The sequence below is a fragment of the Streptomyces sp. NPDC055955 genome, assembly GCF_042270245.1.
Lineage (GTDB): Bacteria > Actinomycetota > Actinomycetes > Streptomycetales > Streptomycetaceae > Streptomyces.
This window is the reverse complement of sequence record NZ_JBHJYS010000036.1, coordinates 1-55317: the sequence shown is the minus strand read 5'-3', so window position 1 is coordinate 55317 and position 55317 is coordinate 1. Positions and strand designations below refer to the sequence as shown.

Below are 55317 nucleotides of genomic sequence, written 5' to 3'. Positions count from 1 at the left end.
CGAGCGCCAGCTGCTGCGAGCCGGATCCGCGCAGTTGCTCGGCGGTCGCCGCGATGGCGCCCTCCTCGTCGAGCGCGGCCGCCATGACCGGCACCGCGAGGCGCGCGGCCAGGAGCATGCCGGTGATCCCGGCCGCCTGGACGGCCTCGTCGCCGCCGACCGAGGCGAGGATGATGCCGTCGGCGGCGGTCGCCACCGTGAACAGCCGGGCGCGGTCGGCGCGGGCCAGGCCCGCCTCCGACAGACGCACGTGCAGGCCCTCGGCGAGCAGGGGGTGCGGGCCGAGGACATCCGTCAGCTCGGCGGCCGTACGGCTGTCGATCACGGCCTGCCGGATGCGGCGCGTGAGCGCGCTGTCCGGGCCGGCGAGCAGGGGCACGACCACGGCGACCGGTCCGTCGGGCTCCGCGACGTCGGCGCCCGCGGCACGGGCCTGCTCGAATCGGGCGGTGCGCTCCTTCGCGGCGCGCGAGAGCACGGCCCGCAGGGAGGGGAACTCGGCGAACGCCGAGGCCTCGGCGGCCTCCGAGTCGTCACCGTCGAGGTATCCGATGCGGGCGTCGAGGCCCGGCAGCTCGGAGCGGGCGATGCTGACGACCTCTTCGGCGAGGCTGCGCGAGGCGTTGCTGGGCGCGCCGGGCACCGCGAGGACGAGTGCGGGTGCGCCCTCGGGAGCGGCCACGGGTTCCGGGCGGCGGTGCCGACCGGGCTGACGGGGTCGCGGCATTCGTACAGGCAGGCCGGATGCAGGCCCAGTGGGGGAGCTCATGCCGCCGCATGCTACTGGCTCACGGGTCTCCCTTGTTCGGGGAGGGGGCAGCTGAGCGGTATCCGTCCGTATTTATCCTTTCGGTGACGAATGGCTCAACTGTCCAGGTCAGAAGGGGCGCAAGGACCGCCGTCAGCGGTCGGCGGCCTCCTCGGGGACATGGAGGAGGCGGCCGTCGCACGGCAGGCGCAGACCGTCGAGGGCGAGTGCGGCGGCGAGCACCAGCGCACCGTGCAGAGGGTCGCCGGTCGCCGACACCGCGTCGGCGTAGGGGAGTTGCTCCGCGAGCTCGGCGCGGAGCGGGGCGAGCAGCGGCTCGCCCATCTTGAACAGGCCGCCGGTGAGCGCCACTTCACTGCCGTCACCCGCTGGGCACACCGCGGCCGCCGCCTCGGCGATGTGTCCGGCCGCCTCGCGCAGGATGCCGGCGGCGACGGAGTCGTCGAGTGCGGCGCGGGCCACGTCGGGAGCGAAGGAGGCGAGGACGGCGGGACGGTCCGTGCGCGGGTAGATCCGGGCCGGCAGTCCGGCCGCCGGGCCGAACCGCTCCTCGGCCAGGGCGAGCAGCGCGGCGGAGCCCCCGCGGCGCCCGTCGTGCGCCCGCATCGCCGCGTCCAGGCCCGCACGCCCGATCCACGCACCGCCACCGCAGTCACCGAGGAGATGCCCCCAGCCGTCGGCCCGGTGCCAGGAGGTGAGGTCCGTGCCGAGCGCGATCATGCCCGTGCCCGCGGCGACGACCGCGCCGGGCCGCTGGCCGAGCGCGCCCGCGTATGCGGTGACACCGTCCGCGGCCAACGCGAGCCGCCGTACGCCCAGTTCGGCCGCGAGGGCGCCCGGGAGTTCGGCCCGCAGTCCGTCGCCGAGCGTGGCCATTCCGGCCGCGCCGACGGCGACCGCGCTCACCCGCGGCACGCCAGGGCCGCGGTCGCCGACGCGGGCGAGCAGCTCCCGGGCCATCGGAAGCATCTGTTCGAGCAGATGCCCGGCGTCGATGCCCGCGGCGCCGGTCCGCACGGGCTCGCGGGACACCGCCGTCCCGGGACAGGTGAGATCCCCGGCCGGGGCGAGCGCCACACGCAGACCGGAACCGCCGGAGTCGACGCCGAGGACCCACCCGGGGCCCGCGGGATCGTCGCCGTGGCCCGGACCGGACTCGGCAGCGGCCGGTTCGCGCGTCACGGCAGCCGCCAGTCCACCGGCTGCCCGCCCTGCCGTGCCAGGAGGTCGTTGGCCCGGCTGAACGGCCGCGAGCCGAAGAAACCGCGGTCGGCCGACATGGGGGAGGGGTGCGCGGACTCCACGGACGGCAGGTCACCGAGGAGGGGCCGCAGATTACGGGCGTCGCGTCCCCACAGGACGGACACGAGCGGACGGCCGCGCGCGGCCAGTGCCCTGATCGCCTGCTCGGTCACCTCTTCCCAGCCCTTGCCGCGGTGTGCGGCGGGGCGGCGGGGGGCCGTGGTGAGTGCCCTGTTCAGCAGGAGCACGCCCTGTCGCGTCCAGGGCGTCAGGTCACCGTTCGACGGCTGGGGCAGGCCCAGATCCGTGTTCAGCTCGCGATAGATGTTGATGAGACTGCCGGGCAGCGGGCGCACCTCGGGCGCGACCGAGAACGAGAGCCCGACGGCATGTCCCGGCGTGGGGTAGGGATCCTGGCCGACGATCAGGACCCGCACCTCGTCGAACGGCTGCTGGAACGCCCGCAGCACGTTCGCCCCGGCCGGTAGGTAGGTGCGTCCCGCGGCGATCTCCGCGCGCAGGAACTCGCCCATGGCGGAGATCTGTCCCGCGACGGGCTCGAGGGCCTTGGCCCAGCCGGCTTCTACGATTTCGTGCAAGGGTCGTGGTGCCACGGGCGTCACCCTACTGCCGTGACGGACGGGCCGATCAACCGACCACGGCCGCTCGCACACACAGCACGTCCGGCAGATGCGAGGCCAACTGCCGCCAGCTGTCCCCGTCGTCGGCCGACGCGTACACCTCGCCGTTGCGATTGCCGAAGTAGACGCCCGCCGGGTCGGAGTCGTCCGTGCACATCGCGTCGCGCAGCACCGTCCCGTAGTGATCGCCCTGCGGGAGCCCCGCCGTCAGCGGCTCCCAGCTCCTGCCCGCGTCCTGGGTGCGGAAGACGCGGCAGTGCCGCTCCGCGGGCACGCGGTCGGAGTCGGCGTTGATCGGGAACACGTACGCCGTGTCCCCGCGGTGCGGATGCGCGGCGGCGGCGAAGCCGAACGTCGAGGGCAGGCCCGCCCCGATGTCGTTCCACCGGGTACCGCCGTCGTCGCTGCGGTACACGCCCCAGTGGTTCTGGAGGTACAGGCGGTCCGGGTCGGCCGCGTCCTGCGTGACCTTGTGGACGCACTGGCCGAACTCGGGGTTCGGGTCCGGCAGGAAGACCGCCGAGACCCCGGAGTTGGCGGGGTCCCAGCTCTGTCCACCGTCCCGCGTGCGGAACACCCCGGCCGTGGACACCGCGACCGTCACCGCGCGCGCGTCACGCGGATCGGTGACCACCGTGTGCAGGCCCTCGCCGCCACCGCCGGGGACCCACTTCGACCGCGTCGGGTGCTCCCACAGCGGACGCACCAGATCGAATGTCTCGCCCCGGTCCTCCGAGCGGTAGAGAGCCGCGGGCTCGGTGCCCGCGTACACCACGTCCCGCTCGGCGGCTGCCGGGTGCAACTGCCACACACGCTCCAGCGAGGCCCCCGTGTCCTTGGGGAACTTGACGGCGGGGCGTGCGGGCTCCGTCCACGTACGGCCCAGGTCGTCGGAGTGGAAGACCGACGGGCCGAAGTGCGCGCTGTCACCGCCCACGAGGAGCCGCGGGACATCGCCCCGCGTGTCGATCGCCACCGAATACACGGCCTGGGAGTTGAAGTACGGGCCTTCGTCGAACTCCCACGCGCCGCCGCCCCGCCTGCGGCCGATGAAAAGCCCCTTGCGCGTGCCAACCGTCAGCAGCACTTCAGTCATGCCGGACACCTCCGAGGACGCCTTTGTCTCAGGTACGGCCCAGTCTGCACCCCACCACTGACAGTCACCCCCGAGGGCGGCATCGCCGCAGGTCACACCGGCTGGGCGGCCACTTCCTCCGGCACCGGCAGCGGAAAGTGGCAGGCCACCTGGTGGCCGGCCCCGCGCGGCGCCGCGACCGGCGGCTCGACCTCGGCGCAGACGTCCTGCGCGAGCGGGCAGCGGGTGCGGAAGCGGCACCCCGACGGCGGCGTCGCCGCGGACGGCGTCTCGCCCGTCAGCGGAGTCCCGGAACCGGCCGTGGCCGACGGATCGGGCACGTTGACCGTGTCGAGCAGACCCCGCGTGTACGGATGCAGCGGACGCGCGTACACCTCCTCCGCGGGACCGGTCTCGACGAGCTTGCCGAGGTACATCACGCCCACGGTGTCGGCGAGGTAGCGCACCACCGCGAGGTCGTGCGAGATGAACAGATACGTCAGGCCGCGCTCACGCTGGAGCTCCCTCATCAGGTTGAGGATCTGTGCCTGCACGGACACGTCGAGCGCCGACACCGGCTCGTCCGCGACCACCAGATCGGGGGACAGCGTCAGGGCCCTTGCCAGGCCGAGGCGTTGGCGCTGGCCGCCGGAGAACTCGTGCGGATACCGCCGCACGGCGCCCCTCGGCAGTCCCACGGCGTCCAGGAGCCCGTCGATCTGCGCCTCCTGCTCGGCGCGGCCGCCGACGCCCTGGATGACCAGGGGTTCGCGCAGGATCTCGCCGACCCGCATCCGCGGGTCCATGGCCGCGGTCGAGTCCTGGAACATGAGCTGGATGCGGCGGCGGTGCGCCCGTCGCCCGGCCCGCGTGAGGCCCGCGAGGTCCTCGCCGTCGAAGCGCACCGATCCGGCCGTCGGATCCTCCAGGCCCGCGACGATGCGGCCGAGCGTCGTCTTGCCGCAGCCCGACTCGCCGACCATGCCGAACGTCTCGCCCTTGCGGATGGTCAGCGACACGCCGCCCACCGCGCTGACCGTGCCGCGACTGCGCGAGAACGGTCCGCCCTTGAGCGGGAACTCCTTGACGAGACCGTCGAGTTCGAGGAGCGGCGCGCCCGGCGCCGACTGCGCGGGGACGGCGGCGGGTGCGATGACGTCGGCCGCCTCGCCCTGCGCGGACGCGTCCGGCACCGGGTGGAAACAGGCGAACCGGTGTTCCGTCACCCGCAGTTCGTCGTCGGTGAGCGGCGGCTCCTGGGTGCGGCACTCGTCCGTCGCGAACCCGCAGCGCGGCGCGAACCGGCAGCCCTCCGGCCGCACCGTGAGGTTCGGCGGCAGCCCGGGAATCGTGTGCAGTTCGGTCCCGCCGTCGCCTGCCCGCTCCGGAAGAGCCGCGAACAGGGCTTCCGTGTAGCGGTGGCGCGGGCGGGCGAACAGGTCCCGTACGTCGGCCTGTTCGGCGACCCTGCCCGCGTACATGACGGCGACGCGGTCCACGCGGTTCGCGATGACGCCGAGGTCGTGCGTGACGAGGATCATCGCCATGCCGAGCCGCTCGCGCAGGTCGTCGATCAGTTCCAGGATCTGGTGCTGGGTCGTCACGTCGAGCGCGGTCGTCGGCTCGTCCGCGATGAGCAGCTTCGGCTCGCAGACCAGCGCCATGGCGATGGCGACGCGCTGGCGCATGCCGCCCGACAGCTGGTGCGGATACGCCTTCATGCGCTCGGCGGGCTGGGGCATGCCGACGAGCCGGAGGGTCTCCTCGGCGCGTGCCCAGGCCTCCTTGCGGGAGACGCCTCGGTGCAGCAGGAGCGGCTCGGCGACCTGCCGGCCGATCGTCATGGTCGGGTTGAGCGAGGTCAGCGGGTCCTGGAAGACCATGCCGACGGTGTTGCCGCGGACGTCCTGGAGGACGGGCGCGGGCGCGGCGGCCAGGTCCACTCCGTCGAACAGGACGCGTCCGCCGGTGATCTTCCCGCCGGGCGGCAGCAGCCCGAGGACGCTGAGCGCGGTCATCGTCTTGCCGCAGCCGGACTCGCCGACGACGCCGAGAGCCTCACCGGCTGCCAGATCGAGGGAGATCCCGTCGAGGGCGTGGACGGTACGGTCGCGGGTGGCGATGTCGACGCGCAGGTCGTCGATCCTGAGCAGGGGCTCGGTCATGTCTGTCTTCCTCAATGCCTCGGTCCCTTACTTCCGCAGCCGTACTTCGAACGCGTCACGCAGCCCGTCACCGATGAAGTTGAACGCGGCGACGACCAGGACGATCGCGATGCCCGGCGGGAAGATCAGCCACCAGTAGCCGTTCTGCGTGTAGGTGATGCCGGCGGACAGCATCGAGCCCCAGTCGGCGGACGGCGGCGGGATGCTGAGCCCGAGGAACGCGAGATAGCTGACGTAGAGGATGGCGTCGGCGATCTGGAACGTGCAGTTCACGATGACCGTGCCGATCGCGTTGGGCACGATGTGCTTGAACACGGCCCGTGTGCCGCCCCCGCCCATCATCCGCATGGCCTGGACGTACTCCCGGTTGCGCAGTGACAGCGCCTCGCCGCGCACCAGACGGGCGGGGGAGAGCCAGGCGACCCCGGCGATGATCAGAATCAGGATGCCCTTGCTGGGCGTGACGATCGCGGCGACCACGACGAGCAGGAACATCGCGGGGATGGCGAGCGCCGCGTCGGTGACCCGCATCATCGCGGCGTCGACCCAGCCGCCGAAGTACCCGGCGACGGCGCCGTACACGGTGCCGAACAGCGTCGCCAGCAGGCCCGCCGCCAGACCGATCTCGAGGGAGGCCCGCCCGGCGACCATGAGCCGGCCGAGCAGGTCGTACCCGAGGTCGGTGGTGCCGAGGAGATGCCCGGCGGTGCCGGGGGAGAGGTTCGCCTGTGCGAGATCCGTGTGGATCTGCTCGGTCGGGTGGACGAGCGGGCCCAGGTAGCAGAAGGCGAGCAGCAGGACCAGGACCACGACGCCCGTCAGGGCCAGCTTGTTGCCGGTGAAGACGCGCAGGGTGCGGCGGGCGAGGGAGGGGGTGGCCTGCGCGGCTTCCTCCTGGCCCGGCTGGACGGGAAGGACGGCGGACGTACTCATGCCACGCTCCGGATCCGGGGGTCGAGGACGGCGTACAGGATGTCGGTGAGCAGCGAGCCGAGGACCGTGGCGATGCCGACCACGAGGGTCACACCGAGGAGCACGGGGAAGTCGGAGCCCTGGGCCGCGTTCCAGAACAGCAGCCCCATGCCCGGGTAGTTGAACATCGACTCGACGACGAGGGCGCCGCTGAACAGCGTCGGGAGGTAGAGCCCGAGCAGGGTCGCGAGAGGGATCAGGGCGTTGCGCAGGACGTGCCTGACCATGATCCGCCGGCTGGACTGGCCCTTCGCCATGGCCGTGCGGACGTACTCCTCGGTGAGGTTGTCGAGTACGGCGGAGCGCATGTAGCGGCTGAACATCGCCACGATGCCGAAGGCCATCGTCACGACCGGCAGGACCAGCCCCGTGAAATCGCCGAGGAGTTGACCGATCGTCTCGCCCTGCGGTGCCTCTGCCGGGAAGATCGGCATGACCTGCGCGAACAGGATGATCATGATGAGGCCGAGGAAGAAGACGGGCGTCGCGTACAGCAGGAAGGCGAGTCCCGTGAGCGCGTAGTCCGAGGCCTTGCCGCGCCGCACGGCCTGGAGCAGGCCCAGCGGGACGGCGATCACGACGGCGAGGACCGTGGACAGGACAGTCAGGAGCAGTGTCTTCGGCAGGCGCTGCCTGAGCAGTTCGAAGACGGGCGAGTTGAGCTTGTACGAGTCGCCGAGGTCGCCGGTGAGCAGCCGCTTCAGATACATCATGTACTGCATGGGCAGGGAACGGTCGTAGCCCTGCTGGTGGTTGAAGTGCTCGATCTGCTGCGGGGTGCCCTTCGGGCCGAGGATGGCGCGGGCCGGACCGCCCGGCAGCAGATGCAGCAGGGTGAAGACGATCACCGAGACCAGGAACAGGACGACGAGGGCCTGCAGGAAGCGCTTGACCAGAAAGCCGGTCACTTCGCGGCTCCCTTCTTGGCGTGCTTGTTGTTCGTGTCGTTCGTGTGCTGCTCGGCTTCCTTGACGAAGTACCAGTGCTGCGGCGCGAACGTGACGGTCGGGTTCTGCTCGATGCCCCGCAGGTCGTTGCGGATCACCGACACCTGGTACGCGGGGTTCGGCATCCACATCACCGGCAGCTGCCCGGCGAGGTACTCGCCGTACTGGTGGACGGCCTTCATGTCCGGCGAGTACTGCACGGCCCGGATGATCCGGTCGGCCTTCTTGTCGCTGTAGTTGCCGAAGTTGGCGGAGGCGCCTGTGGAGAAGAGCTGCTCGCCGCTCGGGTTGAGCGGGTAGTACCAGCTGCCGGCCGTACCGAAGAAGGACATGTCCCAGTCGCAGCCGGGGTCCTCGGCGGTGCACGGCACGGAGTTGCCGAGCACCGAGTTCAGGGGCTGCTGGCGCACGGTCAGCTCGATGCCCGCCCGGCTGAGCGACGACTTCAGCTCCTGCATCATGTTCGTCGTCTCGGTGGAACCCGACTGGGAGAGCAGGGTCATCTCCAGGGGCGCGTTCTCCTCGATGCCCGAGCCGCACTCGTCGTCGCCGGTACCCGGGCGTGCGCAGCGCGCGACGCCGTCGCGGGTCTTCCAGCCGTGCGCGGCGAGCAGCTCGCGCGCCGCGCGCACGGAGAAGGGGTACTGGTTCTTCGCCATGGCCGGCGACAGGTACTGGCTCTTCGGGGTCACCGGCACCGGGCCGAGCGTAGGGGTGGCGCTGCCCTGCCAGATGACGTCGCTCATCGCCTTCTGGTCGACGAGGTGCTGCATCGCCCGGCGGATGTACAGCTGGCTCATCAGGGGCCCGGCGTGAGTGGAGTTGAAGTTGTAGACGATGTACGTCGCCGCCCAGCCCTCCCACGGATCGACGCGGTATCCCTTGTCCTCGAACTTCGCCTTCTGCGCCATGACGGACGGCGGTATGTAGCCGTAGTCGACGCCGCCGGAGCGCAGCACGTTGTACTCGGAGTCGGCGGTGGTGAACGGTTTGAAGACGACCTTGTCCAGGTGCGGCCGCTCGGAGTCGGGGCCGGTGAACTTCTCGTTCGGGACGATGGTCACCTGGCCGCTGTCCCGCCAGCCGGCGAGTTTCCAGGGCCCGTTGACCGTCTTCCAGAGAGGGTCGCTGCCGTACGAGCCGAGGCTCTTGGCGTGCCGCGTGAGCCGGGCGAAGACGGCCCTGGCGCCCTTGGTGGTGCGGTCGTGGTCACCGACATCGCCGCCGTCGGTCGTGGCGTCCCAGGCGTGCTGGGGAAGGGCGCGCATCAGCGTGAGCTGGTTGGCCGTGAACCAGTCCGGGTTGTACGCCCGGTCGAGGTGCAGCCGCACCGTGTGGTCGTCGACGACCTCGAACCGCTTCACGTCGTCCGGCATCGTGCCGACCGAGTAACTGCCCCAGTCGGCCTTGTTCGCCTTGACGAGGTTGAACCAGAACTCGAGGTCGCGGGAGGTGACCGGCTTCCCGTCGGACCACTTCACGCCCCGGCGCAGCGGCACGGTCACCGTCTTGTTGCCGTCGCTGTACTTCGGCTCGAGGCCGAGCGTGCTCGGGCCGTGCGTGGTCAGCTCGCCCTCGAGCTGCACGGCGTCGTAGACCGGCATGAACAGCAGGGTCTGGATGCCGTAGTTGTACGAGGCTCCGTAGCCGGGTGCGCCGATCGGGAAGATCCAGTTCGGCGTGGCGGCGGGAGGCAGCGCCATCGTGGCCGTGCCGCCCTCCACGGGGGTGCCGCCGGTCGGCCCCATGGCGATGCTGCCGCCCTCGTGCGTGCAGCCGGTGAGAGCCGCCGCGAGGACGAGGACGGCGGCGGCCGTTGACCTGAATGAGCGCATGCCGGAGGGCCTCCAAGGGGACGGGGGGCGGCCCCGTACCGGAGTGCGACGGGGCGGCGCCCGAACGCTAGGCCGGTCGGTGAAAACAAGTCAATAGCTTCATTCGGCAAATAGTTCTTCGTCTCGCAGGTATGGCCATCTTGGTTCGAGTCGGTCTAGGCTTCGATCATTCATCGAAGGAACACATCGAACTAACGCGGCAAACGAGCTCATCGAACCCCACACGCTGAACCAAGCAACCAAGCAACCGAGCAACCAAGAGGGCGGTATGTCCGACACATCGCAGGGCGAACCGGGGTCGGCGCAGCACATCCTGCACCTGGTCTCCTCGGGCGCCGCCACCTCCCGGGCCGACCTCGTACGGGAGCTGGGCCTCGCCCCCTCCACCGTCTCGCTGCGTGTGCAGGAGCTCGTGGCGGCCGGCGTGCTCACCGAGTCCGGCGAGGGCGCCTCGCGCGGCGGGCGGCGCCCCCGTCTGCTGCGCGTGCGGGCCCAGGGCGGTGTCGCGCTCGCCGCCGACCTCGGCAGCCATCACGCACGGCTCGGAGTGGTCGGCCTCGACGGCACCGTCCTCGACGCCGTCGACCTGCCGCACGACATCACCGTGGGACCGGAGTCGGCCGTCGAATGGCTCTGCGGCCAGGTCACCGAACTCGCCGCACGGCAGCGGGAGGCGGGCCGCACCGTGCGGGCGCTCGGCGTCGGATTCCCCGGCCCGGTCAAGCCCGGCGAGGGCCGCGTCCTGAGCCCGTCCCGCATGCCCGGCTGGCACCGCTACCCGCTGCGCGACGTCCTGGCCGAACGCCTCGGCCTGCCCGTCACCGTGGAGAACGACGCCACGATGATGGCCGTGGGCGAGCACCGCGCCGCCCGTCCCGACCTCGACCACATGGTGGTCGTCAAGGCGGGCCGCGGCATCGGCAGCGGCATCATCTCCGCGGGCCGCCCGCACGACGGGGCGAACGGCTGCGCCGGCGACATCAGCCACGTACGCGTGGAGGCCGCGCAGGACCGGCCGTGCAGCTGCGGCAACATCGGCTGCCTCGAGACGGTCGCCAGCGGCGCCGCGCTGATGCGCGAACTCGCCGGGCAGGGCGTCGAGGTGGCCTCCACCACCGAGCTCCTCCAACTCGTCGCCGACGGCGACCCACAGGCCACCACCCTGGTCCGCACCGCCGGCCGGCACATCGGCACGGTCCTGTCCGTCGTCGTGAACTTCTTCAACCCGCAGGCCGTGGCTCTCGGCGGCGCGCTCGCCGCCGCCGAACCGCTGGTCGCCGCCGTCCGCGGAGTCCTGTACGAGCGCTGCCTGCCGCTCGCGACCGCGGAGCTGGAGATCACCACGACGGTCACGGGACCCGACGCTGGACTGCTCGGCGCGGGCCTCACCGCCCTGCGCCACAACCTCCCCACCGCACCCGTCCCCCAGGAAGAGAGCGCCTCAGCATGACGAGCACGGCCCCCGCACGCCGCCTGCGCATCGGCATCGGCGGCATCGGCATCGAGTCCTCCACGTTCTGCCCGCACCGCTCCACCACGGACGACTTCCGGCAGACCCGCGGTCAGGACCTCCTCGACCGCTACACCTGGACCCGGCCCGACTCCGACCTCGCCGACGCCGTCGAATGGGTGCCGCTGCTGCACGCGACCTCGCTGCCCGGCGGCCCGGTCGAGGCGGAGTCGTACCTGGTCCTCAAGGACGAGCTCGTCACCCGCATACGTGAGGCGGGCCCCCTCGACGGCATGGTCTACGACATCCACGGCGCCATGAGCGTCGTCGGCCTCACCGACGCCGAGGGCGACCTGACGGACGCGGTCCGTGCCGCCCTCGACGCGCACGGCACCCGCCCGCTGCTGTCCGCCGCGATGGACCTGCACGGCAATGTCTCGCGCCGCTTCGCCGACCCCTGCGACCTGCTCACGGCCCACCGCCTCGCCCCGCACGAGGACGCCTGGGACACCCGCGAGCGCGCCGCCCGCAACCTCGTACGCTGCCTGCGCGACGGCACGCGCCCGCACCGCGCCTGGGTCCAGGTCCCCGTCCTGCTGCCCGGCGAGAAGACCAGCACCCGCCTCGAACCCGCCAAGTCCCTCTACGCCTCGCTCGCCGACATCGAGCGGAAGGACGGCATCCTCGACGCGGCGATGTGGGTCGGCTACGCCTGGGCGGACGAGCCGCGCTGCAAGGCCGCCATCGTCGTCACCGGCGACGACGCCCCGCTCGCCGCCGCGGAGGCCGAGAAGCTCGCCCGGCGCTACTGGGACGTCCGCAGGGACTTCGTCTTCGTCGGCCCGACCGGCAGCGCCGAGGAGTGCATCGAGAAGGCGGTCGCCTCCGACCGGCGCCCGTTCCTCATCAGCGACTCCGGCGACAACCCGACGGCGGGCGGCGCCGGTGACCTCGCGTACATGCTGGGCAAACTGCTCGCCAACGACGCCATCCGCACGGGCGAGGTCACGGCCGTGCACCCCGGCATCACCGACCCGGTCGCCGTGGCCCGCTGTTTCGAGGCGGGAGTGGGCGCCGAGGTCACCCTCAGCGTCGGCGGCAAGGTCGACGCCGGTCACGGCGGACCGTACGAACTCACCGGCACCGTCACGGCGTTGCAGCGCGCCACCGAGCAGAAGGACCGGGCCGAGGGCGGCGCGTACGACCGCGGTGTCGACATGGCGGCCGTGCGCGTCGGCGGACTCACCGTCGTCCTTGTGGAGCGCCGCAAGCCGTTCCACACGCTCGCCGACTTCATGGGCCCCGCGCAAGGCGGCCTCGGCGTCGACCCGCGCACGTACGACCTGGTCGTCGTCAAGATCGGCTACCTGGAGCCCGAACTCCACGACATGGCCGCCGACTGGCTGCTCGCCCTCACCCCGGGCGGCGTCGACCAGGACCTCCTGCGCCTGGGTCACCACCGGGTCGAGCGGCCGCTGTACCCGTTCGACGACGACGCGTACGCGGACGGGCCGGGCCCCGACCTCACGGCCACGCTCCTGTAGGCGGGCTTCCGCCGGCGCGCTTCGTCGCACCGCCGGTGGACGGAGTCGCGGAGCGGACGCTTCCGGGTGAGGCTTGAGAGGCCCGCACCGGCCGTCGACGAGCCGGTGCGCCGAACCGCGCGCTGAAGGAGCTCACGATGCAGCAGGACAAACAGCCCGCCTACGGCCCCGTGGTGTTCCGCGACCGGTCGGCGGGCTATGCGTTTCTGACCCGCTCGACGGCCGTCAGCGAAGAGACGATCGAGTGGGACGACGGCGAGACCTACCCCGTCGTCGACGTGGAGATCTCCTCCGAGTCGCACCCCTTCTACACGGGCAAGGCGCGGGTGGTCGACGCCGAGGGGCAGGTCGCCAAGTTCGAGAAGCGGTACGGCGAGCAGGACAAGGGCTGAGCGCCCCCGCGCCTGACCGACCGCCGTACCGCCGGGGCTCAGACCGAGCGCAGGTACTGGTCCGGCACGTGCACGTCCCCGCCGAGCTCGCGCGCCGCCGCGCGCGCCCACGACGGGCTGCGCAGGAGCTCACGGCCGAGCAGGACGGCGTCGGCCTCGCCGTTGGCGAGGATCTTCTCCGCCTGCTCCACGTCGGTGATGAGACCGACGGCGGCCACGGCCAGCTCCGTCTCGGCCTTCACGCGCGCGGCGAAGGGGACCTGGTAGCCGGGGCCGACCGGGATGCGCACGCCGGACGCGTTGCCGCCGGTCGAGACGTCGAGCAGATCGACGCCGTGCTCCTTGAGGAGGGTGGCCAGGCGCACGGTCTCCTCGGGCGTCCAGCCGTTCTCCTCCAGCCAGTCGGTGGCGGAGACACGGAAGAACAGCGGCTTGTCGTCGGGCCACACCTCGCGGACCGCGTCGACGACCTCGAGGGCGAAGCGCACCCGGTTGTCGAAGGAGCCGCCGTACTCGTCCGCGCGGACGTTGGAGTGCGGCGAGAGGAACTGGCCGATCAGGTAGCCGTGCGCGCCGTGGATCTCGGCGACCTCGAAGCCGGCGTCCAGGGCGCGGCGGGCGCCGTCGGCGAACTGGGTGACGATCTCGCGGATCCGGTCCACGGTGAGCTCGGCCGGGGCGGGGTGCTTGTCGTCGAAGGCGAGCGGGCTCGGCGCGACCGAGTCCCAGCCGTACGCGTCGGCTGAGACGGGGCCGCCGCCCTTCCAGGGGCGGTCGGTCGACGCCTTGCGGCCCGCGTGCCCGAGCTGGATGCCCGGGACGGTGCCCTGCGCCTTGAGGAAGGCGGTGATCCGGCGGAACGCCTCGACCTGCGTGTCGTTCCAGATCCCGAGGTCGTACGGGCTGATGCGGCCCTCGGGGCTGACGCCGGTGGCCTCGACGATGATGAGGCCCGTGCCGCCGGCGGCGCGGGCCGCGTAGTGCGCGAAGTGCCAGTCGTTCGGGGCGCCGGTGTCCGGGCCCTCGGGAGCGGCGCTGTACTGGCACATCGGCGGCATCCAGACCCGGTTGGGGATGGTCAGCGACCGGAGGGTGTAGGGCTCGAACAGCGCGCTCACGGCAGACTCCTATACGTTCACGACGGGCGTGGCGGGTCCTCGTACGATAGGCATCGTAGTACGGCACCTGTCAAACTACGATGGGTCTCGTACAATGGGCCCGACGCAACCGCAACGCACCCGCCACCCCGTCCGCACACCGGGCCGAACGAAGTGGAGCCGCCGTGACGACCGCCGCACCGAGCAGCAGGGCGCTTGCTCACCCCACGCGTGACGAGATCCGCCTGGAATCGGTGCTGCACGCACTCGCCGACCCGATGCGCCTGCGCGTGGTGCGGGAGCTGGCGGACGAGGGTGAGGGCAGCGAGCTCTCCTGTTCGCACTTCGTCCTCCCGGTCACGAAGTCGACCACCACGCACCACTTCCGCGTCCTGCGCGAGAGCGGCGTGATCCGGCAGATCTACCGGGGCACCGCCAAGATGAGCGTGCTGCGCCGCGCCGACCTGGACGTGCTCTTCCCCGGCCTTCTCGACAGCGTGCTCGCGGCGGCGGCCCGGCAGGACGACCGGCTAGGCGGCGGGGGATCCGACGGTGCCGACGGCCTCGGGGGCTGAACTCCCGCTTCCCGGAAGGTGGTTGAACAGCAGATTGAGTGTGATCGCCGTGATGCAGCCCGCGCTGATCCCGCTGTCCATGACCGTCTGGAACCAGTCGGGGAACTTGGCGTAGATCCCGGGCACGCCCACGGGAAGCACCCCGATCGCCACCGACACGGCGACGACCGTCAGGTTGTGGTTGCCGGCGAAGTCGACCCGGGCCAGCGTCCGCACGCCGCTCGCCGCGACCGTGCCGAACATGACCAGGCCCGCGCCGCCGAGGACCGGGGCCGGGATCGCGGCGACGACCGCGCCCAGCTTGGGCAGCAGGCCGAGCAGCACCAGGATCCCGCCCGCCGTGGCGACGACCCAGCGGCTGCGCACCCGGGTCATGCCCACGAGCCCGACGTTCTGTGCGAACGCGGTGTACGGAAACGTGTTGAACACGCCGCCGAGGACCGTGGAGAAGCCGTCCGCGCGCAGGCCGTCCGCCAGTGAGCGCGGCTGGACGGGCCGCCCCGTCATCTCGCCCACCGCGATGAAGTCGCCGGTGGTCTCGGTCATCGTCACCAGGGCCACGATCAGCATCGACACGATCGCCGCGCCGTGGAACGTCGGTGTACCGAAGTGGAACGGTGTGCTGATCCCCACCCAGCGCGCGTCACCGACACCGCCGAAGTCCGTGAAACCGGTGGGCACGGCCACGGCCGTGCCGACGACGATGCCGGCGAGGACGGCGACGCGGCTCAGGTACGGCGGCGCGAAGCGCTGCACCGCGAGGACCACCACGAGAACGAACGCCGCCAGCGCGATGTTCTTCGGGGCGCCGAAGTCCTTCGAACCCGCCCCGCCCGCAACCCAGTTGCCCGCCACCGGCAGCAGCGAGACGCCGATGATCAGGATGACCGTGCCGGTGACCAGTGGCGGGAAGAAGCGCAGCAGCCTGCCGAAGACCGGCGCGAGCAGCATCATCGCGAGCCCGGCGACGATGACCGCCCCGTAGATCGCGGGGAGCCCGCCGCCGGTCGTGCCGATGATCACCATCGGCGAGACGGCGGCGAACGTACAGCCCTGGACGATCGGCAGCCGGACGCCGAACCGCCACACCCCGATGCACTGGATCAGCGTCGCGATGCCGCACACCAGCAGATCCGCGGTGATGAGATACGCGAGGTCGGCGGGCGACAGCTTCATCGCGCCGCCCACGATCAGCGGCACGGCCACCGCGCCCGCGTACATGGCGAGCACGTGCTGAAGACCGAACACGGCCAGCTGCCGCACGGGCGGCACCTCGTCGACGGGGTGGACGGGCGGTGGGGCGGCCGGGGCTGCCATGGGCACTCCAAGGGGATGTCGGAACGCGAACGTGGGTGCGGGGGCGGGGTGGACAGCACGAGACCGTAAGGGGCTTAAACGATTTGTTGATTTCGCCTCTGTTGCCGGGAGGTGTCGCGCCTCTCGGGTGCCCTGCGTCAGCGCATGGCGCTGCCCGGGCGCTACGTCGTCCCGTCGCGGGCCGCCGCCAGCAGGCCCGCCCAGTCCGGGATCTTCACCGGGCCGCGCCCCAGGGAGCGGCCCAGTTCCGCCTCGGCCCGCTCGATCGCGAGCCACCCGGGCCACTCGACGGCCGCGCAGCCCGCAGCGCGAAGCCCGCGGAGCGCGTCACCGGGAACGTCCCGGGCGGTCAGCGCGGGGGCGTCGTCGAGCAGTGACTGCGCGGTCTCCTTGGCGCACGGGCGGTTGGTGCCGATCACGCCCGTCGGGCCGCGCTTGATCCAGCCGGCGACGTACTCGCCGGGCGAGACCTCACCCGCCCGCACAATGCGCCCCGCGAGATGCGGCACGGTTCCGGTGGCCTCGTCGAACGGCAGCCCGTGCAGGGGAACGCCGCGGTAACCCACCGACCGCAGGACGAGCTGCGCGTCGATGTCGTCGAACCGGCCGGTGCCGCGCACGCCGCCCGAGCCGTCCGGCTCGGTGTGCTCGAAGCGCACGCCCGACACCCGGCCCGCCGCCCCGGCGAGGAGCGCCACCGGCCGCTGGAAGAAGCGCAGATGGATACGGCGGGGGAGACCCGGCGAGGGGCGCTCGGCCCAGCCGCGCAGCACCTCGACGTTCCGCCGGTTCGCCGCCGGCAGCCCCGACGGGTCGAGATAGGCGGGATCGAGCGCCAACTCGCTCTGATCCAAGACCACTTCGACGCCGGGAAGGGTGCCGAGCTCACGGAGCTCCTTGGTCGTGAAGCGTGCCTGCGAAGGGCCGCGCCGCCCCACCATGTACACGTCCCGCACCCGGCTGTCGGCCAGCGCGCCGAGCGCCGCCTGCGGCATGTCGGTGGGCGCCAGCTCGGCCGCGCCGCGGGCCAGGATCCGGGTGACGTCCACGGCGACGTTGCCCACGCCGATGACGACGGCCGAGTCCACTCCCGCGACGAACCCCTCGGCCACCGCGTCCGGGTGCGCGCTGTACCAGGAGACGAAGTCGGTCGCGGACCAGCTGCCCGGCAGATCCTCGCCCGGTACGCCCAGATGGCGGTCGGTGGCGGCGCCCACGCAGTACACGACCGCGTGATACATCTGCAGGAGTCGGCCGGGCGGCAGGCCGGGGCCGATCTCGACGCCGCCGACGAAGCGGACGCGCTCGTGCTCCAGGACCGCGCGCAGATTGTTCTGCAGCGACTTGATCTTCTCGTGGTCCGGTGCCACGCCGTAGCGCACCAGGCCGTACGGACAGGGGAGCCGGTCCAGGACGTCCACGTGGACGTCCGGCACCCGCTCCTGCTGGACCAGGCTCTGCGCGGTGTACACCCCGCTCGGCCCCGACCCCACAACGGCGACGCGCAGCACGGCGGACTCCTTCCGCAGGCCGACGGACTTCCAGCATGACACCGAGGGGGCCGGGCCGGGAGGGTGTGACGCGCGCGGAGCTCACCCGTCGGGCGTCACGACATCTTCCGCATGCGCCCTATCTCGGCCGTCTGCTGCGCGATGACGTCGTTCGCCATCTCCTCGATCTGGACGTTGTTCCCCTCGGACAGCACGTCCGTCGCCATGGTGACCGCCCCGGTGTGGTGCGTGATCATCAGCTTCAGGAAGAGCTCGTCGAAGGCCGCGCCGTGCGCCGCGCGCAACGTCTTCAGCTGTGCCTCGGTCGCCATCCCCGGCATCGCCTCGTGCTCGTGGTGCCCGCCGCTCTCACGTTCTCTGCCGTGCGAGTTGAGCCAGCCCTCCATGGCTCCGACCTCCGGGCCCTGCGCCGCGGCGATGCGCTCCGCGAGGCGCTTGACCTGGCCCGACTCGGCCCGCTTCGGGGCGAGTTCGGTCATCCGGAGGGCCTGTGTGTGATGCGCGATCATCAGCTGCGCGTAGCTGAAGTCGGCCGAGTTGGGACTGTCGTCCGACTTGCGCTTCTGCGCGTCCTTCGCCGACAGCGTCTCAGCGCCCTCGCCCGGCTTGCCCGGCGCGATCACCGAAGGCCCGGGCCGGACGCGGGAGTTGGCGTCCGTGCCTGCTCCGTGCGGCGCCGCGTCACAGCCGCCGAGCGCGAGTGCGGCGACCGCGATCGTCAACGGCAGAACAACTTTCATGACGAGTACGTTGCCATCTGTTGATCTGTGCATGATGAAGACGATACTCGTGGGATCCGTGCTCCGCTCCCGCGCGAGCGGGGGAAGCGGGAAAGTCATCGACGAGGGAGGCAGCAGTGACCCTGTTGAACGAGCCCCGAACGCGCCGCAGACGGCTGGGAGTTGCCGCGACCGCGGCCGGGCTGCTGGCCGCGCTGCTCATGGCCGGTCCGGCGGCGGCGACCCCCGACCCGGGCGACGCCCCGGCCAAGGCCGAGCGGCTCTCGAAGAGCGCGGCGGCCGACACCCGGGCGGCGATCGCGAACGGCGACATACCCGCCCAGGACGAGGTCGTCCACTCCGACAACATCGAACATCTCGCCAACATCCCCAAGGACGTGCTGCCCGGCATCAACTCGGACCTCGCGTTCCAGGGCAAGTACGCCTTCGCGGGGAACTACGACGGCTTCCGCATCTTCGACATCAGCAACCCGAAGGCCCCCAAGACGGTCGCGCAGGTCCTGTGCCCCGGATCGCAGAACGACATCTCCGTCTCCGGTGACCTGCTGTTCCTGTCGACCGACTCGTCGCGCAGCGACAACTCCTGTGCCAGCACCACGCAGCCCGCCACGGAGAAGTCCTCCTGGGAGGGCATGAAGGTCTTCGACATCAGCGACAAGAAGAACCCGAAGTACGTCGCAGCCGTCGAGACCGCCTGCGGCTCGCACACGCACACGCTGGTCCCGGAGAAGAAGAACGTCTACGTGTACGTCTCGTCGTACTCGCCGAGCGCGACGTTCCCGGACTGCCAGCCGCCGCACGACGGGATCTCGGTCATCAAGGTGCCGCGCAAGGCGCCGGAGAAGGCGGCGCTGGTCAACTTCCCCGTCCTGTTCCCCGGTGAGGGACCCGACGGCGGCGGCAATCCGGGCGGGCCCACCAACCCGGGCGTCTCCAAGACCACCGGCTGCCACGACATCACGGTCCTGCCCTCGAAGGACCTGGCCGCCGGCGCCTGCATGGGCGACGGCATCCTGTTCTCCATCAAGGACCCCGAGAACCCCAAGGTCATCGACCAGGTCGAGGACAACACCAACTTCTCGTTCTGGCACTCGGCGACCTTCAACCAGAAGGCCGACAAGGTCGTCTTCACGGACGAGCTGGGCGGCGGCGGGGCGGCCACCTGCAACGAGGCCGTCGGGCCGGACCGGGGCGCCGACGGCATCTACGCCATCGTCGGCAAGGGCGACCACCGCAAGCTGGTCTTCAAGAACTACTTCAAGATCCCCCGTCACCAGGCGGACACCGAGAACTGCGTGGCCCACAACGGCTCGCTGATCCCCGTCAAGGGCAAGGACATCATGGTCCAGGCCTGGTACCAGGGCGGCGTCTCGGTCTGGGACTTCACCGACTCCTCGAAGCCCAAGGAGATCGCCTACTTCGAGCGCGGTCCGCTCACCACGGACACCCTCCAGGTGGGCGGTTCCTGGTCCGCGTACTACTACAACGGCTACATCTACTCGAACGACATCGCCAAGGGCTTCGACGTCCTGAAGCTCAGCGACCGGCGCACCGACCCGGCCGAGCGAGTCCGCACGGGCGAGCTGAACGTCCAGACGCAGCCGGACTACTTCGACTGAGATCCGTCCGACCGGGACCCGGGACCCCCGGGCTCGAAGTACTGGGAGAAGTCCGGGGCACCCCCCGGGCTTCTCCCGCCGGGCGCCGCCTCGTCCGGCGGGGTTCCGAGCTCCCACGCGAGCCCGTACCGGGCGAACAGCTCCGCCCGAAGGGTCGGCAACGGCATCGGCGCCCCCGGGACCAGCGCCGCGAACACCGCCCCCATCAGCTGGGAGCGCAGCAGCGGATAGTCGCGTTCGACGCTGAGCGAGCCGTTCCGCAGGACGGTGTCGCGCAACAGCTCGGCGAGCCGCTGCTGCTCGGGGCACTCCACGAAGCCCTCGGCCTGGAGGATCCCCGCCATGTGCGTCCGCATGAGGACAGGGTGGTCGACGGCGAGGCCGAGGATCGCGTCGACGGCCCGTGCCAGCCGCTCCGGCCCGTCCTCGGTGTGCGGCTCGCGCTCCAGCGCCGCTTCCAGCGTTCGGTGCATCAGGCGGTGCACCGCGGACTGGAGCAGCTGTCGCTTGCCGGGGAAGTAGTACGAGACCAGGCCCCGCGCCGAACCGGCGCGGTCCGCGATGTCGCCGAGCGTCGTCGCGTCGTACCCGCGCTCCCCGACGAGCTCGACCGTCGCCTGCAGAAGCCGCTCGCGGGATCGCCGTCGCAACTCCTCGTTGACCGATGCGCTGCGCGGGGACATCCTGTAACTCCTGCGTTGACTGGCTCATAGCCAGTATACTCAGCGCGTCCCTGACAGAGGGGTCTTTGCCGAACCTCTGCGCAGGGCTCCTGGGCGTATCCGGCGACGCGGGGGATCGTCGGATACGTCCGGTCCTGACGGGCGGGTGGCCGGGCGGCGTCGGTGTCGTCCGGACACCCGCCCGACAGGGGATTCCGGTCCGGCTGCCGGCGCCGGAAATTCCCGCCGCGGCGGACTCCTTCAGCGGCACACTGGCCCGATGCCGCAACTGATCGCTCCCGACGTCCGCGTCCACGCCTCCTTCCTCGCCGCCATGGACGAGGCCCGCGCCGAGGGCCACGGCGGACCCGACGACGACTCCACCGCGGGGCTCAGCCTGCGCGCGTACGAGGACACCTGGCAGGATCCGGCGGTCTTCGCGCAGTACGTCGCCCGCATGCGGCTCACCCACGGACCGCGCAGCATCCTGCAGTACGACGTCGAGTGCACGACCCTCTGGTACGTCGACGGGGACGCCTACCTGGGGCGCCTCGCGATCCGCCACCGACTCACCGAGGCGTGGCTGCGCGACGGTCACATCGGCTACGACGTACGGCCCAGCGCCCGCCGCCGCGGACACGCCACCGCGATGCTCCGTGCCGCTCTCCCGCTCGCCGCGCGCCTGGGCGTCGATCCGGCGCTGATCACCTGCGACACGGACAACGCCGCCTCCCGGCGCGTCATCGAGGCATGCGGCGGTGTACGGGACGAAGCGGGCGAACACGACGGGGTGCTGAGGTACTGGGTGCCCACCGGAGCCGGATCGCACACCGGGTGAACCCTCCCTAAAGTGGGCAAGGGGTGACCGGCAGGCAGGCTAGGAGGCGTACCGACATGGACCAAGAGCAGATCCTGGCCCGGATCACGGCGATGGTCGACGACGAGAAGCGGCTCCGCGCGTCGCTCGCCTCCGGCGAGATCGACGGGGCGACCGAGCACGAGCGCCTCGCGGCCGTGGAACGCGAACTCGACCAGTGCTGGGACCTGCTGCGCCAGCGCCGGGCGAAGACGGAGTTCGGCGAGAACCCCGACGAGGCGACGGTCAGGCCCGAGTCTCAGGTCGAGGGCTATCAGTCGTGACGGCCCGGCGGTGACGGCCCGATGTGGACGGCCTGGCCGTGGCGCCAGGTCGGTACGTCCGGTTGTGTCGTCCGGTCGTGACGTCCAGCCGTGACGGCACATCCCGCCTGTCTCGCCCTGCCGATCTTCCCCTGACGGGTCACCTGCTCGCGGTGAGCCGCTCGTAGGCCGTCACGGACACCGTCACCGTCAGCGCCCCGAGCAGCCAGCCGCCGAGTACGTCCGAGGGCCAGTGGACGCCGAGCCACACGCGCGTGAGACCGACGCCGACGACCGACACCACCGCGAGCGTGCACGCCGTGCGCCACAGGACGCGGCCTGCGCCGTAGCGGCGCAGCAGCCACAGGATCAGGCCCCACACCACCGTCGCCGTCATCGCGTGCCCGGAGGGGTAGGCGGCGTAATGGGCGGAGTCCACGGGGTCCGTCCACACCGGGCGGTCACGGCCGACGGCTGCCTTCAGGCCCTGCTGGATCAATGTGCCCACCGCACACGTGGTGGCCACCCATACCGCGAGCCACCAGGCGTCGTGTCTCCATACGAGCCAGACGACGACCACGACGCACAGGGCGCGCATCGTCCAGGGATCCCAGAACCAGTCCGTCAGGACCCGGTTCACCTGCGTCAGTGCGGGATCGTCGAGGGCCCAGCGGTGCGCCGTGCGCGCCAGCTCGCCGTCCAGTGTCATCAGTGGTTCCCAGCGCGTTGCCACCGCGATCAGCAGCAGCGCGCTGAGAGCGGCCAGTACCGCCGTCGCGCGCGTGAGCCGCGGATGCCGGGGGCGGGGCGGGGAGTCGACCGGTGCCGGGTGCATGGGGGAGATCCTCACCCATGGACCGCGCCGGTGGCCATCAGGCGGAGCGGACGCGTCCGGCCCGGGCCGCCGGTCAGCCCAGCGCGCGCAGGCCCGGCACGAAGGTCACCAGGAGCGGCACCACCGGTACGAGGGCGGCCGCCGCGGTCAGGCGCAGACGCCGGGCCGGGGTGAGCCGCCGCGGCGGGGTCAGCAACCGGTGCACGCGCTGCGGCACATGGGCCTGCGGTGTCGGGCAGGGGCCGAACACCCCGCGGTCCTCGTTGAGTTCGACCAGGGCGAGGGCGATGGTCAGCCGCCCGAAGCGGCGCGACGCCATGTCGTCGGCGGCCAGTTCGACGAGCCGGTGCATCTCGTCGCGGAACGCGGCGAAGACCGGAACCTGCGGGAAGCCCGTGGCCAGCGCCCCTGAGCAGTGCAGCAGCCAGTCGTGCCGCCACTGCGCGTGGCCCATCTCGTGCGCGAGGACCGCGTCCAGCTGTCGGCCCTTGAGGCGGCGCAGGGCGGCCGTCGTGATGACCAGTTGGGGTGCGGCGCCCGGCAGCCACCAGGCGTCGGGGCGTTCGCCTTCGAGGACGACGAGTCGGTCACTGCCCGGCTCCTCGCCCGGCAACAGCGGGGAACGCACCAGGAGTTCGGCGTGCCGCCGCCTGCGCCTGGCCCGCGACCGGAAGATCTCCCGGGCCAGCATCGCCGCGGTCCACAGTCCGCCGAGCGCGAGCGTCACGGCCAGCGTCGCCGCCCATCCGCCGGCCGCCCGCAGCGCGTACGCGTCGACGACGGCGTGCGGGGCGGACGCGAACACATGGCCGCGGACGGCCTGCCAGGCGGCGGCCGCACTCAGCGTCATCGACAGCGCGCAGCACAGAAGGACTCCGGCCACCACGCACTGCCACACCCACAGGGCGACCACCGGCTCGCGCTCCGGCCATTCGGCCCGCGCCAGCAGGCGCGGGGCGACGACAGCGGCGAGGGTGCCGAGCAGCAGCAGTGCTACGGGGACCGTCATGGCCTCAGCCTATGAGCCGGGACTACCGGAGGGTACGGGCTGTCGCGTCAAGTGACGTACGCCACGGTTTTGAGCGGGCAGTTGTCCGCAATGGAGCAGTTTCCCCGGCCCTCTGTCCGTGCGGGCTCGCGCGGGCGCCTTCACGGCCTGCCGCCGCCCCTACATGGTCAGGAGCATCGCGACCATCCCGATGCCCATCGAGAGGCGGCAGGCCCGCGCCAGCTCCGGGCGGTCCCCCCACCCGGACGCCGGCGGTCCGCCCCCGGCCGTCGCCACCGGCACCAGCCGCGCCCCCGACCACAGCACGTACCCCGCGAAATAGAGCAGGAGCACTCCGGTCACCGGCGGCGCGCCCGCCCCTCCGTGGCCGGCGTGCCCGCTCGGCGCCGCGGCCATCCCCACCGCCATGTACGCCATGGCGAAGGTGCCGACCAGGTGGTGCAGGTGGTGCGCGCTCGAACGGGACGCCCACAGCGCCCGCAGCGCCGCCGCCCCGAACACGACCGCGTACAGGACCCAGGCGGCGCGCGGCGGCGTGATCACCGCGGCGGGTGTCGCCATGAGCGCCATGCCGAACCCCATGAGGGCCTCGCCGCCCGCTGTCCGGCGCTGCTCCTCGACTCCGCTGCGCATCCGCAGCAGGCAGTACGCCCCCGTCGCCGCGCACAGCGCGACGAGCAGCCAGGCGGCCGAGCCCGGTCCGTGCACGCGAACCTCCCCCAGTCGGACGCCGTACCGCGTCGGGGACGAGATGCCCGTGCGGGGCGGGGTGCAATCGAGCGCAGGGAAGCACTGAGTGTGTGCGGCGGTGCGCCCGTGCGCGGGTGGTGCGCGGTGGGGGCCTGGCGGCCAGGCAGGGCGTGTGTGGCGAGGGGAAATAGTTTTCGAGTAAAACACTTGCTAAACTTCTCTCTATGAGCAGCGCGCAGACCCCCACAGCGGCCCCCACACCGACCCCCTCCAGGCCGCGGCCGGTGCGGCGGCTCCCGCTCGCGGGGGTGCTGCGCCTCAACAAGCCGTCCGACATCTGGTTCAAGCCCGCGACGAGCGTCGTCGTGTCCGCGGCGGTGCCGAACCTGACGCTGCTCGCCCTCGGCCGCCTCGACCTCGCGATGTACACGATGGCCGGGTCACTGTGCGCCCTCTACGCCCACAACCTGCCGTACGCGGCGCGCGCCCGTGCCCTCGCCTGGGTCGTCCTCGGCATGCTCGCGAGCCTCGCCGTGGCCCTGCTCACGGCCTCGCTCACCTCGTCGGCTGCCGTGCTCGTGGCGGTCGGCGCGCTCCTCGCCGCGGCCCAGAAGACCCTGTGCGACGCGACCCGCATCGGACCGCCCGGCCACCTGATCCTCACCTTCATCAGTTCCGCGAGCCTCTTCGCCCCGCAGACCCTGGGACAGATACCCGGCCACCTCGCCCTGACCGCCGGTGCGGGCGCCGTGGCCTGGCTCGTCGGCATGGCCCCCGCCCTCGTACGCCCGCACGGCCCGGAACGGCGCGCCACCGCCCGCGCACTGAACGCGGCCGCCGCGTACGTGAGCTCCGAGGGCGGCGCGCGCGAGCGGGCCAGGGCCGGCGCTGCCGCCGCCGTCCACGCCGCCTGGCAGTCCCTCCTCGCCGCCGGCGGCCGCGGCGACACCCGTCGGGCCCTGGAGCGCCTCGTCGTGCGCGCCGAGGTCGCCCTCGCCGCCCCCGCCGACACCGACCCGGCGCTCCTGCGCGCCTGGGCCGCCGGCCTGAGCGGCACAGGCCCCGTCCCCCGCGTCGGCCACGCCCACACCGATGAAGACGAAGTCGACGACGAAGTCCTCGGCATCGAGGCCGAACTCGCCTTCGGCAAGCCGTCGGTGTGGCGCAGGCTCGCCCCCGGCTCGCCCCTCCTGCCGGTCGCCCTGCGCACCGCCGTCGGCTGCGCCCTCGCCGGATACGGGTCCCTCGCCCTCGGCGTCGGCCGCCCGTACTGGGCCCTGGTCACCGCCGCCTCGCTCTACCAGGCCAACGTCACCCTCACCTGGAACCGCACCGTGCAGCGCGTGGCCGGCAACCTCGCCGGAGTGCTCGTCTTCGCCGCGGTCGTGCCCCTCGCCCACGCGGGACAGATCTTCGTCGTCCTGTTCTGTCTGCTCTTCAGCTTCGGCGCCGAGGCGTTCATCTCCCGCAACTACTGGCTCGGCAGCGTCTGCGTGACCCCCATGGCACTGCTGATCACCGAATTCGCCAGGACGCAGGAGGCCGGCGAGCTCATCACGGACCGGGTCGTGGACACCCTTGTCGGGGCACTGCTCGGCATCGTCGCCGCCGTGATCGTCACCAACCGGCGCGCCGCCGACCACATCGAGCTCGCCCTCGAAGCGACCGACCGCGCCCGCGAGGCCGCGGAGCGCACCCTCGCCGCCCCGCGTCCCGAGCCCGGCGACCTGGAGACCGCGCACCGCAGGCTCGCCGCCGCCCTCGTCGAACTGCGTGCCGCCGACGACACCGCGGCGGGCGAATGGTGGCAGCGCGCCCTGCCCGAGGAGCGTGTGGTCGCCGCCGAGCAGGCCGGACACCGTACGCTCGCGGCGACGGTCCGACGCCGGACGCGGCGGACCGTCCAGGAGACCGACGAGCACAGGGGCGGCACGGACGCCCGGGAGAACACGCGAGCATGACGACACGCAACGGCAGGGCTGCGGCGGACGACACCGTCGCCGCGGTGGTGCGGCAGTGGCAGACGGTCCGCCCCGACATCGACACCGGGCCCATGGAGGTCATCGGGCGGATCAACCGCTGCGCCGCCCTCCTCCAGCAGGCCGAGGACGCGCCGCTGCGCCGCGCCGGGCTGACCCGCGCCGAGTTCGACCTGCTCGGCGCGCTGCGCCGTACCGGCCACGAACTCACCCCGGGTGACCTCGCGCGGGAGACGTTCTCCTCGGGCGCCGCCGTCACCAAGCGGCTCAAGCAGCTCCAGGAGCGCGGTCTGGTCGACCGGCGTGGCGACACCCGCGACCGGCGCGTCTCCCACCTCAGCCTGACCGACGCCGGCCGTGACCTGGTCGACGCGACTCTGCCCGACCAGCTCGCGTACGAGAAGACGGTGCTGTCCGGCCTCGGTGACGCCGGACAGAGGCAACTCAGTGTCCTGCTCGGTGAGTTGCTCGGTCAGCTCGAGGGGCGCCCGGGCGGTCCGCGCGCCTGATCCCGGGGCTCGATGTGGCGCGGCCCGGATCGGCCCAGCCGTGCGCCCGGCCCGGTGGAATCCCTGCTGAGGGCCCCGTCCGGTCGTCGCCGAGGATGCGTTCCTCGATCTGCTGGGCCGACCGCCGGTAGGCGCGGACCGGCCTCACCGGCTGGAAGAGATCTGGAAGAGATCTGCAACAGATGTCGCCGTCGTGGCGCCATGTTCTGCTCCGCGTCGGGCGGTTGTGCCGGAGTAAATCCATGATCCGACCATTGACCCGGGCGTGAGCGTGGGGGCAGAGTGCGGGATCAACTGGTCTGACCAGTCGACGGGCATCGTGGCCGACCGACTTGGAGGTTCCATGTGTTGCCGCTCGACAGCCCTGTCCGTTCCCGGGGCCGACACCGAGGCGGCGGTCGCCCTCACCCAGGAACCCGTCCGGCCGCGTACCGACAACACCGCGGGAGCGACCGACGTGGAGCGTCCCGCAGTCGAACTCGTCCGGCTCATCACGGACTTCGGCCGCACGTACGAGGTGCTGGAAGCCGTCCCCGGGCGGCCCGGCGCCGTGGCGGTGGTCGGGAGCGGCGGCGGGGACGGCCCCACCGCCCTGACCGCCGGCGGCGACTGGACCACGGTCGCCTGCCGCTACGACCTCGCGCTCTGAACAACCCGCCGCCTTCCCCCCTCCCCAAGGAATTCCATGTCCCCCACAGGCGAAGCCGTCGGCCGCTCCCCGGAGCCGGACCCGAGCCAGGCCGATCCCCTCGAAGGACTCCCCACCCTCGGCGGCCGGGCCCGCCGCTCCCTCTGGATGCTGCTCGTGCCCGTCGTCCTCTACGGCGCCGCGCCCTTCGTCGCCAACCGCATCGAACCCCGCATCCTGGGCGTCCCGTTCCTGCTGGCCTGGGTCATCGCGGCCACGGTCATCAGCCCCGTCGCCATATGGCTCGTCGCCCGCTTCGACCCGGCGTACCGCACCGCAGCCGTCGAACCCGTGCCAGCCGACGAGGGAGGCGCCCGATGAGCGGCTCCGCAGCCGTCGCGACGACCGTGTTCGGCCTGGCCATGGTCGCCACCATCCTGATCGGCGTGCTCAGCGCGCGCGGCCGGTCCAAGGGCCTCACCGAGTGGTCCGTGTCCAGCCGGGGCCTCGGCGTCATGTTCATCTGGCTCCTGATGGCCGGCGAGACGTACACCAGCTTCTCGTTCCTGGGGACCGCCGGCTGGTCGTACTCCTTCGGCGCCCCGATCCTCTACCTCGTCGCCTACCTCACCGTCGGCTTCGCCGTCGCCTACGTCGTCGGCCCCGCGCTGTGGACGTACGCCTCGCGGCACCGCCTCATCTCGATCGCCGACATCGCCGAATTCCGTTTCCGCTCCAGGCCGTTGGGGATCCTCGTCGCGGTCGTCGGGACCGTGTTCCTCGTTCCGTACATCCAGGTGCAGATCCAGGGCATGGGTGTCGTCGTCAACGCGATGACGTACGGGAGCGTCGACCTGCACGTCGCCGCCGTGATCTCGTTCGTCGTCGCCGAGGTGTTCATCCTCGTGTCGGGGCTGCGCGGCTCCGCCTGGGTGAGCGCGCTCAAGGACGTCCTGGTGATCCTCGCGGTCGTCTTCCTCGCGGTCTACATCCCCCTGCACTACCTCGGCGGATTCTCCGACTTCATGCAGCGCATGGTCACCGAGAAGCCCGAGTGGCTCACGTTCCCCGGGCACGCCTCCGGCGGGCGCAACGCCGCGTGGTTCCTCAGCACCGTCGTCCTGAACGCCGTCACCATCACCATCTTCCCGACCACCGTGGCCGGTTACCTCAGCGCGAAGAGCCCCAACGCGCTGCGGCGCAACGCCCTCCTGCTGCCCTGGTACCAGCTGCTCCTGTTCGTGCCGATGATGGTCGGCGCCACGGCCCTGTTCGTGCTGCCGACCCTCGGCAATCCCGACCTCGCCCTGTTCAGCCTGGTCACCGACTCGCTGCCGTCGCCCGTCGTGGCCGTCATCGGCGTCGCGGGCGCCCTGTCGGCGATCGTGCCGATGAGCGTCTTCATGCTGTCCATCGGCACCTTGTGGGGCAAGACCGTCCTCGGCGGCGGCAACGGTTCCGACCCGTGCCACCCCCGGCCGGACGTCACCCACGACCACGACCTGCGCACCAAGCGCCTCTCCCAGGCGGTCTGCGTCCTCGCCGGCCTGATCGCGCTCGGCGGCAGCCTCTTCTACCCCAACACGCTCGTCCAGCTGTCCGTCCTGTCGTACGAGGGCCTGGCCCAGCTCGTCCCTGTCGTGCTGCTCTCCTTGTTCTGGCGGCGGATGACGGCACGCGCCGGGATCTGCGGCATGCTCACCGGGCTCGCCGTGATGACGGCCCTGTGGGCCACCGACAACGACCCGTGGCACGGGATCAACGGCGGCATCCTCGCGCTGGCCGCGAACCTCGTGGTGACGTTCGCGGTCACGCGCGCCACACCGGCCCCGAGCGCCCATGCCCCGCAACGGCCCACCGCCCCGGCCGCCTCGGCGGCACCGGCGAAGGAGTCCTGATGATCGACGAGACCGCGCCCGTCCTCCACCGCGCCGCCCGCATCGTCAGCCAGAGCGGCGCGGGCCCCGAGCCCGAGATGATCGCCGTCGCCGACGGCAGGATCCGCGCCACCGGCACCGTGGCCGAGCTGCGCGACCGCTTCCCCGGCGCGCCCGAGACCGACCACGGCGACGCCACCCTCGTCCCCGGCCTGAACGACGCCCACATCCACCTGATGATGACGGCCGAGGACCTCCTCCACCTCGACCTGTCCGCCGCGGCCGTGCACGACGTCGACGACCTTCTCGCGACCGTCACCGCCGAAGCCGCCCGCACACCCCCCGGCGCCTGGGTGCGCGGCAGCCGCTACGACGACGTCAAGACGGGCCGCCTCACCCGCACGGAACTCGACCGGGCCGCCCCCGGCCACCCGGCACTCGTCGTGCACGTCGCCGGGCACTGGGGCGTCGTCAACTCCGCGGCCCTGCGCGCCCTCGGCATCGACGAGGACACACCCGACCCGGACGGCGGCGCATACGGCCGCGGACCCGACGGCCGCCTCGACGGACGGCTCGTCGAACGGGCCCTGATGAACGTCGTCTACCCGGCCACCGCCCGAGGCGCCACCACCGTGGAAGCGAGCTCGCAGGACGACAAGCTGCGCGGACTCGTGCGCGCCCAGGAGCTGTGGCACGCCGCCGGGCTCACCTCGGTCTGCGACGCGCTCGTCGCCCCCGAGGACATCACGCTCCTCCAACGCACCCGCTCCGAAGGCAAGTTGAGTCTGCGGGTCGGAATGCTCCTGTCCGTCGACCACTACGAGAAGGCACGCGCACTCGGCGTCGGCAGCGGCTTCGGCGACGACCAGCTGCGCCTCGTCGGTGTGAAGGCGTTCCTCGACGGCGCGGTGGGCGGCCGCACCTGCCTGCTCAGCGAGCCGTTCGCGGACCACGGCGGACACGGCCTGCAGACCACCTCGACCGAGGAGCTCTTCGCCCACGTCCGCACCGTCCACGGCGACGGCAACCGTGTCGGCGTGCACGCCAACGGCGACGCCGCGATCCGCCTCGTCCTCGACGCCTTCGAACAGGCCGCCCGCGACCTGCCGCGCCCCGGCCTGCGCCACCGCATCGAGCACTGCAGCCTCGTCGACGACGGGATCCTCGCCCGGATGAAGGCACTCGACGCCATCGCCGTCCCGTTCGCCGGATACGCCGCGTACCACGGCGGCGCACTCAACGACTGGTACGGCGCCGAACGCGTAGGCCGCATGTTCGCGCACCGCTCCTTCCTCGACGCGGGTGTCACCGTCGCCGGCTCGTCCGACTACCCCTGCGGCCCCTATCAGCCGCTCATCGGCCTCCAGTCGATGGTCACCCGCGAGGGAATGGACGACGGCGCCGCGGCCGGCCCCGGACAGCGCGTCTCGGCAGAGGAGGCGCTGCGCATCTTCACGCTCGGCTCGGCGGAGGCGGAGGGCACACAGGCGTACAAGGGCCGTCTGGCTCCCGGCCGGTTGGCGGACTTCGTGGCCCTCGGCGACAATCCCCTGACGGCCGACCCGCACGGCATCGCGTCGATCCCGGTCAGGGCGACATACGTGGGCGGCGACCAGGTGTACGCGGCGTCGGGGGAGGCGCACCGGTGAACGCGCAAGCAGCGAACGGCTTCGAGATCCCCGGCCTCGCCGAACCCGTCGAGATCCTCGTCGACCGGTGGGGCGTGCCCCACCTCTACGCGGGCTCCCAGGACGACCTGTTCCTGGCGCAGGGCTTCAACGCGGCCCGCGACCGCCTGTTCCAGCTCGACCTGTGGCGGCGGCGCGGACTCGGTCTGCTGTCCGAGGTGTTCGGCGCGCGGTACGTCGAACACGACCGCGCCGCCCGCCTGTTCCTCTACCGGGGCGACATGGCCGAGGAGTGGAGCGCGTACGGCGAGGACACCGAACGGATCACCACGGCGTTCGTGAACGGCATCAACGCCTACGTGTCCCTGTGCCGCAGCGACCCCTCCCGACTCCCGCCGGAATTCGCCACGCCGGGTCACGAACCGGCCTACTGGGACCCCTCGGACGTCGCCCGGATCCGCAGCCACGGCCTCCAGTACAACCTCCACGACGAGGTAGCCCGCGCCCTCACCCTGCGCGATCACGGCGCCGGCGTCGAGAATCTGCGCCGGCGCCGCGAACCCGCCCCGCACCACCTCACCGTCCCCGAGGGCCTCGACCTGAGCGTCATCCCGGACGACGTCCTGCGCGTGTACGACCTCGCGACGGTCCCGCCCTGGCCGGACGCCGCCGCCCTCCAGGGCATCGACGGCTCCAACAACTGGGTGCTCGCGCCCTCCAGGACCGCCACCGGCCGCCCCATCCTCGCCAACGACCCGCACCGCGCGGTCACCCTGCCCGCCCTGCGCTACATCGCGCACCTGACCGCACCCGGCATCGACGTCATCGGCGCGGGCGAGCCCGCCCTGCCCGGCCTCTCCATCGGCCACAACGGGAACATCGCGTTCGGCTTCACGATCTTTCCGATCGACCAGGAGGACCTGTACGTCTACGAGACCGACCCCGACCACCCGCGCGCCTACCGCTACGAAGGCCGCTGGGAAGCGATGACCCGCGTGACCGAGACCGTCCCGGTCAAGGACGGGGAGCCGGTCGAGGTGGAGCTGTGGTTCACCCGGCACGGCCCCGTCATCCACGAACACCCCACGCGGGACGCCGCGTTCGCCGTGCGCGCCGCCTGGCTCGGCCCCGGCATGGCGCCCTACCTCGGCAGCACCGGCTACATGCGCGCCGAAGGCCCCGACGCGTTCCTCGCGGCGCTGCGTCGCTGGGGTGCGCCCGGCGAGAACCAGGTGTACGCGGCGCCCGACGGCACCGTCGGCTGGCGCCCCGCGGGCCGCGTCCCGGTCCGCCCGAACTGGGACGGCACTCTGCCCGTGCCCGGTGACGGCCGCTACGAATGGGACGGCTTCCTCGACGCCGACGCGCTGCCCGCCGAACGCGACCCGGACCAGGGCTGGTTCGCCACCGCCAACCAGATGAACCTGCCGCCCGGCTACCCCAACGACCGCGACACGGTCACGTACGACTGGTACGCCCCCACCCGCCACCACCGCATCGCCGAGGAGCTCGACGCGCGCGCCGACTGGACCGTCGAAGACTGCGTACGGCTCCAGACCGACACCGTCAGCCTGCCCGCACGCCGCATCCTGCCGCTGCTCGCCGGACTGACCGGCGACGACCCGCTGTCGGAGCGGGCCATCGGCCTGCTGCGCGAGTGGGACGCCGACGTCACGGCCGAATCGGCGGCCGCCGCGCTCTTCGAGATCTGGTATCGCCGCCATCTGCGCCCGGCCGTCTTCGCCGAGGCGCTGCGCGACGTCGCCCCCGAGGCCGAACGCGCGGCGGCCCTCGCCCGGATCCTGCCGCCCGACGACCCGGCCTCCGACCCTCGCGTCGACCTGGATCTGCTCACCGGCGCCGAGACGCGCCTCGACCCCGGCAGCCTGCTCGCCACCCTGTCGGCCGCGGCCGGCGAACTCAGCGCACTGCTCGGCCCCGACCCCGCCGCATGGACCTGGGGCGCGCTCCACCACGCCCGCGTGTACCACCCGGTGACCGCGCTCCACGACGGACCGCAGCCGCCGTGGGCGTCCGTCGGTCCCGCCCCGCGCGGCGGCAGCGCGGACACGGTGGGCGTCGCGCCGTACGGCCCCGACTTCCGCCAGACGACGGGCGCCACCTTCCGGCTGGTCGTCGACGTCGGCTCCTGGGACGACTCGGTGGCCATGAACTCGCCCGGCCAGTCGGGGAATCCGGACAGTGAGCACTACAGCGACCTGTTCGCCACCTGGGCCGCCGACGGCTCCTTCCCGCTCCTCTACAGCCGCGAGCAGGTGGAGAAGCACACGGCGCGGACGATCACCCTGCGACCGCCCGCACCGGCCACCGATCAGGAGTCGAACGGCAGATAGTCGACGTCGTACCCGAAGTACCGCGGCCCGGCCAGCGCCAGGCCGCCCGGCGAGGTCCACCGGGGGTCGCAACGCGCGGCCAGCACGCTGACGCGCAGCCCGTAGCGCAGCCCCTCGGTGGTCACCGGATCGCCCGACTCGCTGTCCAGGACACAGATCAGGTCGGGCGTCGTGGCGACGGTCACGCCGTCACGCGTGGCCAGCAAGTGCTCGTTCTGGAAGTCGAGTTCGAGCACCTGGCCCGTCTCGTCGGCGATGCCCTCGATGCGGGCCCGGCCCCGCGCGAAGCCGCCCTCGGTCCGCCGGCTCACGTCGACGACCTTGCCGGTCAGCAGATGGACGCCGGCGAGCATGGCGCGGGCCGCGGCCACCGGGTCGCTGTGCGCGGCCCGCGCCTCGCGCACCGCCGCGCCGAGCCGCTGTGCCAGGGTCAGTGTCGCGGGCACGAGGCCGTCGGCGAGCTGGTCACCGCGCAGCACCGTGTCCGCGGCCGAGATCTGGCAGCCGAGCTCCACGCACACGGCGCGCGCGATCCGTTCGGCCGCGTGGTTGTCGACGGCCTCCACGATGATCGTGTTGCCCTTGTCGTCCGCGAGCGCCATCGGCGAGTTGGTCACGCCGATCAGGCCCGGCAGCACCATCTGCGCCTCGGGGAAGGCCCGCCCCATCGCGTCGCCGTCCACGATCGGGAGGCCCGCCTGCGCGGCGCACGCGATGGGCAGCATGGAGTTGACGCCGCCGACCTCGATGGGCGCGATGTGCGTGGCGGGCCGCCCGATGTGCTTCTCCAGCGCCCGCAGGGCGGCCAGTTCCTCGCCGCCGTTCGGGACCCGCTCCAGGAGGACGGTCGGCGCCCCCATCCCCGACACCGGCACGACGGTCGCGTCCGGCGCCACCTCGTCGATGTCGACGACCCGCACCGGGCCGTGCTTGCGGATGGCCTCCCGTGCCAGGAGTTTGCCGATGTACGGGTCGCCGCCCCCGCCGGTGCCGAGGATGCCGGCGCCGCGGGCGATGTCGTCGAGGTTGTCCAGGTCGATCTCACGCATGTGCCGTCGCTCCGTGCTGCTGGGTTCCGATGCGGTGCAGGTCGAGGGCGCCGACCGCCTTGACGCGTATCCGGGTCGCGCCACCCGGCAGATACGCGAGTGGCACCTCCTCGATGTCCACGACGTGTACGGTGCCGGGCCGCGCGCCCGCGTCCTCGGCCCGTCCCACGGCTTCGTCGCGCGCCTCGGCGAGCACCGAGTCCCTGCGCCCTTCGGGGATGTGGAAGACCCGGTCGACCTCGCCGCCGACCTGCGCGATGGCCGCGCCGACCGCGTTCGCGACGCCGAAGTTGCCGGGCCGTCGTACGTCGTCGAAGCCGGGCAGCGACTCGGGCACCAGGATCGAACCGCCTCCGACGGCCACCACGGGCAGCGGGGCGGCCGAGGTCCGCATCCGGTCGACGCTCTCCGCGAGCCGGTCGGCGATCCGGTCCAGGGCGTGCGTCACGAAGCCCGTGTCGAGGTGCGCGACCCGAGCCGCGTCCCCGACGTCCGCGCGACCGGCGGCCACTGCCAGGTCCGTCGCCGTCAGTGTCGTGCCGCCGAAGACGAGCGCCTCCTCCGTCAGCCGGTAGCCGACCGACCGGGGCCCGGTCTCGCCGTCCGGCGACACCAGCGAACCGCCGCCGATGCCGAGCGAAAGGACGTCGGGGATACGGAAGTTGGTGCGGATGCCCGCCGCCTCGCTCTCGCCCGCGGCCTCACGCGGGAAGCCGCCCGCGAGGATGCCCACGTCCGCGGTCGTGCCGCCCACGTCGACCACCGCGCAGTCCCCGAGTCCGGACAGGAAGGCCGCGCCGCGCATGGAGTTGGTGGGGCCCGACGCGAACGTCGCCACCGGATACGTACGCGCGAAGTCCACGTCCATCAGCGTCCCGTCGTTCTGCGACAGGAAGAACGGCGCCGTGATCGACACCTCCGCGAGCGCCTTGCCGAACGACTCGACGATGACCGTCGCCAGGTCCCGCAGCGCCGCGTTGATGATCGTGGCGTTCTCACGGGCGAGCAGGCCGATCCGGCCGAGCTCGTGCGAGAGCGAGAAGTGCACGCCGTCGCCCAGCTCGCCGCGCAGAATCTCCGCGGCGCGCCGCTCGTCGTCCTCGGCGACCGGTGAGAACACCGAGGAGACGGCCACGGATCCGATCCCGCGCGCGGCGATGTCCGCGGCGGTCCGCTTCAGCTCGTCCGGGTCGAGAGGGGACAGCACCCGGCCGTCGAACTCGCGGCCGCCGTGGCACAGATAGCCGTGCCCGCCGACCGCGGCCCGCTGCCGGTCGGGCCAGTCCGTCATCGGCGGCAGGGCCGCCGTCGCCGGCAGGCCGAGGCGCACGGCGGCGACGGGCGCCAGCCGGGCGCCCTCGATGAGGGCGTTGAGGAAGTGGGTCGTGCCGATCATCACCGCGGTGATGGACTCGACGGGCGGGTCGAGGGCCCGGACCGCCGCCGTGACCCCGGACGTGATGTCCGGCGTCGTCGGCGACTTGGCCGCCGCGAGGACTCGGTCGTCGTCCCCGAGCAGGGCGGCGTCGGTATTGGTTCCTCCGACGTCGATGCCGATGCGCATGTGGTGGCTTCCTTCGTGCGTACGTGGACGGTGCGTCCGTGGGTCGGTACGGGGTTCAGTGGGCGGGGGCGGGCAGGGGGTCCGCCACGCCGGACTCGGCCTCGATCTGGGCGGCTGGGCGGGCCGGCTGGGTGAAGGGCAGCTCACGGACGCCGCGCACGAGGCCGAGCTTGCCGAGGACCACGTAGCCGAGGCCCGCGAGGATCAACGAGTTGAGCGCCGGGATGCCCCACCAGGCGTAGTGGTCACTGAGCCAGCCGACCAGTGAGGCGGCGGTCCACAGGGCGACCGTGGCCGGCACCCAGCTCGGCTCGCTCTCCGGAAGCCGGCCGATGGCACGGGAGGCGTCGAGCTGGGGTCGCCACTTCTTCACGACGAAGTACTCGGCGACCATGATCCCGGCGACGGGAGGGGTGAGGACGCCGAGGATCGTGAGGAAGTCCGTGAAGTGGTCCAGGATCCCGGCCGCCGCGGCGAGACTGCCGAGGACACCGATGACGACGGTCGTCCCCACCCGGCCGAGGCGCACCTTGAACACCGACTCCGCGGCGGTGATCAGGCCGAGCGCGGACGAGTACAGGTTCCAGTTGTTGATCTTCACGGTGGCCGACACGAGGACGATCACCCCGACCACGCCGGAGCTGGACGTGATGATCGCGATCAGGTCGGAGGACTTCACGGCGTAGGCGAGGAGCACCCCGGCGAGGCCGAGGACGTACTCGCCGAGGGAGATCCCGACCAGGGTCTGCTTGACGACGTCGCCGGTGGTGCGGTTGAAGCGCGTCATGTCGGGCGTCGTGACGGCGCCGACGATGTACGAGCCCGCGACGATCGTCGCCCCCGTCGCGATGGAGATGTGCGCGCCGAACGGCGGCGACGCGACCAGGTCGGTGAAGCTGTGCCGGGCGATCTGCACGGTCATCGCCCACCCGGCGAGGCCCAGGAACGCCGGGACGGTCACGAACGCCGTCCAGCCCATGGCCCGGAACCCGCGCAGCACCAGCGCGGTGACAGCGAGTCCGCAGATCAGGCACCAGGCCCACAGCGGTATGGACGGCACGATCGACTGGAGGCCGGCGGCGAACACCGCGGTCTGCACGCCGAACCAGCCGAACAGGCTGACCGCGATGACGAGCCCGATGAGCGTCGAGCCGTACCGCCCGAAGCCGGTCCAGCGCACCAGCATCGAGGTCGCGAGGCCCTCGCGCATCCCGGCGATGCCGACGAAGATGCAGACGACCTCCAGGATCACCGAGCCGAGTGTGAACGCCCAGAAGGCGCCCCAGAAGGAGAGCCCGGCGCCGAGCGTCGCGCCGAGGAGGAACTGCGTGAGGTCGGAGAGCTGGCCGAAGCGCTGCACGGCGACGTTGAACCAGGAGTAGCGGGCAGCGCGCGGCACCCGCTCCAGGGGGTAGTCCTCATCGGCCCGGTCGTTCTGGCCGGGCGTCGGCACGTCGGATGGCTTGGGCATGGGGACGGTCCTCGCATCGAAGAGGGATGGGCGGGATCACGGCAGGGCGAAGCCCGAACTGCCGTGGGGGAAAGGGAGTTGATCGGGTCAGAGCGGTAGCGGCGGCCCGAAGGCCCTGGCCCTCAGGAGCAGCGCGCCCGGCAGGTAGGGCACGGTGAGATCCGGTTCGAGGAGCGTGCTCACACGACGGGGATCCGCCCCGGCGCGCACGGCCCCGGCCCGGGCGAGGTCGCGCACCTCGTCCCGTACGGCGTCCAGACGCCGGCCGGGACCGGCCCGCACGATGCGCTCGTGGTGGCCGCCCACCGGGCTCGCGGCCGCGCCGAACGCGCCCGCGACGCCGCCGTGTTCGGGCCGGACGACCTCGCACCCGGGAAGCGCGCGGCCGGGCACCGCGGCCGCGCCGCCGCCGACCAGGACGACGGGGAGCCGGCCGGCGGCCGGCTGCATGCGGTCCACCGCCTCCGCCAGGTCGCGGTGTGCCGCGGCGCCGACGGTGAGCAGTTCGGGGACGCGCAGGCTGACGGGTACGCCGCCGATGCGCCCTCCGGGTCCGGCCTCCTGGGGATAGCCGGCGGTCAATGCACCTACGCGGGCCTGACGTTCGCCGATGTCCGCGACCACGGCGTCCCGCACGCCGCCGAGCAGCCCCGCGCCGCGGATCATGCACGCCGGGCCGGAGCCGAGGCTCAGGCCCGGCTGGCGGCGCAGGTGGTCCAGGCTCATCAGGGTGCCGTCGTGCCGGGTCACGAGCACGGCGGCACCCGGTGCGAGCCCGAGCAGGGGGAGCGCGGCCGTCAGCTCGTCGGCGACGCGGGCCACCAGGAGGCACAGCGCGGCGTCGAGGACTGTCGCGTTCTCGCGCCGCAGCAGCCCGAGCGAGCCGATCTCGCCCGACAGGACCACCGGCACGTCGGCGCCCGCCTCGGCCCGCAGGATCTCGGCGGCCTCCCGCTCCTGTGTCCCGTCGGCGGGTGCGAACACGGCGCACACCGCGAACGCCTCGGCCCGGCCCGCGAGTTCGGCCCCGAAACGGGCCACGGCGTCCCGGTCGAGCGGCGCCCCGTCGTGCGGGCCGAGCCCGCCGCCACCGGCCACGTTCGCGGTGCCGGCGCACACGGCGTCGCGCAGCCCGGCGGGCCATCCGAACAGCGGTCGTACGGTGTCGGTGGCCTCACCCCCGATGCGCAGCACCCCCACCTGGGCGAGGCCCGCGCGCTCCGTCAGGGCCCGGTCGGCGACCCGCAGCCCCACGGCGAGCTGCGTGGCGCGCGCCCGCGGTTCACGGGGCAGTGCCTCGACAGCGGCGACGAGCGAACCGACGGCGTCGCCGGGCAGAGACGGCACCCTCACGGCCCGCAACGCCCGGCTGCCGCCGGTGACACCGCCCGTGCCGTCGCCGTCCAGCAGGACGGCATCCGTGCCGACGGGGCCCACATCCACACCGATGATCATGGCGTGGCCTCCCTCGTCAGCCCGTGCACGCCGAACGCGGCGGGTCCGGCGAGGCGCAGGCCGGCCTCCGAGTACCAGATCGGCGCCGACGGAAGGGTGACGAGGCGCACCCGCAGCCCGTACCTGACCTCTTCCACGGGCACCGCCCAGCCGGTCCGCACGTCGACGAGAGCGATCACGTCGGGCACCAGCGCCAGCGCCCTGCCGTCCTCGACCGCCGCGACGAACTCGCTGCGGGCCTCGATCCGTACGAGGCGTCCCGCGTCGGCGCCGGTGCCCTCCAGGAGGACGCGCGTCGTGTCCTCGTCGGTCCGCCGTACGGACGACACCTTGCCGGTCAGGACCGGCAGGGGCCCCTCGCCGCGCCCGACGGCGACGGCACGCGTCACCGAGCCCGCGACCGCGTGCCGGGCGGCCTGCCCGGCCGTCAGCGGGTACTCGGACGACGCGGCGTGCCCGCCGAACGTCGCGACCACGGCCCGCGCCAGTTCCTCCAGCCAGGGGCCGTCGACATCGTCGAGGACGACGGTGCGGCCGTACTCGTCCGCGAGCACGGTGGGGCCCGGACGGAGCCCGGCCAGTTCGAGGACGTTCTGGTCCATGCGCGGGAAGGCCCGGCCCATGGCGTCGGCGTCGAGCAGCGGCAACCCCAGCCGGGCCGCCCAGGCGACGGCCGTGCAGCCGTTGAGCCCGCCGATCTCCGAGATGAGCACGGCGGCGACCGGCACGCCGTGCAGCGCCTCGACCCGCTCCCGCATCCGCGCGGGCTCGGCCCGGCTGCCGATGCGCTCCTCGGCGACGGCGGGCGAGCCGATCAGGCCGACCGGCATGACCAACGCGTCCTCAGGCAGCTCGCCGGCCGTGACGACCTGCACGGGCCCGCACTCCTCGATGGCCTGCTCGGCCACGGGGCACGTCACGGCGGCGGGGCCACCGCCGCCTCCCGAACCCAGGACGGCACAGCCCCGCGCGAAGTCGGCGAGCACTTCGGCGTCCATCTGCATACGGCTCAGACTACGAGCTCGCACGCGCCCACCAATGGGCTGTGAGCCCACACCTTGGCACCACGCTGTGCCTCCAGCACAATGGCCGCATGCCGCGCCTCGTCGACCTGCTCAGCGCACCCGGCCTCGACACGCTCCGCCCGCTCGCGGGCCCGCTCGATGCCACCGAGGTCACCGGCATCCGCCTCGAACCCCGCGCCGGCGGGCTCGCGGCCGTCCCCGCGGGAACGGTCGCGGTGCTCCTCGCACCCGTGCCGGACCACCTCCTTGACGTGGCCGTACGGGACGCCGCGGCGGCCGGCGCCGCGGCGCTCGTGCTTCCGGGCGGCGAGCAGGTGACGGGTGACATCGCCGTACACGCCCTCGCGGAGCGCGGCCGGATCGCCGTCCTGACCACGGACGGAGACCTGGCCGCTCTGGTCGTGGCCGTCGACCGCGCCGTCGCGGGGGACTCGGCCGACGCCCTCGCCCGGATCGAGGCCGCGGCCCGCGAACTGCCCTCCGCCGCGGGCGACCCGGAACGGGCCGCCGCGATTGCCGCCCGCCTGCTCGGCACACCCGTCGAGCGTCGTGCCCCCGGCCCCGGGGAGGAGGGCGCATCGGCCGCCGGACCCGACGGCGAGGTGCGCCTCGCCGCGGCCGCACAGCCCGGTCACCCGGGCACCGCCGTCCGCTCCGTCCTGGCGCTGGCCGCGCTCACTGCGGCCGGCGGCGGACACGGCGACGTCCCCGTGCGCTCGCGCGGCCACCTCCTCGCCGAACTCCTCGTCGCCCCGCAGGACCAGACCGCCCGCCTGGCCGCCCGCGGCCGGACCATCGGCCTCCCCGTCGACGGCCGCCACATCGCCCTGCGCATCGAGGCCGCGGCACTGCCCGCCGCGGACCGCTACCGGCTCCTCGACACCGTTCTGCCCAGGACACTGACCGACGTACGGCAGCACAGCGACGGCCACGTCCCCGACGGCGTCCACTGGAACGCCGCCCTCGTCGACGACGCGCTCGTCGTGCTCGGCACCTGGCCCACCGACCCCGGCGCCCCGGGCCGCCGCACCGCGCTCGCCGTGGCCCGCCACGCCGTCGACCGGCTGCGCCGACTGCACCCCGAGGCGGACCTGCGCGGCGGCGTCGGCGCCCCGCACCGCGGCCCCCTGGGCATCCGCACGTCGGCCCGCGAGGCCAGGGCCGCCCTCCTCAAGCCCGCCACCGCCGACACCGCCCCCGTGACCGCGCACGACGCCGCGGGCCTCGACCGCATGCTCCTGGAGTGGTACGCCTCGGACACCGCCCGCGAAGCCGTGGACGAACTCCTCGCTCCGGTGACGGAGTTGGGCCCGGAACGCGCCGACCCGCTGCTGCGCACCCTTCAGGCCTACCTCGACCACAACAACTCACCGGCCCGCGCCGCCGAGGAACTCCATCTGCACCGCAACGCCGTCGGCGCCCGCATCCGCCGCATCACGGACCTCACGGGCGCCGACCTCACCGATCCGGAAACCAGGCTGGCCCTCCAACTGGCCTGCCGCGCACGCCTGACGATCCCGCCGGGCCCCAAGCAACCGCCGGCCTAAAGGGACCCGGGCTCAGTCGGAGCCGACGCCGAATGGCCCTCGACATGCGCCGTCACCATTGCGTGCACCTCCTCCGGCGTCAGATACGCGTCCGTCTTCTCGAAGTCCTTCAGCGTCGCGGGCCGATCCGACTGGAACCCCGTACGCACGAAGTCGTCACCGGCGACCGCGTTGAGGCCCCAGTTCGCCGCCGTGCGGAACCGGGCCGTCACGGTCCGCAGCGCACCCAAGTGGTAGGCACGGGCCACGAACTGGGCGGGCAGCCCGGTCAGCTGCACACCCAACGGCTTGGACACGGCCTGAATGCCGCCCAGGTCCACCACGAGCCCGAGATCCTTGTGCCGGTACGGCGTCGGCGGCAGGCCGTGCAGAGCGGCGGCCACGTTCTTCGCGGCGGCCCAGCCCTGCCGCATGGCGTGCTGGGCGGTCGGCGGGCAGATCGCGTCGGCGCCCTTCTCGAGGTCCGGCACGGCGGCCGCGTCACCGAGCGCGAACACGCCGTCCAGCCCCGGCACCGTCAGATCGGGGTCGACGACGAGCCGGCCCCGGTTCGTCTCCGCGCCGAGCGTCGCGATCAGCGGACTCGGCGCGACACCCGCCGTCCAGATCAGCGTGCGGCACGGCAGTACCCGGCCGTCCGTGAGCGTCACCGTGTCCTCGGTCGCCTTCGCCACGGACACCCCGAGCGACACGTGCAGCCCGCGCCGCTCCACGATGGACAGGGCCTTCTCGCCGAGCCGGTCGCCGAGTTCGGGCATCAGCTTGGGCGCGATGTCGACGAGATGCCACTTGATCTGCGCCGGGTCGAGCCCTCGAAGACGCTTGGCGGCGGCGGTGGTCAGACGCTCCAGATAGGCGGCCGTCTCCGTACCGGCGTACCCGCCGCCCACCACCACGAACTGCAGCCGGGACTCCCGCTCGGCGGGGTCGGTGCTGGCCGCGGCCAGGTCGAGCTGCGAGATGACGTGGTCGCGGATCCAGGCCGCCTCCGCCAGCGTCTTCACCCCGACCGCGTACTGGTCCACACCGGGGATGTCGAACTGCCGCGTGACGCTGCCCGGCGTGAGGACCAGGTAGTCGTAGCGCTCCACCACCGTCTCGCCGTTGATCTTCCGTACGACGACGGCCTTCGCCGCGGGGTCCACGCCCACCGCGCCGCCCGGCACGATGCCGGTGTGCCGCAGCATGCGGCGCAGCGGCACCGCGACCGACTGCGGAGTGAGCACGCCCGAGGCGACTTGGGGGAGCAGCGGCAGGTACAGCTGATGGTCGAACGGACTGACCAGCCTCAGCTGCGCCTCGCCCGGCTTGAGGATCTTCTCCAGCTTGTGCGCGCACTCCATGCCGGCGAATCCGCCGCCGACGATCAGGATCCGAGGAGCTGCCATGTGATGTCTCTCCAGGGTCGGGCTCATCCGGACGCGAAGGAAGGGGCCGGTCTCCGGCCGCCCCGCCCATACTCTTCCGCGCGCTGGTGCCGCGCACGCCGGGCGGGTCCTTCCGCCCGCGTACCCCGAAACCCGCTCCTTCATGGCCGATGGCGCAGCGGATGATCCTCCGGCACTTCGGTGATCACGATGTGCACGCCGTCCGGATCCGAGATCCACATCTCGATCAGCCCCCACGGCTCCTTGACGGGAGGCCGGAGCACCTCGACGCCGCGCTCCGCCAGCTCCTCGTGCGCGGCCGCCGCGTCCGCGACCTGGAGCCACAGCTGGAGCCCGGGCGACGGCGGTGCCTCCGAGTGGCCGGACACCTCCAGGAAGCCGCCCCCGAGGAAGTAGACGGTCCCGCGCTCGGGCCCCGTCCCGAACTCCCGGTACACGGCAAGGCCGAGCGCCTCACCGTAAAAGGCCCGCGACCGCTCCGGATCGGTGGGGCGAAGAAGCGTCCTGCTGCTCAGTACGTGAACCATGCCAACGCAGCGTAGAGGCTCGGCGTTAGGCTCGACGCCGCCCGCGCCGACAGCCGCGCACGAGATCGGAGACCGTCCCATGTCCCTCGCTCCCCGCCGCACGACCGGCGACCTCGTCTTCCGGGACGCCACCGACGCCGATGTCGACGTGCTCGTCGCGCTGATCGAGTCGGCGTACCGCGGGGACTCCAGCCGCACCGGCTGGACCACGGAGGCGGACATCCTGGAGGGGCAGCGCACCGACCCGCAGGGCGTCATCGACGTCATCAAGTCGCCGGACAGCCGCCTGCTCACCGTCGAGCGCGACGGCGCGGTCGTCGCCTGCTGTCAGTTGGAGCACCGCGGGGAGCACGCCTACTTCGGCATGTTCGCCGTGAGCCCGGCCCTGCAGGGCGCGGGCCTCGGCAAGGTGATCATCGCGGAGGCGGAGCGCACCGCCCGTGAGGCGTGGGGCGTGCGCGAGATGCACATGACGGTGATCTCCGTGCGCGAGGACCTCATCGCCTGGTACGAGCGCCGGGGCTACCGCCGTACGGGAGAGATGACCCCCTTCCCGTACGGCGACGAGCGCTTCGGCATCCCGCAGCGGGACGACCTGCAGTTCGAGCTGCTGGTCAAGCCGCTCGGCTGACACGGGTCCCCGGGGTGATGAGGGCTGCTCGGGCGGCTCAGGCCGTGAAGCGGCCGGTCCGTTTGATCTCCGGGTAGTCCGTCGTCGCTGCGTCCAGGCCGAGCGCCCGCACCAGGCGCAGATCGTCCTGCGTGTTGACGACCCAGCCGATGATCCGAAGGTCCGCCTTGCGGGCCCGCTCGACGATCTCCTGCGTGAGGCGCCGGATGTTGAGGACGAGGGACGTGGCGCCGACCGCGGTGGCGCGCTCCACCACGTCGGTGCCGTAGCGGCTGGCCACCAGCGCCGTACGGACACCCGGCACCAGCCGGGCGATCTCGGCGATGGCCGCGTCCTGGAACGAGATCACCTCGACGCGGCTCACCAGGTCCCGGCGCAGCATGACGTCGGCGAGGGCGCGCGCCGCGGCGATGTCCTTGATCTCGGCCTGCAGCGGCGTGGAGACGGCGTCGAGCACCTCCTCGAAAACCGGCACCCGCTCGCCGCGCCCGGCGTCCAGGGCGCGCAGCTCGGCGAGGGTCTTGTCGGCGATGGGGCCCCGGCCGTCCGTCGTGCGGTCGACGTCGGCGTCGTGCATGACGACGAGGGCGCCGTCCTTGCTCAGATGCAGATCGAGTTCGATGAGATCGAGGCCCGCGTCCTGCGCGGCGACGAAGGACCGGAGGGTGTTCTCGGGTTCGACACCCATGACTCCGCGATGCCCGATGGTGAGGAAGTTCAAGATCGTCTCGCTTCCGTCGACGGCGGCTCGGCATCCACGCGAGGTCACGGACGGGCTCGCCCGCGCGGCACGGCCGAAGCCTAACGGCCCGTCTCCACGATGGGACCGGTCCGACGCGAGGGAGTGGAGTGGTCCGCTCTGGTTGCGGTGATTCCCAGGACCAGTCCAGTGATGACGGCGGCGACCAGGACGGCACGGATGCTCACGGTCGGGGCTCCAGTCGGGCTGGGGGACAGGGGAGGGACGGGGACCGGTCCGTCCTACCGCCCTCGGCAGCCTGCCGCGGGAAGCTTCACCCCTGGGTGGGCGAGTTCTCCAGAGGTTGACCGGGCGTGGCGGCCAGGTCGTCCAGCATGGCCTCGGCCAGTTCGACCTCGGCCGCGAGCCGCCGTTCGCTCCAGCGCAGCGCGATCTGCGGATGGGCCCACGCCTCGACTCCGTCGGCCCGCCCGAGCGCGTCCCTGACCTCCTTCAGCTCACCTTTCGTGCGGGCCACGTGTTCCGTCACGAGGCCCCGCAGGTGCTCCGGCGCGGCGAGATGCCCGAGCCAGACGCGCAGGAGCACGGGGTGCTTGAGGACGGGCGCGCCGAGCCCCTGCCCGCCCCCTGCCCACACCGCGAGCGCTCCGCGTCCCTCGTCGGTGATCGCGTATGTCCGCTTGGCCCGCGGTTCCTCTGCCCCGGAGTGCAGCGACGTGACGTAGCCCAGTGACTCGAGGCGGCGCAGTTCGGCGTAGATCTGGCTGATGGCGGGCGACCAGTAGAAGAACCGCAGGGAGGCGTCGGCCCACTTCTTCAGCTCGTATCCGGTCCGTTCTCCGGGGAAGGACAGCAGTCCGAGGACGGCCCAGGCGGTCGGTGGCAGGTCGTCAGCCATGTGCCGCATTGAAGTGACCGGGAGCCGGTCACCGCAAGCCCCCGGCGCGGCCTTGTCGCCGAATCCCGTCCCCGGTCTTGCCGTCTCGGCACCTGACGGTTAGTCATATACCTAACCGGAACAGTGCGTGGGGCTCAACTCCCTGGAGGCAACGTGAAGTTCTCCGTCATCTTCGAGGCGCAGCTCGCCGATCCCACCGTCGAACACGAACACCAGGTCATCCATGACTGCGTGGAACAGGCGGTACTCGCCGAGGAGATGGGCTTCGACCGGATCTGGGCCGTCGAGCACCACTCCCTCAAGTGGTACGCGCACATGTCGGCCCCCGAGATCTTCCTGACCTGGGTCGCCGCACGGACCAGCACCATCCGGATCGGGCACGGCGTCGTGTGCATGCCCTTCAACTTCAACCATCCGGTGCGGGTCGCCGAGCGGGCCGCCATGCTCGACCTGCTCTCCGGGGGCCGCCTCGACCTCGGGGCCGGCCGGGGCGGCACCCAGCAGGAGACCTCCCTGTGCGGTGTCGACAAGGACCGCACGACGCAGGAGGTCGAGGAGGCGCTGCGGATCATCGGGAAGGCCTGGGAGAAGGACGAGCTCGAACACCACGGGGAGCTCCTCGACATCGACCCGCATCCCGTCCTGCCCCGCCCGAAACAGACGCCTCACCCGCCCCTCTTCCTCGCGTGCAGTCGCACCGAGACGCTCACCCAGGCCGCCGAGCTCGGCATCGGTGCCCTGGTGATGGGCTTCGCGGGCCCCGAGTCGATCGCCGGCATGCGCAGCGCCTACGACGACGCGATCGCCGCCCGCACCGGTGACCGGTTCGTGTCCGGCGTCGTCAACGACCACTTCTCCGTCCTGTGCCCGACCATCGTCCTGGACGACCGGGACACGGCCCGGAACATCGGAATCCGTGGGCAGCGGTTCTTCGCGCAGTCCATCGGGCACTGGTACGGCGGCGCGGGCGTCCCAGACGAGGCGGTGGTGGAGGGCGCCGACGAGGCGGCCGACATGCGCAGGGCCGCCGAACAGGTCGTGGCCCGCCTCCACGAACACCGGATCCCGGTGCGCCCCACCGCCACGGCCACCTTCAACGCCGACCACGCCTACGGCACCGCCGACGATGCCATCGCCTATGTCGAGCGCCTGCGCGACGCGGGCGCCGACGAGATCATGTGCCTCGTCCAGATGGGGACCGTCCCCCAGGAGGCCTGTCTGGAGACGCTGCGGCAGTGGGGCGAGAAGGTCATCCCGCGCTTCCGCGCCCAGGAGCGGCAGGCGGTGTCCGCATGATCCCCGCGCCCGAGGACCGCCTCGCGCCCGAGGTCCGCGCCCTGGTCGACGCGATGACCGCGTTCTTCCCCGACCTCGGCGGTGCCGTCACCGACGCCGCCGAGGCCCGCCGCATACTGGCCGCCGCGCCCGCGTCGCCGCTCCCGCCGCCGGTGGTCGGCTCGGTCGAGGACCGCGACATCCCCGGCCCGGCCGGAGCGCCCCGGATCCCCGTGCGCATCTACCGCCCGGACCCCGACGACGCGCCCGGCCCGCGCCCGACCGTCGTCTTCCTGCACGGGGGAGGGTGGGCGATCTGCGGCCTGGACAGCCATGACTCCACCGCCCGCGGGCTGTGCCGCGAGGCGGGGGCCGTGGTCGTCTCCGTCGACTACCGGCTGGCCCCCGAGTCGCCCTTCCCGGCCGCCGTCGACGACGCGTACGCGGCGCTGTGCTGGGCGGCCGACCATCACGCCGCCCTGGGCGGTGACGCGGACGCCCTCGTCGTGGCGGGCGACAGCGCGGGCGGCAACCTCGCGGCCGTCGTCTGCCTTCTGGCCCGGGACCGGGGCGGCCCGCGCGTCGCGCTCCAGGCGCTCGTCTATCCGGCCACCGACGCCCGCCGGTCGACGCAGTCGTTTGCGCGGAACGCCGACCGCTATTTCCTGACGGCCGCGCACTGCCGCTGGTTCGCCGAGCAGTACCTCGGCCCGGACGGCGACCGGTCCCACCCGCACGTCTCGCCGCTCCTCGCCGACCTCGCCTCGCTGCCGCCCGCCCATGTCGTGACCGCGGGCTGCGACCCGCTGTGCGACGAGGGGCTCGCGTACGCGTCTGCCCTGCGCGAGGCGGGCGTGGTGGTCACCGAGAGCCACTTCCCGGGGATGTTCCACGGCTTCTTCGGCTTCCCCGAGCTGCTCGACGACGCCCGTACCGCCCTGGCGGATGTGGCGAAGGCCATCGTTTCAACCGTGTCGGGCAGGAAAAACGACGGTGAATCGGGGGGTCACGCAGGATAACTTCCGTCCGGCTCCCCTTGTGGTGGAGAACCTCGCCCGTTTACGGTGTCTGTACGCGAGGTTCTCCCGTGGAGGATGGGTAATGACGGAAATTCTTGTGCAGTCGGGCGTGGAGGGGAAGGTTCCTCCGGAGAAGGTCGGGGGAAGCCCCGAAAGCAGGGTGGTGGAACACCCGGCGTGGCCCCTGCTCAAGGCCGCCGTGGAAGAGATCCGGCCGTGGCAGCAGAAGGACGGCTCCATCGACTTCGCCGCCGACGGCGCCCCGTCCAAGGCCGTCGTCGAGCTGACGCTCGACCGCGCGATATCCGCCGTCGAGCAGCTCTCCCCGCTGCTCCCGCACGACGCCGCGTACCACTCGGCGCTCGTGGCCGACCTGCGCCGCTGGGCGGATGAGGGCTTCCAGGTACCCGACTTCCTCGACTCGCTGCTGGCCTTCCAGCCTGCCGCGCACCGCGAGGACGGACTGCAGCATCTGGTCGTCTTCCCGATGTACACGCAGAACGGCAACCCGGACCGCAATCTGGAGGCTGTCGTCCTGCGCATGGTGTGGCCCGAGTGGCTCGCCGAGCTGGAGGCGACGCGCTACGACAACCCGCTGTTCTGCGGGATCACGTTCGAGGACTTCACCGCCGGCTACGACACCAACTCGGCCGTGCTCTTCCCGGAGACCATCGCCGTGCGCGAGGCTCCCGAGCGCTTCTCCTGGGGTGGCATCTTCTGCGACCGCGAGGCCGCCCGCTTCCGCGCCGTCACCGAGGCGTCCGTCGGCATCCTCGGGCTCGAACTGCCCGACGACATCCGCGAGATGGTCTCCGACCAGGACCGCTGCCAGCAGGCCTTCGTGCTGTGGGACATGGTGCACGACCGCACCCACAGCCATGGTGACCTGCCGTTCGACCCGTTCATGATCAAGCAGCGCCAGCCGTTCTGGATGTACGGCCTCGAAGAGCTGCGCTGCGACCTCACCGCCTTCAAGGAGGCCGTGAAGCTGGAGGCCGACGGCTTCCCGCAGGGCCGCGACGTGCAGTACGCCGTCCTCTTCGACCGCATGTTCCGCTTCCCCGTCACCGGCGAGCGCGTGCGCAACTACGACGGACTCGGCGGCCAGCTCCTCTTCGCGTACCTGCACAAGCACGACGTGGTGCGCTGGACCGACAACAAGCTCCAGATCGACTGGGAGCGTGCCCCGCAGGTCACGAACCAGCTGTGCGCCGAGATCGAGAAGCTGTACCGCGACGGCATCGACCGCCCGAAGCTGGTGCACTGGTTCGCCGCGTACGACCTGGTGTCCCAGTACCTGGCCCCGCACCCCGGCTCGCGCTGGGCCAAGGGCCCCGACGCCCTCGACCTGAGCCTGCCGCCCCGCAAGCTCGTCGACGACGTGCTTCCGGACGAGTTTCCGCTGAGCATGTTCTATGAGGCACTGTCCAAGAAGCTGAAGAACGTGATCGCCTCCACCAAGGGGATCACGGCTGCGGGCGCCGAGCAGGCCGCCGCGTGAGCGCTCGCGACGAGGAGGCGACGGTCATGGCCGAAGGCAACGGGAACGGCACGCTGGACGGAGCGGTCATCGCGGTCGCGGGCGCGGGGGGACCCGCGGGCCGCGCGACCCTGCTGCGCCTCGCCGAGGCGGGTGCGACGGTCGTCGGAGCGGACGCGGACGCCACCCGCCTGGCGGAGGCCGTGGACGCCGCGCGCTACGCGCACGGCGGCGCCACCGTCATCGGGGACACGGTCGACCTGCTCGACCTGCAGGCGACCCGCGACTGGGCGGACCACATCGAGAAGGACTTCGGGCGCGTCGACGGCGTGGTCCACCTCGTCGGCGGCTGGCGCGGCAGTGCCTCCTTCGCCGAGACCGACCTCGCCGACTGGGAGCTGCTCGAAAAGCTCCTGATCCGCACGGTCCAGCACACCTCCCTCGCGTTCCACGACGCCCTGCTGCGCAGCGACCGTGGACGCTTCCTGCTGATCAGCGCCGCGGGGGCCAGCAAGCCGACCGCGGGCAACGCGGCCTACGCGGCCTCGAAGGCCGCCGCCGAGGCCTGGACGCTCGCCCTCGGCGACGCCTTCCGCAAGGCGGGGGGTGACGCGGGCCCGCAGCAGGCGGCTGCGATCCTGGTGGTGAAGGCGCTGGTGCACGACGCGATGCGCGCCGAGCGACCCAACGCGAAGTTCGCGGGCTTCACGGACGTCACGGACCTGGCCGATGCCATCGCCGGCGTCTGGGACCGGCCCGCCAAGGAATTGAACGGGACCCGTCTGTGGCTGACCGAGAAGCCGTGAATCCGCCCAAGACCGACGCCCGCAGGCATCACGACCCTGACGTCCGCGGCTTCGCCAGCGACAACTACGCGGGTGCGCACCCGGAGATCCTCGCGGCCCTCGCCCTCGCCAACGGCGGTCATCAGATCGCGTACGGCGAGGACGACTACACGGAGAACCTCCAGCAGATCATCCGCGCCCACTTCGGCCCCACGGCCGAGGCGTTCCCGGTCTTCAACGGCACCGGTGCCAACGTCGTCGCGCTCCAGGCGGTCACCGACCGCTGGGGCGCGGTGATCTGCGCCGAGTCCGCGCACATCAACGTGGACGAGGGCGGGGCCCCGGAGCGCATGGGCGGCCTCAAGCTGCTCACCGTGCCGACCCCGGACGGCAAGCTCACGCCCGAGCTCATCGACCGGCAGGCCTTCGGCTGGGACGACGAGCACCGCGCGATGCCGCAGGTCGTCTCGATCACGCAGAACACCGAACTGGGCACGCTCTACACGCCCGACGAGATCCGCGCGATCTGCGACCACGCCCACGAGCGCGGCATGAAGGTGCACCTCGACGGCTCCCGCATAGCCAATGCGGCCGCCTCCCTGGACGTGCCGATGCGCACGTTCACGAACGCGGTCGGCGTCGACATCCTGTCGCTGGGCGGAACGAAGAACGGCGCGCTGTTCGGCGAAGCCGTGGTCGTCCTCAACCAGGACGCCGTCAGCCACATGAAGCACCTGCGCAAGCTGTCGATGCAGCTCGCCTCCAAGATGCGCTTCGTGTCGGTGCAGTTGGAGGCTCTGCTCGCCAAGGACCTGTGGCTGCGCAACGCGCGGCACGCCAACGAGATGGCCCAGCGCCTCGCCGAGGGGGTCCGCGCCGTGCACGGCGTCGAGATCCTCTACCCGGTGCAGGCCAACGCCGTCTTCGCGCGGCTCCCGCACGACGTCAGCGAGCGCCTGCAGAAGCGCTTCCGGTTCTACTTCTGGGACGAAGCGGCCGGCGACGTCCGCTGGATGTGCGCCTTCGACACCCGTGAGGAGGACGTCGACGCTTTCGTCGCCGCCCTCAAGGAGGAAATGGCGCGCTAGGCGCCCCCTCCGGACTCGCCTGCGACACCCGGATAGCTGCATAGGTATGCGATCGACCGTAAATGCATTGACGCGCGGTCGGTCGCATTTCTATGCTCCCGGTCCATGCAGCTGATCCAGAAGAACCCTGACCTGTCAGCCTACTTGGCGGCCGACGAGGTCATCGACCATCACCACCCGCTGGTACGGAAGACTGCCGAGCGCCTTGCCGCCCGGGCCTCCGACTCATATTCATACGCGCGGGTTGCCTACGAGTTCGTGCGTGACACCATTCCGCACTCCGCCGACAGCGGGGACCTCCGTGTCACCTGGCGCGCCTCGGACGTCCTGGAGCAGGGCACGGGCATCTGTCACGCCAAGTCCCACGCGCTGGCCGCGCTCCTGCGTGCCGAGGACGTCCCTGCCGCGCTCTGCTACCAGCGCCTGACGCACGACGCCGGAAGCGGGCACGTACTGCACGGCATGGTCGCCGTGCGCTTCCGCGGGGCCTGGCACCGGCAGGACTGTCGCGGGAACAAGCCCGGGGTCGACGCCCAGTTCTCCCTCGACGGCGAGCGACTGGCCTTCGCCGCGGACGTGGAGTCCAATGAGGTGGACTATCCGGTACTCTTTGATGTACCGCATCCGGCCGTTCTCCGCGCCCTGCGAGACGCCCCCGACCGGCCGTACCTGTGGGAACACCTCCCCGACGCACTCTGAAACAGCAAGCGCACCCCCGAACAGCAAGGCGGACGATGACCCTCCACCTCACCGTGTCCGACGAGGTACGGACCCTCGCACCCGAGTTCCGGCACGTCGCCATCGAGGCGTACGGGCTGGTCAACAGCCCGAGCGGGGAAGGGACTTCGGCCCTTCTCGACGACGCCGGGCGCCGCCTTGCCGCACGCCTCGACGGGCGAGCCCCGCACGAGGACCCGCACATGGTGGCCTGGCGCGCCGCCTACACGGCCTTCGGCGCCAAGCCCTCCCGCACCCGCAACTCCGCGGAAGCACTGGCCAAGAGGGCCCTCGCGGACGGCGGACTGCCCCGGATCAACACCCTGGTCGACGTCTACAACGCGGTCAGCGTGGCCCATCTGATCCCGGTCGGCGGCGAGGACCTGGACCGCATCAGGGGAGGGATGCGCCTCGTACGGGCCACCGGCGAAGAGGACTTCGCCACCGTGGCCGGGGGAGCGGACGTCGTGGAACACCCCGACGCGGGCGAGGTCGTCTGGTGCGACGACGACGGCGTGACCTGCCGCCGCTGGAACTGGCGCCAGGGAACGCGCACACGCCTCACCGAGGAATCGGCCAACGCCCTCTTCCTGCTGGAGGCGATGGGGCCGCACTGCGACGTGGCGGCGGCCGGCACCGAACTCGCCGAACTCCTGGAGAAGTTCAGCCCCGGCGCGCGGATCACCGTCCACGCGCCGGAGTAGACGCACCGCGGTGGGCCCGCGGCACGTCTGCAGTACCGATTCAGCGCGCCTCGGCGGCCTTCACCTCTGCCGCGGTGGGCGCGGTGCCGCCGAGGTGCGCGGGCATCCACCAGGTGTCGTCCGGACCCTTGGGACGTACGGGGTACGCGCGCTGCGCCGCTTCGAGGAGTTCCTGCACCCGCTCGCGCAGCCGCCGCGTGATCGCACCGGCGAACTGGTCGCGCGGAGCCTCCATCGGCTCGCCGACCCGGATCGTGATCGGGATGTGCTGACGCTTGAAGTTCTTGGGGTGCCCCTTCGTCCACAGGCGCTGGGTACCCCACAGCGCCATCGGGATCAGCGGCACGCCGGCCTCCTGGGCCAGGCGCGCGGCGCCCGACTTGAAGCTCTTCAGCGTGAACGACTGCGAGATCGTCGCCTCGGGGAACACTCCGATGACCTCGCCGGAGCGCAGTGAGTCGAGGGCGTGCGCATACGCGTCCTCGCCCTGCTTCCGGTCCACGGGGATGTGCTTCATGCTGCGCATCAGCGGACCGGAGATCTTGTGCCGGAAGACCGACTCCTTCGCCATGAAGCGCACCAGGCGCTTCTGCGGCAGCGCTGCGAGACCGTCGAAGATGAAGTCCAGGTAGCTGATGTGATTGCTGACCAGGACCGCGCCGCCGGAGCGCGGAATGTTCTCCGCGCCCTTGACGTCGATCTTCAGATCGAGCGCCTTGAACATCGTGCGGGCCGCGCCGATGACCGGACGGTAGACGAGCTCTGCCATGGAGGGGGAGGACCCTTCATCTCTGCCTGGGGAGGGGGCTCCCGGCGGGAAGTTACGCAGCCGTAGGTTTTGTGGCTTGCGCAGATCGTGCCCCATCAACGGCTGAGTAGCCAGTCCTGGTTCCGGCAGGGCGCGAGATCCTCGTCACTCCGACCCGGTCCCCGCAACCCGTTGATCAGCCAAATCGTGCCGCGCCACGCCGCAGGAGCAGGTACATCTCGCATCCCAGGCAGTAGCCGAACACCGAGTTGAGGAACGCCGCCGCCAAGGCGCAGGCCGTCGCCCCGAGCCCCAGCCAGCCCGGCCCCCACACCAGACCCACCAGGCCCGCCGACGCGAAGACGAGCCCGACGAACTGCGCGAACCGCGGCGGCTGCGGAGCCTCGAACTCCGTGGGCGGCCCGAGGCGCGGCCGTACCGCCGCACGGAACAGCCACGCATAGGGCGAACGCCCCACGCCGCCTGCCGCGCCGAGCGCGAAACACAGCGTCTGCCACGCCAGGAGCCAGGCGCTCCCCGTGACGAGCACCAGGGCCAGTACCACCGTCGTGACCGCGGCGCCGAACCGCGGCCCTCTCACATCGATGTCCATGAACCCAGCATTCCGCATCGGCGCGCCGCGCGGACCCGGGGAATCTTTGCGGTCTCGTGAATGCTGCACTGGAACGATGACCGGACTTGTGGTGTGTGTGGCCGTGCTCGCCGTGGCGAGCGTCTTCGGGCTGATGCAACGGCGGCGGAGCGGGAGGATGAAGGTGCGGCAGGGCGAAGCGGCTCTCGGAGCTGCGCAGTTGGGCGAGGAGCTGGGGGAGCGGGCGACGCTCGTGCAGTTCTCCAGCGCCTTCTGCGCCCCGTGCCGGGCCACCCGGCGCGTGCTCGGCGAAGTGGCCGAAATGGTGCCCGGCGTGGCCCACGTGGAGATCGACGCCGAGGACCGGCTGGACCTCGTACGGGAACTCGGCGTCCTCAAGACCCCCACCGTGCTCGTCCTCGACGCCGCCGGACACATCGTGCGCCGCGCCTCCGGCCAGCCGCGCAAGGCGGACGTCATCGCCGCGCTCGGGGCGGCGGTCTGACGGGGGGTGACTTCGTGGTGACGCTTCTCCCAGATGGCGGGACGCCCTTGACTGCACGCACCACGTATCGTCAGCCTGACTGTATGCCCACGGAACTCCTTCTCTTCGAGCGTGTCCATGTGGACCTCGCCCGCTGCGCGAGTGCGCGCTGTCCCGGCTCCTGAGCAGCCACGGATCCCGCTCGCACCCCTCCGGCAGAAGGACAACTCCATGACGGCCACGCCCGATCTCCGCACCGCCACCACCGCATCGCCCGACCTGCTGCGCTCGGTCTTCCGGCAGCACGCGGCCGGAGTCGCCGTGATCACCGCCCGGGGCGCCGCCCCCGTGGGCTTCACCGCCACCTCTCTGACGTCGGTGTCGGCCGAACCGCCCGTCATCTCGTTCGGTATCGGCCTGGGCGCCTCCAGCTGGCCCGTCGTCTCCGAGGCCGAACACGTCGGCGTGCACATACTCGGCGAGCACCAGCAGGATCTGGCCGCCACGTTCGCGAAGAGCGGCGCCGACCGCTTCGGGGATCCCACGCGCTGGCACGAGGGCCCGGAGGGCGTGCCCGTACTCGACGGTGTCCTGGCCTGGTTGGTGTGCCGGGTGATCGCGCGTGTGCCCGCCGGGGACCACCGCATCGTGCTCGCCGAGGCCGTCGTCGGGGACCCCGCGGGGGCCGGTCGGCCGCTCGTCTATCACCAGGGCCGCTTCAACGGTCTGCGCGACTAGGATCACAGTTCAAAGCGCTTGCTTAGCGGGCATATCCTGGGTGTACTGACGAGTAATATTTCGTTCGGGGCGCGGGCCGCCCCGACCGGGAGAGTCCGCTTCGGACGCCTATGCTGCCTGCAGGGAGCAAGGCCGCCCAGTAAAGACGATTGCAGTAGGAGAGCCGGCGTGAGCTTGAGGATCGTTGTCACCGTGAAGTATGTGCCGGACGCGACGGGGGACCGGCATTTCGCTGAGGACCTGACGGTGGA

52 protein-coding genes and 1 pseudogene (1 of these 53 only partly in view) are annotated in these 55317 nt (G+C 72.1%); 26 read left to right on the top strand and 27 right to left on the bottom strand.

What is annotated here, in order from left to right:
- The 8 genes from ACFC96_RS43125 to ACFC96_RS43090 form a co-directional block, all read right to left on the bottom strand.
- Positions 1 to 769, bottom strand: the 5' portion of a protein-coding gene (locus ACFC96_RS43125) for a sirohydrochlorin chelatase (RefSeq protein ID WP_376545324.1). Its footprint begins 182 nt before the window's first position; the window shows 769 of its 951 coding nt (coding positions 1-769); it begins with the start codon at positions 767 to 769; its stop codon lies beyond the left edge, outside the window.
- 132 nt (positions 770 to 901) lie between these two features.
- The gene (locus ACFC96_RS43120; protein ID WP_376617985.1) at positions 902 to 1951 is read right to left on the bottom strand and encodes an N-acetylglucosamine kinase; all 1050 of its coding nucleotides are present in this window, start codon (positions 1949 to 1951) and stop codon (positions 902 to 904) included.
- On the bottom strand, positions 1948 to 2625 hold the full coding sequence (locus tag ACFC96_RS43115) for a uracil-DNA glycosylase (RefSeq protein WP_376252238.1): 678 nt from the start codon (positions 2623 to 2625) through the stop codon (positions 1948 to 1950). Before ACFC96_RS43115 ends, ACFC96_RS43120 begins: the two co-directional genes overlap by 4 nt.
- Positions 2626 to 2659: 34 nt before the next feature.
- Positions 2660 to 3748 carry a WD40/YVTN/BNR-like repeat-containing protein gene (locus ACFC96_RS43110; RefSeq protein WP_376252240.1) on the bottom strand — a complete coding sequence of 363 codons (1089 nt, stop codon included), beginning with the start codon at positions 3746 to 3748 and terminating at the stop codon, positions 2660 to 2662.
- Between the two features lie 92 nt (positions 3749 to 3840).
- A complete protein-coding gene (locus ACFC96_RS43105) occupies positions 3841 to 5892 on the bottom strand; it encodes a dipeptide ABC transporter ATP-binding protein (protein WP_376617983.1) in 2052 nt (683 codons plus the stop codon).
- A gap of 27 nt (positions 5893 to 5919) precedes the next feature.
- Positions 5920 to 6825: an ABC transporter permease gene (locus tag ACFC96_RS43100; RefSeq protein WP_376252246.1), complete on the bottom strand. Its 906-nt coding sequence runs from the start codon at positions 6823 to 6825 to the stop codon at positions 5920 to 5922.
- Entirely contained in the window at positions 6822 to 7772 is a 951-nt protein-coding gene (locus ACFC96_RS43095; RefSeq protein ID WP_376252249.1) for an ABC transporter permease, read from the bottom strand. Before ACFC96_RS43095 ends, ACFC96_RS43100 begins: the two co-directional genes overlap by 4 nt.
- The gene (locus ACFC96_RS43090; RefSeq protein WP_376617981.1) at positions 7769 to 9646 is read right to left on the bottom strand and encodes a peptide ABC transporter substrate-binding protein; all 1878 of its coding nucleotides are present in this window, start codon (positions 9644 to 9646) and stop codon (positions 7769 to 7771) included. Before ACFC96_RS43090 ends, ACFC96_RS43095 begins: the two co-directional genes overlap by 4 nt.
- A gap of 268 nt (positions 9647 to 9914) precedes the next feature.
- On the opposite strand from ACFC96_RS43090, the gene ACFC96_RS43085 reads away from it, so the two are divergent.
- The 3 genes from ACFC96_RS43085 (at position 9915) to ACFC96_RS43075 (ending at position 13032) form a co-directional block, all read left to right on the top strand.
- Positions 9915 to 11096 (top strand): ROK family protein, encoded by a 1182-nt coding sequence (locus ACFC96_RS43085; protein WP_376252254.1) that lies wholly within the window; start codon positions 9915 to 9917, stop codon positions 11094 to 11096.
- Positions 11093 to 12640 (top strand): M81 family metallopeptidase, encoded by a 1548-nt coding sequence (locus ACFC96_RS43080; protein ID WP_376617979.1) that lies wholly within the window; start codon positions 11093 to 11095, stop codon positions 12638 to 12640. Before ACFC96_RS43085 ends, ACFC96_RS43080 begins: the two co-directional genes overlap by 4 nt.
- 137 nt (positions 12641 to 12777) lie before the next feature.
- Positions 12778 to 13032: a type B 50S ribosomal protein L31 gene (locus ACFC96_RS43075; protein WP_376252259.1), complete on the top strand. Its 255-nt coding sequence runs from the start codon at positions 12778 to 12780 to the stop codon at positions 13030 to 13032.
- Between the two features lie 38 nt (positions 13033 to 13070).
- Here the strand turns inward: ACFC96_RS43075 and ACFC96_RS43070 are convergent, their stop codons facing one another.
- Positions 13071 to 14150, bottom strand: coding sequence for an NADH:flavin oxidoreductase/NADH oxidase (locus ACFC96_RS43070; RefSeq protein ID WP_376617977.1), 1080 nt, complete (start codon positions 14148 to 14150; stop codon positions 13071 to 13073).
- Between the two features lie 164 nt (positions 14151 to 14314).
- Here ACFC96_RS43070 and ACFC96_RS43065 point away from each other — a divergent pair, with 164 nt between their 5' ends.
- Positions 14315 to 14704: an ArsR/SmtB family transcription factor gene (locus tag ACFC96_RS43065; protein WP_376617975.1), complete on the top strand. Its 390-nt coding sequence runs from the start codon at positions 14315 to 14317 to the stop codon at positions 14702 to 14704.
- On the opposite strand, the gene ACFC96_RS43060 is transcribed toward ACFC96_RS43065, so the two are convergent.
- From ACFC96_RS43060 to ACFC96_RS43050, 3 genes are all read right to left on the bottom strand, one after another.
- A complete protein-coding gene (locus tag ACFC96_RS43060) occupies positions 14660 to 16021 on the bottom strand; it encodes a nucleobase:cation symporter-2 family protein (RefSeq protein WP_376252267.1) in 1362 nt (453 codons plus the stop codon). The genes ACFC96_RS43065 and ACFC96_RS43060 overlap by 45 nt on opposite strands.
- Before the next feature lie 161 nt (positions 16022 to 16182).
- On the bottom strand, positions 16183 to 17532 hold the full coding sequence (locus ACFC96_RS43055) for an FAD-dependent oxidoreductase (protein WP_376617973.1): 1350 nt from the start codon (positions 17530 to 17532) through the stop codon (positions 16183 to 16185).
- Positions 17533 to 17627: 95 nt separating this feature from the next.
- Positions 17628 to 18272 (bottom strand): DUF305 domain-containing protein, encoded by a 645-nt coding sequence (locus ACFC96_RS43050; protein WP_376252273.1) that lies wholly within the window; start codon positions 18270 to 18272, stop codon positions 17628 to 17630.
- Positions 18273 to 18388: 116 nt separating this feature from the next.
- Here ACFC96_RS43050 and ACFC96_RS43045 point away from each other — a divergent pair, with 116 nt between their 5' ends.
- Positions 18389 to 19891 carry an LVIVD repeat-containing protein gene (locus ACFC96_RS43045; RefSeq protein ID WP_376252275.1) on the top strand — a complete coding sequence of 501 codons (1503 nt, stop codon included), beginning with the start codon at positions 18389 to 18391 and terminating at the stop codon, positions 19889 to 19891.
- Here the strand turns inward: ACFC96_RS43045 and ACFC96_RS43040 are convergent.
- Complete coding sequence (locus tag ACFC96_RS43040) at positions 19879 to 20574, bottom strand: TetR/AcrR family transcriptional regulator (RefSeq protein ID WP_376617971.1); 696 nt, start codon at positions 20572 to 20574, stop codon at positions 19879 to 19881. The two genes, ACFC96_RS43045 and ACFC96_RS43040, sit on opposite strands and share 13 nt — an antisense overlap.
- Before the next feature lie 259 nt (positions 20575 to 20833).
- Here ACFC96_RS43040 and ACFC96_RS43035 point away from each other — a divergent pair, with 259 nt between their 5' ends.
- Positions 20834 to 21391 (top strand): GNAT family N-acetyltransferase, encoded by a 558-nt coding sequence (locus ACFC96_RS43035; RefSeq protein ID WP_376252281.1) that lies wholly within the window; start codon positions 20834 to 20836, stop codon positions 21389 to 21391.
- Between the two features lie 56 nt (positions 21392 to 21447).
- On the top strand, positions 21448 to 21693 hold the full coding sequence (locus ACFC96_RS43030) for a DUF2630 family protein (RefSeq protein WP_376252284.1): 246 nt from the start codon (positions 21448 to 21450) through the stop codon (positions 21691 to 21693).
- Between the two features lie 139 nt (positions 21694 to 21832).
- Here the strand turns inward: ACFC96_RS43030 and ACFC96_RS43025 are convergent, their stop codons facing one another.
- From ACFC96_RS43025 to ACFC96_RS43015, 3 genes are all read right to left on the bottom strand, one after another.
- Positions 21833 to 22507, bottom strand: coding sequence for a phosphatase PAP2 family protein (locus ACFC96_RS43025; RefSeq protein ID WP_376617969.1), 675 nt, complete (start codon positions 22505 to 22507; stop codon positions 21833 to 21835).
- Positions 22508 to 22580: 73 nt separating this feature from the next.
- Positions 22581 to 23516: a M56 family metallopeptidase gene (locus tag ACFC96_RS43020; RefSeq protein ID WP_376252290.1), complete on the bottom strand. Its 936-nt coding sequence runs from the start codon at positions 23514 to 23516 to the stop codon at positions 22581 to 22583.
- Positions 23517 to 23675: 159 nt separating this feature from the next.
- Entirely contained in the window at positions 23676 to 24224 is a 549-nt protein-coding gene (locus ACFC96_RS43015; RefSeq protein ID WP_376617967.1) for a DUF5134 domain-containing protein, read from the bottom strand.
- A gap of 206 nt (positions 24225 to 24430) precedes the next feature.
- On the opposite strand from ACFC96_RS43015, the gene ACFC96_RS43010 reads away from it, so the two are divergent.
- From ACFC96_RS43010 to ACFC96_RS42980, 7 genes are all read left to right on the top strand, one after another.
- Positions 24431 to 26167 (top strand): FUSC family protein, encoded by a 1737-nt coding sequence (locus ACFC96_RS43010; RefSeq protein ID WP_376617965.1) that lies wholly within the window; start codon positions 24431 to 24433, stop codon positions 26165 to 26167.
- The gene (locus tag ACFC96_RS43005) at positions 26164 to 26694 is read left to right on the top strand and encodes a MarR family winged helix-turn-helix transcriptional regulator (protein WP_376617963.1); all 531 of its coding nucleotides are present in this window, start codon (positions 26164 to 26166) and stop codon (positions 26692 to 26694) included. Before ACFC96_RS43010 ends, ACFC96_RS43005 begins: the two co-directional genes overlap by 4 nt.
- Before the next feature lie 265 nt (positions 26695 to 26959).
- Positions 26960 to 27343 carry a hypothetical protein gene (locus ACFC96_RS43000; RefSeq protein WP_376617961.1) on the top strand — a complete coding sequence of 128 codons (384 nt, stop codon included), beginning with the start codon at positions 26960 to 26962 and terminating at the stop codon, positions 27341 to 27343.
- A 36-nt stretch (positions 27344 to 27379) separates the two neighbouring features.
- Positions 27380 to 27703, top strand: coding sequence for a DUF3311 domain-containing protein (locus tag ACFC96_RS42995; RefSeq protein ID WP_376617959.1), 324 nt, complete (start codon positions 27380 to 27382; stop codon positions 27701 to 27703).
- The gene (locus tag ACFC96_RS42990; RefSeq protein ID WP_376617957.1) at positions 27700 to 29220 is read left to right on the top strand and encodes a sodium:solute symporter; all 1521 of its coding nucleotides are present in this window, start codon (positions 27700 to 27702) and stop codon (positions 29218 to 29220) included. The genes ACFC96_RS42995 and ACFC96_RS42990 overlap by 4 nt, the downstream gene beginning before the upstream one ends.
- Positions 29220 to 30848, top strand: coding sequence for an amidohydrolase (locus tag ACFC96_RS42985; protein ID WP_376617955.1), 1629 nt, complete (start codon positions 29220 to 29222; stop codon positions 30846 to 30848). Before ACFC96_RS42990 ends, ACFC96_RS42985 begins: the two co-directional genes overlap by 1 nt.
- The gene (locus ACFC96_RS42980) at positions 30845 to 33181 is read left to right on the top strand and encodes a penicillin acylase family protein (RefSeq protein ID WP_376617953.1); all 2337 of its coding nucleotides are present in this window, start codon (positions 30845 to 30847) and stop codon (positions 33179 to 33181) included. The genes ACFC96_RS42985 and ACFC96_RS42980 overlap by 4 nt, the downstream gene beginning before the upstream one ends.
- On the opposite strand, the gene ACFC96_RS42975 is transcribed toward ACFC96_RS42980, so the two are convergent.
- From ACFC96_RS42975 to ACFC96_RS42955, 5 genes are all read right to left on the bottom strand, one after another.
- Positions 33160 to 34230, bottom strand: coding sequence for a DUF917 domain-containing protein (locus tag ACFC96_RS42975; RefSeq protein WP_376617951.1), 1071 nt, complete (start codon positions 34228 to 34230; stop codon positions 33160 to 33162). The genes ACFC96_RS42980 and ACFC96_RS42975 overlap by 22 nt on opposite strands.
- A complete protein-coding gene (locus ACFC96_RS42970; protein WP_376252315.1) occupies positions 34223 to 35794 on the bottom strand; it encodes a hydantoinase/oxoprolinase N-terminal domain-containing protein in 1572 nt (523 codons plus the stop codon). The genes ACFC96_RS42975 and ACFC96_RS42970 overlap by 8 nt, the downstream gene beginning before the upstream one ends.
- A 55-nt stretch (positions 35795 to 35849) precedes the next feature.
- Positions 35850 to 37265, bottom strand: coding sequence for a purine-cytosine permease family protein (locus tag ACFC96_RS42965; RefSeq protein ID WP_376617949.1), 1416 nt, complete (start codon positions 37263 to 37265; stop codon positions 35850 to 35852).
- An 87-nt stretch (positions 37266 to 37352) separates the two neighbouring features.
- The gene (locus ACFC96_RS42960; RefSeq protein WP_376617947.1) at positions 37353 to 38720 is read right to left on the bottom strand and encodes a hydantoinase/oxoprolinase N-terminal domain-containing protein; all 1368 of its coding nucleotides are present in this window, start codon (positions 38718 to 38720) and stop codon (positions 37353 to 37355) included.
- Complete coding sequence (locus ACFC96_RS42955) at positions 38717 to 39724, bottom strand: DUF917 domain-containing protein (protein WP_376252323.1); 1008 nt, start codon at positions 39722 to 39724, stop codon at positions 38717 to 38719. Before ACFC96_RS42955 ends, ACFC96_RS42960 begins: the two co-directional genes overlap by 4 nt.
- Before the next feature lie 89 nt (positions 39725 to 39813).
- Between ACFC96_RS42955 and ACFC96_RS42950 the strand changes: the two genes are divergently transcribed.
- Positions 39814 to 41292, top strand: a complete 1479-nt coding sequence (locus ACFC96_RS42950; protein ID WP_376617945.1) for a PucR family transcriptional regulator — start codon at positions 39814 to 39816, stop codon at positions 41290 to 41292.
- Here the strand turns inward: ACFC96_RS42950 and ACFC96_RS42945 are convergent.
- Positions 41289 to 42680, bottom strand: coding sequence for an NAD(P)/FAD-dependent oxidoreductase (locus tag ACFC96_RS42945; protein ID WP_376617944.1), 1392 nt, complete (start codon positions 42678 to 42680; stop codon positions 41289 to 41291). The two genes, ACFC96_RS42950 and ACFC96_RS42945, sit on opposite strands and share 4 nt — an antisense overlap.
- A 140-nt stretch (positions 42681 to 42820) precedes the next feature.
- Positions 42821 to 43207, bottom strand: coding sequence for a VOC family protein (locus ACFC96_RS42940; RefSeq protein ID WP_376617942.1), 387 nt, complete (start codon positions 43205 to 43207; stop codon positions 42821 to 42823).
- A 79-nt stretch (positions 43208 to 43286) separates the two neighbouring features.
- On the opposite strand from ACFC96_RS42940, the gene ACFC96_RS42935 reads away from it, so the two are divergent.
- Positions 43287 to 43838, top strand: coding sequence for a GNAT family N-acetyltransferase (locus tag ACFC96_RS42935; protein ID WP_376617940.1), 552 nt, complete (start codon positions 43287 to 43289; stop codon positions 43836 to 43838).
- A gap of 37 nt (positions 43839 to 43875) precedes the next feature.
- Here ACFC96_RS42935 and ACFC96_RS42930 read toward each other — a convergent pair whose 3' ends face one another.
- Both ACFC96_RS42930 and ACFC96_RS42925 read right to left on the bottom strand, forming a co-directional pair.
- Positions 43876 to 44559 (bottom strand): glycerophosphodiester phosphodiesterase, encoded by a 684-nt coding sequence (locus tag ACFC96_RS42930; protein ID WP_376252336.1) that lies wholly within the window; start codon positions 44557 to 44559, stop codon positions 43876 to 43878.
- 292 nt (positions 44560 to 44851) lie between these two features.
- Entirely contained in the window at positions 44852 to 45436 is a 585-nt protein-coding gene (locus ACFC96_RS42925; RefSeq protein ID WP_376617939.1) for a PadR family transcriptional regulator, read from the bottom strand.
- A 153-nt stretch (positions 45437 to 45589) separates the two neighbouring features.
- Between ACFC96_RS42925 and ACFC96_RS42920 the strand changes: the two genes are divergently transcribed.
- The 7 genes from ACFC96_RS42920 (at position 45590) to ACFC96_RS42890 (ending at position 52504) form a co-directional block, all read left to right on the top strand.
- Positions 45590 to 46732 (top strand): LLM class flavin-dependent oxidoreductase, encoded by a 1143-nt coding sequence (locus ACFC96_RS42920; protein ID WP_376252340.1) that lies wholly within the window; start codon positions 45590 to 45592, stop codon positions 46730 to 46732.
- Positions 46729 to 47730 (top strand): alpha/beta hydrolase, encoded by a 1002-nt coding sequence (locus ACFC96_RS42915; RefSeq protein ID WP_376252343.1) that lies wholly within the window; start codon positions 46729 to 46731, stop codon positions 47728 to 47730. Before ACFC96_RS42920 ends, ACFC96_RS42915 begins: the two co-directional genes overlap by 4 nt.
- Positions 47731 to 47812: 82 nt before the next feature.
- A complete protein-coding gene (locus ACFC96_RS42910; protein ID WP_376617937.1) occupies positions 47813 to 49231 on the top strand; it encodes a DUF6421 family protein in 1419 nt (472 codons plus the stop codon).
- A gap of 26 nt (positions 49232 to 49257) precedes the next feature.
- A complete protein-coding gene (locus ACFC96_RS42905) occupies positions 49258 to 50016 on the top strand; it encodes an SDR family NAD(P)-dependent oxidoreductase (RefSeq protein ID WP_376253730.1) in 759 nt (252 codons plus the stop codon).
- Positions 50013 to 51083 carry a threonine aldolase family protein gene (locus tag ACFC96_RS42900; RefSeq protein WP_376253733.1) on the top strand — a complete coding sequence of 357 codons (1071 nt, stop codon included), beginning with the start codon at positions 50013 to 50015 and terminating at the stop codon, positions 51081 to 51083. Before ACFC96_RS42905 ends, ACFC96_RS42900 begins: the two co-directional genes overlap by 4 nt.
- Positions 51084 to 51188: 105 nt before the next feature.
- Positions 51189 to 51782, top strand: coding sequence for a transglutaminase family protein (locus ACFC96_RS42895; RefSeq protein ID WP_376617935.1), 594 nt, complete (start codon positions 51189 to 51191; stop codon positions 51780 to 51782).
- Positions 51783 to 51817: 35 nt separating this feature from the next.
- Positions 51818 to 52504: a B3/4 domain-containing protein gene (locus ACFC96_RS42890; protein ID WP_376252350.1), complete on the top strand. Its 687-nt coding sequence runs from the start codon at positions 51818 to 51820 to the stop codon at positions 52502 to 52504.
- A gap of 40 nt (positions 52505 to 52544) precedes the next feature.
- Here the strand turns inward: ACFC96_RS42890 and ACFC96_RS42885 are convergent, their stop codons facing one another.
- Entirely contained in the window at positions 52545 to 53273 is a 729-nt protein-coding gene (locus ACFC96_RS42885) for a lysophospholipid acyltransferase family protein (protein ID WP_376617933.1), read from the bottom strand.
- A 175-nt stretch (positions 53274 to 53448) separates the two neighbouring features.
- Entirely contained in the window at positions 53449 to 53865 is a 417-nt protein-coding gene (locus ACFC96_RS42880; RefSeq protein WP_376252356.1) for a DUF4395 domain-containing protein, read from the bottom strand.
- A gap of 76 nt (positions 53866 to 53941) precedes the next feature.
- Between ACFC96_RS42880 and ACFC96_RS42875 the strand changes: the two genes are divergently transcribed.
- The 3 genes and pseudogenes from ACFC96_RS42875 to ACFC96_RS42865 all read left to right on the top strand — a co-directional run.
- Positions 53942 to 54349, top strand: coding sequence for a TlpA family protein disulfide reductase (locus ACFC96_RS42875; protein WP_376252359.1), 408 nt, complete (start codon positions 53942 to 53944; stop codon positions 54347 to 54349).
- 210 nt (positions 54350 to 54559) lie between these two features.
- On the top strand, positions 54560 to 55066 hold the full coding sequence (locus tag ACFC96_RS42870; RefSeq protein ID WP_376617931.1) for a flavin reductase family protein: 507 nt from the start codon (positions 54560 to 54562) through the stop codon (positions 55064 to 55066).
- Positions 55067 to 55234: 168 nt separating this feature from the next.
- A pseudogene (locus tag ACFC96_RS42865) lies at positions 55235 to 55317 on the top strand (electron transfer flavoprotein subunit beta); the annotation flags it as partial.

What these genes read in the sequence shown, in the direction of transcription:
- ACFC96_RS42955 (WP_376252323.1), bottom strand. Translation starts at nt 39,724, where the DNA reads ATGCAGATGGACGCCGAAGTGCTCGCCGACTTCGCGCGGGGCTGTGCC.
- ACFC96_RS43050 (WP_376252273.1), bottom strand. Translation starts at nt 18,272, where the DNA reads ATGAAAGTTGTTCTGCCGTTGACGATCGCGGTCGCCGCACTCGCGCTC.
- ACFC96_RS43085 (WP_376252254.1), top strand. Translation starts at nt 9,915, where the DNA reads ATGTCCGACACATCGCAGGGCGAACCGGGGTCGGCGCAGCACATCCTG.
- ACFC96_RS43030 (WP_376252284.1), top strand. Translation starts at nt 21,448, where the DNA reads ATGGACCAAGAGCAGATCCTGGCCCGGATCACGGCGATGGTCGACGAC.
- ACFC96_RS42945 (WP_376617944.1), bottom strand. Translation starts at nt 42,680, where the DNA reads ATGGCAGCTCCTCGGATCCTGATCGTCGGCGGCGGATTCGCCGGCATG.
- ACFC96_RS42960 (WP_376617947.1), bottom strand. Translation starts at nt 38,720, where the DNA reads ATGATCATCGGTGTGGATGTGGGCCCCGTCGGCACGGATGCCGTCCTG.
- ACFC96_RS42895 (WP_376617935.1), top strand. Translation starts at nt 51,189, where the DNA reads ATGCAGCTGATCCAGAAGAACCCTGACCTGTCAGCCTACTTGGCGGCC.
- ACFC96_RS42890 (WP_376252350.1), top strand. Translation starts at nt 51,818, where the DNA reads ATGACCCTCCACCTCACCGTGTCCGACGAGGTACGGACCCTCGCACCC.
- ACFC96_RS43005 (WP_376617963.1), top strand. Translation starts at nt 26,164, where the DNA reads ATGACGACACGCAACGGCAGGGCTGCGGCGGACGACACCGTCGCCGCG.
- ACFC96_RS42885 (WP_376617933.1), bottom strand. Translation starts at nt 53,273, where the DNA reads ATGGCAGAGCTCGTCTACCGTCCGGTCATCGGCGCGGCCCGCACGATG.
- ACFC96_RS42875 (WP_376252359.1), top strand. Translation starts at nt 53,942, where the DNA reads ATGACCGGACTTGTGGTGTGTGTGGCCGTGCTCGCCGTGGCGAGCGTC.
- ACFC96_RS43040 (WP_376617971.1), bottom strand. Translation starts at nt 20,574, where the DNA reads ATGTCCCCGCGCAGCGCATCGGTCAACGAGGAGTTGCGACGGCGATCC.
- ACFC96_RS42970 (WP_376252315.1), bottom strand. Translation starts at nt 35,794, where the DNA reads ATGCGCATCGGCATCGACGTCGGAGGAACCAATACCGACGCCGCCCTG.
- ACFC96_RS42910 (WP_376617937.1), top strand. Translation starts at nt 47,813, where the DNA reads ATGACGGAAATTCTTGTGCAGTCGGGCGTGGAGGGGAAGGTTCCTCCG.
- ACFC96_RS43105 (WP_376617983.1), bottom strand. Translation starts at nt 5,892, where the DNA reads ATGACCGAGCCCCTGCTCAGGATCGACGACCTGCGCGTCGACATCGCC.
- ACFC96_RS43025 (WP_376617969.1), bottom strand. Translation starts at nt 22,507, where the DNA reads ATGCACCCGGCACCGGTCGACTCCCCGCCCCGCCCCCGGCATCCGCGG.
- ACFC96_RS42965 (WP_376617949.1), bottom strand. Translation starts at nt 37,265, where the DNA reads ATGCCCAAGCCATCCGACGTGCCGACGCCCGGCCAGAACGACCGGGCC.
- ACFC96_RS42925 (WP_376617939.1), bottom strand. Translation starts at nt 45,436, where the DNA reads ATGGCTGACGACCTGCCACCGACCGCCTGGGCCGTCCTCGGACTGCTG.
- ACFC96_RS42985 (WP_376617955.1), top strand. Translation starts at nt 29,220, where the DNA reads ATGATCGACGAGACCGCGCCCGTCCTCCACCGCGCCGCCCGCATCGTC.
- ACFC96_RS43035 (WP_376252281.1), top strand. Translation starts at nt 20,834, where the DNA reads ATGCCGCAACTGATCGCTCCCGACGTCCGCGTCCACGCCTCCTTCCTC.
- ACFC96_RS43060 (WP_376252267.1), bottom strand. Translation starts at nt 16,021, where the DNA reads ATGGCAGCCCCGGCCGCCCCACCGCCCGTCCACCCCGTCGACGAGGTG.
- ACFC96_RS43100 (WP_376252246.1), bottom strand. Translation starts at nt 6,825, where the DNA reads ATGAGTACGTCCGCCGTCCTTCCCGTCCAGCCGGGCCAGGAGGAAGCC.
- ACFC96_RS43080 (WP_376617979.1), top strand. Translation starts at nt 11,093, where the DNA reads ATGACGAGCACGGCCCCCGCACGCCGCCTGCGCATCGGCATCGGCGGC.
- ACFC96_RS42990 (WP_376617957.1), top strand. Translation starts at nt 27,700, where the DNA reads ATGAGCGGCTCCGCAGCCGTCGCGACGACCGTGTTCGGCCTGGCCATG.
- ACFC96_RS42880 (WP_376252356.1), bottom strand. Translation starts at nt 53,865, where the DNA reads ATGGACATCGATGTGAGAGGGCCGCGGTTCGGCGCCGCGGTCACGACG.
- ACFC96_RS42950 (WP_376617945.1), top strand. Translation starts at nt 39,814, where the DNA reads ATGCCGCGCCTCGTCGACCTGCTCAGCGCACCCGGCCTCGACACGCTC.
- ACFC96_RS42935 (WP_376617940.1), top strand. Translation starts at nt 43,287, where the DNA reads ATGTCCCTCGCTCCCCGCCGCACGACCGGCGACCTCGTCTTCCGGGAC.
- ACFC96_RS43110 (WP_376252240.1), bottom strand. Translation starts at nt 3,748, where the DNA reads ATGACTGAAGTGCTGCTGACGGTTGGCACGCGCAAGGGGCTTTTCATC.
- ACFC96_RS43010 (WP_376617965.1), top strand. Translation starts at nt 24,431, where the DNA reads ATGAGCAGCGCGCAGACCCCCACAGCGGCCCCCACACCGACCCCCTCC.
- ACFC96_RS42975 (WP_376617951.1), bottom strand. Translation starts at nt 34,230, where the DNA reads ATGCGTGAGATCGACCTGGACAACCTCGACGACATCGCCCGCGGCGCC.
- ACFC96_RS42905 (WP_376253730.1), top strand. Translation starts at nt 49,258, where the DNA reads ATGGCCGAAGGCAACGGGAACGGCACGCTGGACGGAGCGGTCATCGCG.
- ACFC96_RS42870 (WP_376617931.1), top strand. Translation starts at nt 54,560, where the DNA reads ATGACGGCCACGCCCGATCTCCGCACCGCCACCACCGCATCGCCCGAC.
- ACFC96_RS43075 (WP_376252259.1), top strand. Translation starts at nt 12,778, where the DNA reads ATGCAGCAGGACAAACAGCCCGCCTACGGCCCCGTGGTGTTCCGCGAC.
- ACFC96_RS42995 (WP_376617959.1), top strand. Translation starts at nt 27,380, where the DNA reads ATGTCCCCCACAGGCGAAGCCGTCGGCCGCTCCCCGGAGCCGGACCCG.
- ACFC96_RS42915 (WP_376252343.1), top strand. Translation starts at nt 46,729, where the DNA reads ATGATCCCCGCGCCCGAGGACCGCCTCGCGCCCGAGGTCCGCGCCCTG.
- ACFC96_RS43090 (WP_376617981.1), bottom strand. Translation starts at nt 9,646, where the DNA reads ATGCGCTCATTCAGGTCAACGGCCGCCGCCGTCCTCGTCCTCGCGGCG.
- ACFC96_RS43020 (WP_376252290.1), bottom strand. Translation starts at nt 23,516, where the DNA reads ATGACGGTCCCCGTAGCACTGCTGCTGCTCGGCACCCTCGCCGCTGTC.
- ACFC96_RS42940 (WP_376617942.1), bottom strand. Translation starts at nt 43,207, where the DNA reads ATGGTTCACGTACTGAGCAGCAGGACGCTTCTTCGCCCCACCGATCCG.